This window comes from Streptomyces sp. TG1A-8 (genome assembly GCF_030499535.1).
Taxonomy (GTDB): Bacteria; Actinomycetota; Actinomycetes; order Streptomycetales; family Streptomycetaceae; genus Streptomyces.
Window position 1 is genome coordinate 2,361,051 of record NZ_JASTLB010000001.1, and the last position, 56,260, is coordinate 2,417,310.

Sequence of the window (56,260 nt, forward strand, 5' to 3'; positions counted from 1 at the left end):
GGCTCGGTCGACGCCTCGCTCCAGGACACGTTCCTCGCCGTCACCGGCCGCGGCCCCGCCCCGGCCGCCCCCGCCCCCGTCTCCGTATAGACCCGGCCGACAGGACCACGACATGCCCGTCCACGACACGGCCCTCGTCTACGGCCGCTACCTCCGCCAGTCGCTGCGCTCGCGCTTCGCGCTGCTGTTCGGCGTGCTGACGCCGCTGCTGTACCTGTTCCTCTTCGGCCCGCTGCTCACCGGCCTGCCACTGGGCGGGCGGGGCAGCTCCTGGCAGGTGCTCGTGCCCGGCCTGCTGCTCCAGCTGGGACTGTTCGGCGCCCTGTTCGCCGGCTTCGCGGTCATCATGGAGAACGCCCAGGGGGTGCTCGAACGGATGCGGGTGACCCCCGTCAGCCGGCTCGCCCTGCTGCTCGGGCGGGCCCTGCGGGACGCCACGGTCTTCGTCCTACAGGCGGTCCTGCTGGTGCTGGCCGCGCTGGTCATGGGGCTGCGCGCGCCGCTGGCCGGCATCCTGATCGGCTTCGCGTTCGTCGCCCTGCTCACGCTCTCGCTGGCGTCGCTGTCGTACGCGCTGGCGACGAGGGTCCGCACCCCGCAGGCGTTCGGGCCGCTGATCAACACGGTGTCGATGCCGTCGATGCTGCTGTCCGGCCTGATGCTGCCGATGACCCTGGCGCCGGCCTGGCTGGACGTGCTCTCGCACCTCGTCCCGTTCCGGTACCTGGTGGACGCGGTGCGCGACGCCTACGTCGGCGCGTACACCTCCGCGCACATGCTGTACGGCGTCCTCGTCGCCGTCGGCTTCGCCGCGCTGTCCGTGACGGTGGGCACACGCGTGTTCCGGACGGCCGGGGCGTAACTACGCTGGCCGTATGGTCAATCTGACGCGCATCTACACCAGGACCGGCGACAAGGGCACCACCAGCCTCGGCGACATGAGCCGGGTGCCCAAGACGGACCTGCGGATCTCGGCGTACGCGGACGCCAACGAGGCGAACGCGGTGATCGGCACCGCCCTCGCGCTGGGCGGCCTGGACGAGGAGGTCGTCAAGGTCCTCACCCGCGTCCAGAACGACCTGTTCGACGTGGGTGCGGACCTGTCGACGCCGGTCGTGGAGAACCCGGGGTTCCCGCCCCTGCGGGTCGAGCAGTCCTACGTCGACAGGCTGGAGGCGGACTGCGACCGCTTCAACGAGCGGCTGGAGAAGCTGCACTCCTTCATCCTGCCCGGCGGCACCCCCGGCGCGGCGCTGCTCCACCAGGCCTGCACGGTCGTCCGCCGTGCCGAGCGCTCCACCTGGTCGGCCCTGGAAGCACACGGCGACACGATGAACCCCCTCACCGCGACCTACCTCAACCGCCTGTCCGACCTGCTGTTCATCCTGGCGCGGATCGCGAACAAGGAGGTCGGGGACGTGCTGTGGGTGCCGGGCGGCGAGCGCTAGCGGGCCTCGGGGGCACAAACGGCCCGCCGGGCGGAGGAGTCGGGGTTTCGGCCGACCGTGCCGCAAGTGGTCCAGACCTATTGACCCGTGGTCCAGACCTTCCTATTCTCGCGACACCGTGGGCATGAAGGCTCAGTCATGCCCCTGACACCCCCAAGACGAGGGAGGCGCAGCATGCGCTTCAGACACAGAGCCGCGGCGGGGTTCGCGACCCTGTTGCTCCCCATGGCCGGACTGGTCGGTCTCGCGAGCCCGGCGCAGGCCGCGGCGAACGCCACCGCGAGCTTCACCAAGTCCAGCGACTGGGGCACCGGCTTCGGCGGCCAGTGGACCGTCAAGAACACCGGCACCTCCAGCATCAGCTCCTGGACCGTCGAGTGGGACTTCCCCTCCGGCACGTCCGTCACCTCCGCCTGGGACGCGGACGTCACCGGCTCCGGCACCCACTGGACCGCCAGGAACAAGTCCTACAACGGCACCCTGGCCCCGGGCGCCTCGGTGTCCTTCGGCTTCAACGGCGCCGGCTCGGGCTCCCCGAGCAACTGCAAGCTCAACGGCGACAGCTGCGACGGCACCACCGTCCCCGGTGACGCGGCGCCCTCCGCGCCCGGCACCCCGGCCGCCTCCGGTGTCACCGACACCTCGGTGAAGCTCGACTGGAGCGCGGCCACCGACGACAAGGGCGTCAAGAACTACGACGTCCTGCGCGACGGCAAGGTCGTCTCGACGGTGACCGCCACCTCGTACACGGACACCGGCCTGACCGCCGGCACCGACTACTCCTACACCGTGCGGGCCCGTGACACCGCGGACCAGACCGGCCCCGTCAGCGGTGCGGTCGCCGTGCACACCACCGGCACCACCACCACTCCCCCGCCCGCCGGCGGCAGCAAGGTCAAGCTCGGCTACTTCACCGAGTGGGGCGTCTACGGCCGCAACTACAACGTCAAGAACATCGTGACGTCGGGCAGCGCGGCCAAGATCACGCACATCAACTACGCCTTCGGCAACGTCACCGGCGGCAAGTGCGCGATCGGCGACTCCTACGCCGACTACGACAAGGCGTTCACCGCCGACCAGTCGGTCAGCGGCGTGGCCGACACCTGGGACCAGCCGCTGCGCGGCAACTTCAACCAGCTGCGCGAACTGAAGGCCAAGTACCCGAACATCAAGGTGCTGTGGTCGTTCGGCGGCTGGACCTGGTCCGGCGGCTTCGCCGACGCGGCCAAGGACCCGGCCGCCTTCGCCCAGTCCTGCTACGACCTGGTCGAGGACCCGCGCTGGGCCGACGTCTTCGACGGCATCGACATCGACTGGGAGTACCCGAACTCCTGCGGTCTGACCTGTGACACCAGCGGGGCCGCGGCCTACAGGAACGTCATGGCCGCGCTGCGCGCCAAGTTCGGCACGAAGAACCTGATCACCGCCGCCACCACCGCCGACGGCTCGGCCGGCGGCAAGATCGAGGCCGCGGACTACGCGGGCGCCGCCCAGTACGTCGACTGGTACAACGTGATGACGTACGACTTCTTCGGCGCCTGGGACGCCCAGGGCCCCACCGCCCCGCACTCCCCGCTCACCTCGTACTCCGGCATCCCGAAGGCGGGCTTCACCACCGCCGACGCGATGGCCAAGTTCAAGGCGATCGGCGTGCCCGCGAGCAAGCTGCTCATCGGCATCGGCTTCTACGGCCGCGGCTGGACCGGCGTCACCCAGGACGCCCCCGGCGGCACCGCCACGGGCCCGGCGGCCGGCACGTACGAGCAGGGCATCGAGGACTACAAGGTGCTCAAGACGTCCTGCCCGGTCACCGGCACCGTCGCCGGCACCGCGTACGCGCACTGCGGCAGCAACTGGTGGTCGTACGACACCCCCGCCACCATCGCCACCAAGATGGCGTGGGCCAGGAACCAGGGCCTCGGCGGAGCCTTCTTCTGGGACTTCAGCGGTGACACCGGCAACGGCGAGCTGGTGAGCGCCATCAACAGCAACCTGTAGGAGCGCCGGGCGCTAAGCGACGTTGACGCGCTGACCGGGCGGGGCTGCCTCGAGCCACGCGAGGAAACCGGTCAGCGCGTCTTCGCTCATGGCGAGCTCCACACGCGTGCCCCGGTGGGTACAGGCCAGGACGACCGCGTCGGAGAGCAGCGCCAGTTCCTCCTCGCCCTCGGGCAGCCGGCGGCCGGCCACCTCGATCCGGGCGCGCTCCAGGACCCGGCGCGGGCGGGGGGCGTAGGAGAAGACGCGGTACCACTCGATGCGGTCGCCGTTGTAGCGGGCGACGCCGTAGCTCCAGCCCTTGCCGCCGACGTCCGGTTTCCCGGGCGCGTCCCAGCGCAGGGAGCAGTCGAAGGTGCCCCCGGAGCGCTGGATCAGCCTGCGCCGCAGGCCGAACAGGAACAGCCCCACCACCACGAGCGCCACCACGATCCCGCACACAGTCAGAGCGAGGACCATCGGCACCGACCTCCTCGTCTCCCAGGTAGTGGAACGTCGTCGAGTACTAGGTAATGGAACCGGAAAAACACCCACATCTGCCTCAGCCGCGACCGGCACCGGATTGCTCCGGGCCGGCCGCGGCTGAGTGACGTCAACGCTCGGCGCAGGTTCAGCTCGCCGTCGCCGCGCGCAGTCGTACGTCCGCACGGCGCTCGGCGGTGGAGTCACCCTCCGCCTTCGCGCGCTCCAGCTCCCGCTGCTCGCGCTGGACGTCGATCTCGTCCGACAGCTCGGCGATCTCGGCCAGCAGCGACAGCTTGTTGTCGGCGAACGAGATGAAACCGCCGTGCACCGCGGCGACGACCGTTCCACCTTCACTCGTACGGATGGTCACCGGGCCCGACTCCAGCACACCGAGCAGCGGCTGGTGACCGGGCATGACGCCGATGTCGCCGGACGTGGTGCGCGCGACGACCAGGGTGGCCTCGCCGGACCAGACCTGGCGGTCGGCGGCGACCAGCTCGACGTGCAGCTCAGCAGCCAAGGGTGGCTCCTCGGGTCACCACCCGGCGGTAGTGCCGGGTGTTGGGGTCAATTCTAGTAGGCGTGACGGAGGGGGCGGGACGCGCCCGCCCCCTCACCGAGCACGGGGCTCGAAAGCCGGGCTCAGGAGACGCCCAGTTCCTTCGCGTTCTTCTTGAGGTCCTCGAGACCACCGCACATGAAGAACGCCTGCTCCGGGAAGTGGTCGTACTCGCCGTCGCAGATCGCGTTGAACGCGGCGATCGACTCGTCGAGCGGCACGTCCGAGCCGTCCACGCCGGTGAACTGCTTGGCGACGTGGGTGTTCTGGGACAGGAAGCGCTCCACGCGACGGGCACGGTGGACGACGAGCTTGTCCTCCTCGCCCAGCTCGTCGATGCCGAGGATCGCGATGATGTCCTGGAGGTCCTTGTACTTCTGCAGGATCGTCTTCACGCGCATGGCCGCGTTGTAGTGATCCGCCGAGATGTAGCGCGGGTCCAGGATCCGGGACGTGGAGTCCAGCGGGTCCACGGCCGGGTAGATGCCCTTCTCGGAGATCGGGCGGGAGAGCACCGTCGTCGCGTCGAGGTGGGCGAAGGTGGTGGCCGGGGCCGGGTCGGTCAGGTCGTCGGCGGGGACGTAGATCGCCTGCATGGAGGTGATCGAGTGACCGCGGGTCGAGGTGATGCGCTCCTGCAGGAGGCCCATCTCGTCGGCCAGGTTCGGCTGGTAGCCCACCGCGGACGGCATGCGGCCGAGCAGCGTGGAGACCTCGGAACCGGCCTGCGTGAAGCGGAAGATGTTGTCGATGAAGAACAGCACGTCCTGCTTCTGGACGTCACGGAAGTACTCGGCCATGGTCAGGCCGGCCAGCGCGACGCGCAGACGGGTGCCCGGGGGCTCGTCCATCTGGCCGAAGACCAGCGCGGTCTTGTCGATGACGCCCGAGTCGGTCATCTCCTCGATGAGGTCGTTGCCCTCACGGGTGCGCTCACCGACACCGGCGAACACGGAGACACCGTCGTGGTTGTTGGCGACACGGTAGATCATCTCCTGGATGAGCACCGTCTTGCCGACGCCGGCGCCGCCGAACAGGCCGATCTTGCCGCCCTTGACGTACGGGGTGAGCAGGTCGATGACCTTGACGCCCGTCTCGAACATCTCGGTCTTGGACTCGAGCTCGTCGAAGTTCGGGGCCTTGCGGTGGATCGGCCAGCGCTCGCCGTCGTAGGACTCGTCGACGTTCAGCACCTCGCCGAGGGTGTTGAACACCTTGCCCTTGGTGAAGTCGCCGACGGGGACGGAGATGGCCGCGCCGGTGTCGGTCACCGTGGCCTGGCGGACCAGGCCGTCGGTGGGCTGCATGGAGATGGTGCGGACCAGGCCGTCACCCAGGTGCTGGGCGACCTCCAGGGTCAGCGTCTTCCTCTCGCCCTCGTTCGCCGGGTCGGCGACCTCGACGTGCAGGGCGTTGTAGATGTCCGGCATCGCGTCGACGGGGAACTCCACGTCGACGACCGGGCCGATGACCCGGGCGACGCGGCCCGTAGCCGTCGCGGTCTCAACAGTGGTGGTCATTAGCGGTCACTCCCCGCGGTCGCGTCGGCCAGGGCGCTCGCGCCACCGACGATCTCGCTGATTTCCTGGGTGATTTCGGCCTGGCGGGCCGCGTTGGCAAGCCGGGAGAGCGTGTTGATCAGCTCACCCGCGTTGTCGGTGGCCGACTTCATCGCGCGCCGCGTGGCGGCGTGCTTCGAAGCGGCCGACTGGAGCAGCGCGTTGTAGATGCGGCTCTCCACGTAGCGCGGCAGCAGGGCGTCGAGGACGTCCTCGGCCGAGGGCTCGAAGTCGTACAGCGGAAGGATCTCGCCCTTGGGGGCGACCTCCTCCGCGACCTCTTCGAGGCGCAGCGGCAGCAGCCGGGCGTCGAGCGCCGTCTGCGTCATCATCGAGACGAACTCGGTGTAGACGAGGTGGAGCTCGTCCACGCCGCCGTCCGCCGTCTCCTTCTCGATGGCCTCGATCAGAGGCGCCGCCACCTTCTTGGCGTCCGCGTACGTGGGCTCGTCGGTGAAACCGCTCCACGATTCCGTGACCTTGCGCTCACGGAAGTTGTAGTGGGCCACACCGCGCCGGCCGACGATGTACGTGTCGACCTGCTTGCCCGAGCGCTCCAGGCGCTCGGTCAGCTGCTCCGCCGCCTTGATGGCGTTGGAGTTGAAGGCACCGGCCAGACCGCGGTCGCTCGTGAGGAGCAGGACCGCGGCACGGGTCGGGTTCTCCGCCTCCGTGGTGAGCGGGTGCCTGGTGTTCGACCCCGTACCGACCGCCGTGACCGCGCGCGTCAGCTCGGTCGCGTAGGGCGTGGAGGCCGCCACCTTGCGCTGCGCCTTGACGACGCGCGAGGCGGCGATCATCTCCATCGCCTTGGTGATCTTCTTGGTCGCGCTGACGGATCGGATGCGACGCTTGTAGACCCGGAGCTGGGCTCCCATGAGTCAGGTCCCTTCCTTACGTCACTTGGCGGCAGCGGCAGGAGTGTCCTCGCCGAGCAGCTTGCCGTCCGAGGTCTCGAACTGCTTCTTGAACTCCGCCACGGCGTCGTCGATCGCCTGGATCGTGTCGTCCGACATCTTCGCGCCCTCGCGGATGGAGGTCATCAGGCCCTGCTCCTTGCGGTGCAGGTACTCCAGCAGCTCCCGCTCGAAGCGGCGGATGTCGGCGACCGGGACCTCGTCCATACGGCCGTTGGTGCCGGCCCAGACGGAGACGACCTGGTCCTCGGTGGCCATCGGCTGGTACTGGTCCTGCTTCAGCAGCTCGACCATGCGCTGACCGCGCTCCAGCTGGGCCTTGGAGGCCGCGTCCAGGTCGGAACCGAAGGCGGCGAACGCCTCCAGCTCGCGGAACTGGGCGAGGTCCACCCGCAGGCGGCCGGAGACCTGGCGCATCGCCTTGTGCTGCGCGGAACCACCGACCCGGGAGACGGAGATGCCGACGTTCAGCGCGGGGCGCTGACCGGCGTTGAACAGGTCCGACTCCAGGAAGCACTGGCCGTCGGTGATGGAGATGACGTTGGTCGGGATGAACGCCGAGACGTCGTTGGCCTTGGTCTCGACGATCGGCAGGCCGGTCATCGAACCGGCGCCCATGTCGTCGGAGAGCTTGGCACAGCGCTCCAGCAGCCGGGAGTGCAGGTAGAAGACGTCACCCGGGTAGGCCTCGCGGCCCGGCGGGCGGCGCAGCAGCAGGGACACCGCGCGGTAGGCGTCGGCCTGCTTCGACAGGTCGTCGAAGATGATCAGGACGTGCTTGCCCTGGTACATCCAGTGCTGACCGATGGCCGAACCGGTGTACGGCGCCAGGTACTTGAAGCCGGCCGGGTCGGACGCCGGGGCGGCGACGATGGTCGTGTACTCCAGCGCGCCGTTCTCCTCCAGCGCGCGGCGGACCGACGCGATGGTGGAGCCCTTCTGGCCGATGGCGACGTAGATGCAGCGGACCTGCTTCTTCGGGTCGCCCGTGCGCCAGTTGTCGCGCTGGTTGATGATCGTGTCGACGGCCAGGGCGGTCTTGCCGGTCTGGCGGTCACCGATGATCAGCTGACGCTGACCGCGGCCGATCGGGGTCATCGCGTCGACGGCCTTGTAGCCGGTCTCCATCGGCTCGTGCACCGACTTGCGCTGCATGACCGTGGGGGCCTGCAGTTCGAGGGCGCGGCGGCCGTCGGTCTCGATCTCGCCGAGGCCGTCGATCGGGTTGCCGAGCGGGTCGACGACACGGCCGAGGTAGCCCTCGCCGACCGCGACGGAGAGGATCTCGCCGGTACGCGTGACCGGCTGTCCCTCCTCGATGCCGCTGAACTCGCCCAGGACGACCGCGCCGATCTCGCGCTCCTCCAGGTTCAGCGCGAGGCCGAGGGAGCCGTCCTCGAACTTCAGCAGCTCGTTCGCCATGGCCGAGGGCAGACCCTCGATCTTGGCAATGCCGTCGCCGGCGACGGTGACCGTACCGACCTCCTCGCGCGAGGCCGCGTCCGGCTTGTACGACTGGACGAAGTTCTCCAGCGCGTCCCGGATCTCCTCCGGCCGGATCGTGAGCTCCGCCATCTGGGTTCCCTGCTCTCCTTGTTGGGCCCGAAGTTTCACTTTGGGGGGATGGGGACTCCCCCCATTAGGAGGTGAATCCTCTGCACGGCCCAACCAGGGCCGTCATCAGTACGTTCTGCTTGTTGAGTTGCTAGCTCGCCATGCGGCGGGCGGCCTCGTCGAGCCGGTCCGCGAGGGAGCCGTTGATGACCTCGTCGCCGACCTGCACCCGGATCCCGCCGAGGACCCCGGGGTCCACGTCCAGGTTGAGGTGCATGCGGCGGCCGTAGAGCTTGGCGAGGGCGGCGCCCAGGCGCCGCTTCTGCCCGTCGCTCAGCGGCACCGCCGAGGTGACGACGGCGACCATGCGGTCCCGGCGCTCGGCGGCGAGCCTGGACAGGGACTCCAGTCCCGCTTCCAGGCTACGTCCACGCGGCGCGGTCACGAGGCGCGTCACCAGACGTTCGGTCACCGGCTTGGCCCGCCCGCCGAGCAGCCGGTGCAGCAGCTCGGTCTTGGCCCGGGCGCCGGCGGCGCGGTCGGTCAGCGCGGCCCGCAGCTCGATGCTGGAGGTGACGATCCGGCCGAACCGGAACAGCTCGTCCTCGACGTCGTCGAGCGTGCCCGTCTTCTCCGCTTCGGTGAGGTCGGCGGTGTTCGCCAGCTCCTCCAGCGCGTCGACCAGGTCGCGGGACTGCGACCAGCGGGCGCGGGTGGTGCCGGCCACCAGGTCGGCCGCCGCGCCCCCGATCTGCCCGCCGATCAGGCGGCGGACCAGGTCGGCCTTGGCATCTCCGGGCTGCGCCGGGTCGGTGAGGACCCGGCGCAGCCCGGCCTCGCGGTCGAGCAGCGCGGTGACGGCCGCCAGCTCGTCGGCGAGCTGCGCGACGTCCACGGACGTGGAGTCCGTCAGCGCGTCGAGACGCTCACGTGCGGCCGCCAGGGCCTCGCGGCTCGCTCCGTTCATCGCGTGGCCTCGGCCTTCTCCTCGAGCTCGTCGAGGAAGCGGTCGATCACACGGCTCTGACGGGCGTGGTCCTCGAGGGACTCGCCGACGAGCTTGCCGGCCAGGTCGGTGGCGAGCTTGCCGACGTCCTGGCGCAGGGCGGACGCGGCGGCCTTGCGGTCGGCCTCGATCTGGGCGTGGCCTGCGGCGACGATCTCCTCGCGCTGCCGCTGGCCTTCGGCCCGCATCTCGGCGATGAGCGTGGCACCCTGCTCCTGCGCCTCCTGGCGCAGGCGCGCGGCCTCGTGCCGGGCCTCGGCGAGCTGGGCCTTGTACTGCTCAAGGACGCTCTGGGCCTCGACCTTCATGGTCTCGGCCTCTTCGATGCCGCCTTCGATCGCCGCTCGGCGCTCCTCCAGAACCTTGTTGATGTTCGGAAGCAGCTTCTTCCAGAAGAAGAAGAACACGATGGCGAAGGCGATGGTGCCGATGAGCAGCTCGGGACCGGCGGGCAGGAGCGGGCTCTGCTCCGTCTCCTCGGCCGCCAGCTGTGCCAGGTTGGCGATCACATCAGTGCCTTTCGTCTCTTCGTGCCGGGTAAGAGGGACTTACTTACCGAACACGAACGGCATAACGATGCCGATGAGGGCGAGCGCCTCACAGAAGGCGAAGCCCAGGATCTGGTTGGCACGGATCAGGCCGGCGGCCTCGGGCTGGCGGGCGAGGGCCTGGGTGCCGTTGCCGAAGATGATGCCGACGCCGATGCCGGGGCCGATAGCCGAGAGGCCGTAACCGACGGAACCGAGGGAACCGGAGACAGCGGCGAGGGTCTCAGTGGCAGCCATGCTGAATCTTCCTTCTCTTTACGGACCGGTGGGGGTTGGCCACCGGACGACCGGGGTGGGGTGGGGGCTCAGTGGTGCTCGGCGAGAGCGCCCTGAATGTACGAGCAGGCCAGCAGGACGAAGACGTACGCCTGGACGGCCTGGACGAAAAGCTCGAAGCAGATCATGACCATGGTCATCACGAAGGAGACACCGGCGGCCGGGATCATCCAGCTGTTCAGCAGGTACCAGGAGGCGACGGTGAACATCACCAGCATGAGGTGACCGGCGAACATGTTCGCGAAGAGCCGCACCGCGTGCGTGAACGGGCGGACGATCAGGTTCGAGAAGAACTCGATGACCATGACCAGCGGCAGCACCGCGCCGAGCGACTTGTCGTACCCCGTCACGTTCTTGAAGAAGCCGACGAAGCCGTGGCGCTTGAAGGTCAGGCCGACCCACAGGACCCAGACGAGCAGGGCCAGGACGACCGGGAAGGCGAAGACCGAGGAGACCGGGAACTGCGCCAGCGGGACCACGGACCAGATGTTCATGATCCAGACGAAGAAGAAGAGGGAGACCATGAGCGGCACCCACTTCTCGCCCTCGCGCTTGCCGAGGGTCTCGTACACGATGCCGCGGCGCACGAAGTCGTAGCCGGCCTCGCCGATCAGCTGCAGCTTGCCCGGGACGACCTTGGCCCTGCCGAAGGCGGTCCAGAAGAAGGCGACGACGACCAGGGAGGTGATGAGCGCGAGCAGCATCACCTTGGTGAACTCGAACCCGCCGACGGTGGCCATCGGCTTGAACAGGAACGAGTGCAGGCCCGGAGCCGGGAAGCCGCACCCGTTGTCGGACATGATCCGGCAACTCCAGTCAAAGGCGAGCTGGGTCTGGTCAGCACTCACCGCGGGCTCCTTCGGCGTGACGCATGGGTACGGCAACCTCGTTGTGTCGGCGCGGCACACGGCCGCGGAGCGGCACCGGACTGGTGTTACGGACGTGGGGGCGGCTGGGGGGCATCGAGCCTCGCGATCGAGCAGGCGTCAGCTCAGGTGCCCGCGCCCGCGATGCCGCAGTTGGCACCGGACGATAGCAGGAGATCTCACAGGTCTTTATCCCGCCCCTACCCCTCACGACGACGGCCCCGTCTTCTCGCGTTTCTCGCTCTTCGCGGAGTCGGGGTCGATGTAGAAGATCTTGGCTTTCAGGTGCGCGCGCGCCTGAGCGGCCATCCACACGACGGTCGCGACCACCAGCGCCACGGCGAAGGCCTTCGCGTCGAAGAGGGAGGTGCCCTTGAAGACGGCGACGAAGATCAGGAGGAGGAGGAGCTGGGCCGTGTAGAGCATGAGCCCCATGGCCTGGAACAACTGCGGGAGCGTCCTCGCCGTCCACTGCAGCACGTACAGGCCGATTCCCATGAACAGGACGGCCAGCACCGTGCCGACGGCCGCACCCAGCGCACCCCTGCCCCCCGCGACCGCGGCGCTCACGGCGACGGCGATCGCACCCGCAGCCGCTGCGGGCACAGCGATCTGCAGAAGGTTCCGGGCGTCTTTGGACGGCATGGCGGCAACTCCGCTTTCACAGGGGGCAGGTGTCGTCATGGACGAGCGTAGTCCCGGGCCGAGTGGGCGAGCCTCACACCAATGGACCGTCGCACTACGGTCCTTCGGTTCTCCCCGGGGTTCTCGTGAACGGTATCACAAACTATTTGATGAGGTCTTTACCTGCTGGGTGTGCTTACTGTCACACATGAGAGTGATCCTGCGCGTCTGTGCAAAAACCGTGCCCATTTGCCTGGTATTGGGAGGGTTGGTTCCCCCACGACTTGGCAATGCTCTAGTCAGATTCTTACCTTGCGGTCCTTACCGGTGCGGGACCGGGAGCCCAGGGCGGTGGCTCCGTTGACGCCCGTCGCACCGGCCGGGACGGGGGCCCGCTCGCCGGGAACGGCCGTTCCGGCGGGCCCGGGCGCCTGCGCGGCGCCCTCCCGCGCATCCCCCGGCTCTCCCGTCTCCCCCGGCCCTTCCGTTTCCGGCGCGCAGCCCGGCACGGCGTCGACGGCCTCGGCGGGCCGCCTGCGCCTGCGGTAGCGCGGCGGCACGATGCGCTGCGCCCACATCGGGGCGCGCGGGGTGAAGCGCGGCAGCAGGAGCAGGATCAGGCCCACCGCGCTGAGGAAGACCACGCCGAGCACGATCCACATCGACGCGGAGTTGACCGAGTACGCCAGTGCCCCGAACCCGATCAGGGCCGACCAGAAGTACATGATCAGCACGGCCCGGCTGTGCGAGTGGCCGATCTCCAGCAGCCGGTGGTGCAGGTGCCCCCGGTCCGCCGCGAACGGCGACTGGCCCCGCCAGGTGCGGCGGACGATCGCCAGGACCAGGTCGGCGGCGGGCACGGCGATGATCGTCAGCGGCAGCAGCAGCGGGATGTAGACGGGGACCGTCTGGTGCACCGCCGCCTTCTCCGACCCCGTGAAGAGGGCCAGGGCGTCGGGGTCGACCTGGCCGGTGATGGAGATCGCGCCGGCCGCCAGCACCAGCCCGATCAGCATCGAGCCCGAGTCGCCCATGAAGATCCGCGCCGGGTGCATGTTGTGCGGCAGGAAGCCCAGGCACATGCCCATCAGGACGGCGGCGAACAGGGTCGCCGGGGCGGCGGCCTCGATGCCGTACGAGTACCAGATGCGGTACGAGTACAGGAAGAACGCCGCCGCCGCGATGCACACCATGCCGGCCGCGAGGCCGTCGAGGCCGTCCACGAAGTTCACCGCGTTGATCGTGATGACGACGAGCGCGACCGTCAGGAGCGTGCCCTGCCACTGGGTCAGGGCGACGTTGCCGACGCCGGGGACGGGCAGCCACAGGATCGTCAGACCCTGCATGACCATGACGCCCGCGGCGATCATCTGACCGCCCAGCTTGATCAGCGCGTCGATCTCGAACTTGTCGTCCAGGACGCCGATGAGCCAGATCAGGGCCGCCCCGGACAGCAGCGCCCGGGGCTCGTTCGACTTCGCGAAGACCTCGTTGAGGTTGGTGAGGTGGTCGGCGACCAGCAGGCCCGCGCACAGGCCGAAGAACATCGCGATCCCGCCGAGGCGCGGAGTGGGCTCCCGGTGCACGTCACGCGCCCGGATCTCCGGCATGGCTCCGGCCACGATCGCGAACTTCCGTACCGGCCCTGTCAGCAGATACGTCACCGCGGCCGTGATGCAGAGCGTCAGCAGGTATTCACGCACGGGCTTCCCCACAGGTCTCGCTGGCCATCACAGCTCCACACCCTAGCGACGCGCGCATGTGGATGAGGACTTCCGGACGGCGACGATGGTTGCACGCGTGGTTGTGCACGACGGTCACACCGGGGTGTACGGGCGTGCGCCCGCCCTCGCTCAGCCGGGGTACGGCGGAAATCTACCGGTCAGCTCCCGGACCTGCGCGCGCACCCCGGCCGGGTCCCGCTCACCGCGCACGACGGCCGCCAGCAGCACGGCGATCCGCGCCATCTCGGCCTCCCCCATCCCCTGCGTGGTCACCGCCGCCGTGCCCAGGCGCAGCCCGCGGCCGTCGCCGCGCGGGAGCGGGCAGCACTCCAGGACCAGGCCGGCGGCGGCGAGCCGGCCGCGCGCGGTGCGGCCGTCCAGGCCGAGCGGCGCCGGGTCGGCGGCGATCAGGTGGGTGTCGGTGCCGCCGGTGGCCACCGCGAGCCCCTCGGCGGCCAGGTGAGCGGCGAGCACCCGCGCGTTGGCGACCACCCGCCCGGCGTACGCGGCGAACGCCGGGGTCGCCGCCTCGCCGAAGGCGACGGCCTTGGCGGCGATGGTGTGCATCTGCGCGCCGCTCTGCGTGAAGGGGAAGACGGCCCGGTCGACGCGCTCGGCCAGCTCGCTCCCGCACAGGACCATCCCGCCGCGCGGGCCGCGCAGCACCTTGTGGGTGGTGGCGCACACGATGTCGGCGTACGGCACCGGGCTCGGCGCCGCTCCCCCGGCGACCAGGCCGATCGGATGGGCGGCGTCGACGATCAGGTAGGCCCCCACCTCGTCGGCGACCTCGCGGAAGAAGGCGTGGTCGAGGTGGCGGGGGTAGGCGATGGAGCCGCACACGACGGCCTTGGGCCGGTGGGCGCGGGCCAGGGCGCGGACCTGGTCGTGGTCGACGAGCCCGGTCCCGGCGTCGACGCCGTAGCCGACGAAGTCGAACCAGCGGCCGGAGAAGTTCGCGGGCGAGCCGTGGGTGAGGTGGCCGCCGTGGGGCAGGCCGAGGGCGAGGACGGTGTCGCCGGGGCGCAGCAGGGCGGCGTAGGCGGCCAGGACGGCCGACGAGCCCGAGTGGGGCTGGACGTTGGCGTGCGCGGCGCCGAACAGCGCCCTGGCCCGCTCGACCGCGAGGCGTTCGGCGGCGTCGGCGAACTCGCAGCCGCCGTGGTGCCGGGCGCCCGGGTAGCCCTCGGCGTACTTGTTGGCCAGTGACGAGCCGAGGGCGCCGAGCACGGCCGGCGAGGTGAAGTTCTCGGCGGCGCTCAGCTGGAGCGTCGTCGACTGCCGCGCCAGTTCCCCGTGCAGGACCTCGGCCAGTTCGGGGTCCTGCCGCCGCAGGGCATCGGTCTCGAGGACGGGGGTGACCGGCATGGCGGGCTCCGGGCGGTCGGCGGGGACGTAGGTCCAATGTAGGCCCGGGGTGGGCGGCGCGCGCGGCGTCACGCCCGCTCGGACCCGCTCACATCCGCGCCGGCACGCCCGTCAGCGCGGTCACCACCGGGTCCAGCGCCTCGCGTATCTCGTCACCGATGGACCGGAAGAACGTCAGCGGGGCGCCGTAGGGGTCGTAGACCTCGTCGGCCTCGGCGGTGGGGGCCAGCAGCCAGCCGCGCAGGGCCGCCGCCGCGCGCACCAGGGCGCGGGCGCGCATGACCAGGCCGTCCTCCAGCGGCGGCAGGGTGGCCGGGTCTATCGCCCGCACCAGGCGGGTGAACTCCTTCAGGGTGAAGGTGCGCAGGCCCGCCGAGTGGCCCATGGAGATGACCTGGGCGCGGTGGTCGCGGGTGGCGGTCAGGACGAGGTCGGCCCTGATGACGTGCTCGTCCAGCAGCTCCCGGCCGACGAAGCCGGTGGTGTCCGCGCCGAACTCGGCGAGCACGGTCTCCGCGTGCGCCTCCATGGGGGCGCCCTCGTGGCCCCAGGTGCCCGCGCTCTCCACGATCAGCCCGCCGCCGAGCACACCGAGCCGCTCGGCCACGAAATGGCGGGTCAGCCGCTCGGTGATCGGCGAGCGGCACACGTTGCCGGTGCTGACATGGAGGATGCGGAAGGTGTCGCGCGGGAACCCGAACGTCGTCGTCTGTTCCGCCGCGCGCTCTCCGTTGCCTATGCCGAACCCCGCCTCAGGGGCCGTCAATTCGCCACCTCGAGGTCGGGTACGACCTTGCGCAGCTCGTCCGGGGAGATCGCGCCCTCGCGCAGCAGCAGCGGCACCTCGCGGGAGACGTCCACGATGGACGACGGCACGTTGCCCGGGGTGGGGCCGCCGTCGAGGTAGACGGAGACGGAGTCGCCGAGCATCTCCCGGGCGGCGTCGCAGTTCTCCGGCGCGGGGTGCCCGGTGAGGTTGGCCGAGGACACGGCCATGGGGCCGACCTCGGTGAGCAGCTCGATGGCGACCGGGTGCAGCGGCATGCGGACGGCGACCGTGCCCCGGGTGTCGCCGAGGTCCCACTGCAGGGACGGCTGGTGCCGGGCGACCAGCGTGAGGGCGCCGGGCCAGAAGGCGTCGACCAGTTCCCAGGCCAGCTCGGAGAAGTCGGTGACGAGGCCGTGCAGGGTGTTCGGGGAGCCGATGAGCACGGGGGTGGGCATGTTGCGGCCCCGGCCCTTGGCGGCGAGCAGGTCGGCGACGGCCTCCGAGGAGAACGCGTCGGCGCCGATGCCGTACACCGTGTCGGTCGGGAGCACCACCAGCTCGCCCCGGCGGACGGCGGAGGCGGCCTCGCGCAGACCCGTCACGCGGTCGGTCGCGTCATTGGTGTCGTATCGCCGTGCCATGTCTAGCTGGCCTCCTCGTACACGTACTGCGGGCTGGACGTCGGGGCGGTCACGGCAGCGCCTTGCGGGCCGTCGCGAACCGGGGGCGGTTGTTGAGGTCGGGGTGGTCGGCGGCGTCGGCCCAGCCCCGCTCCTCGGTGAAGATCCACGGCACCTGGCCGCCCTGGGTGTCGGCGTGCTCGATGACGACGACCCCGCCGGGGCGCAGCAGCCGGTGCGCGGTGCGCTCGATGCCGCGGATGAGGTCGAGGCCGTCCTCGCCGGAGAACAGGGCCAGCTCCGGGTCGTAGTCACGGGCCTCGGGGGCGACGTACTCCCACTCGGTGAGCGGGATGTACGGCGGGTTGGAGACGACCAGGTCGACCTGGCCGTCGAGGTCCGGGAAGGCCGTCAGGGCGTCGCCCTGGCGCAGGTCGACCCTGGAGCCCGCCATGTTGCGGCGGGTCCACACCAGGGCGTCCTCGGACAGCTCCACGGCGTGCACGCGCGAGCGCGGGACCTCCTGGGCGAGGGCCAGCGCGATCGCGCCGGAGCCGGTGCACAGGTCCACGATGCAGGGCTCGACGACGTCCATGGCGCGCACGGCGTCTATGGCCCAGCCGACCACCGACTCGGTCTCCGGCCGGGGCACGAAGACACCGGGGCCGACCTGGAGCTCCAGGTACCGGAAGTACGCCCGCCCGGTGATGTGCTGCAGCGGCTCGCGCTGCTCGCGGCGGGCGATGACCTCCCAGTAGCGGGCGTCGAAGTCGGAGTCCTTCACGGAGTGCAGCGCGCCCCGCTTCACCCCGTGCACGAACGCGGCGAGCTCCTCCGCGTCGGTGCGCGGCGAGGGCACGCCGGCGTCGGCCAGCCGCTGGGTGGCCTGGGCCACCTCGGCGAGCAGCACGCTGCGGGGGCTCGGGGGCCGCCCCCCGAATTCTTGCTGCACGCTGGTCCTCCGTGTGGTGCGTGTCGTACTCGTCGGTGCGTACGCGCCTCAGGCGGCCGCGAGCTTGGCGGCCGAGTCCGCGTCGACGCAGGCCTGGATGACCGCGTCGAGGTCTCCGTCCAGGACCTGGTCGAGGTTGTACGCCTTGAAGCCGACCCGGTGGTCGGAGATGCGGTTCTCCGGGAAGTTGTACGTACGGATCTTCTCGGAGCGGTCGACGGTGCGGACCTGGCTGCGGCGGGCGTCGGCGGCCTCCCGCTCGGCCTCCTCCTGGGCCATGGCGAGCAGCCTGGAGCGCAGGATGCGCATCGCCTGCTCCTTGTTCTGCAGCTGGCTCTTCTCGTTCTGGCAGGAGGCGACGACCCCGGTGGGCAGGTGCGTGATGCGCACGGCGGAGTCGGTGGTGTTGACGGACTGGCCGCCCGGCCCGGAGGACCGGTAGACGTCGATGCGCAGGTCGTTGGGGTTGACCTCGACGTCGACCTCCTCGGCCTCCGGGGTCACCAGGACGCCCGCGGCGGAGGTGTGGATGCGGCCCTGGGACTCGGTCGCCGGGACGCGCTGCACGCGGTGCACGCCGCCCTCGTACTTCATCCGCGCCCACACGCCCTGGCCGGGCTCGATCTGCCCGCGGGCCTTCACGGCGACCTGCACGTCCTTGTAGCCGCCCAGCTCGGACTCGGTGGCGTCGATGATCTCGGTCTTCCAGCCGACCCGCTCGGCGTAGCGCAGGTACATGCGCAGCAGGTCCCCGGCGAACAGGGCCGACTCGTCGCCGCCGGCGCCCGCCTTGATCTCCAGGATGACGTCCTTGTCGTCGCTGGGGTCGCGCGGGACGAGCAGCAGGCGCAGCTTCTCGGTCAGCTCGTCGCGCTGCTTCTCGAGGTCCTTGACCTCGGCGGCGAAGTCCGGGTCGTCGGCGCCCAGCTCGCGCGCGGTCTCGATGTCGTCACCGGTCTGCTTCCAGGAGCGGTACGTGGCGACGATCGGGGTCAGCTCGGCGTAGCGCTTGTTCAGCTTGCGCGCGTTGGCCTGGTCGGCGTGGACCGACGGGTCGGCGATCTTCTTCTCCAGATCGGCGTGCTCGGTGACGAGCTCCTCGACGGCCTCGAACATCTTGCGGCTCCTGTGCTGCGGGGGAAGGGAGGGCGGGCGACCAAAAACGCCGGTCCCGGGCGCGTCCCGGAGCGGGGCGCGGCCGTGGACCGGCGAGATGGGGCTCGCTACTTCTTGGAGCCGGCAGCCTTGCCGAAGCGGGCCTCGAAGCGGGCCACACGGCCACCGGTGTCGAGGATCTTCTGCTTGCCCGTGTAGAACGGGTGGCACTCGGAGCAGACCTCGGCCCGGATGGTGCCGGACTCGATGGTGCTGCGGGTGGTGAACGACGCGCCGCAGGTGCAGCTGACCTGCGTCTCGACGTACTCGGGGTGGATGTCGCGCTTCAAGGTGTCTCCTAGTTTCGGGAGGGCGCCGGGTCGCAGCCGCGGGAATGCGGGAGCGTGAACCGGAACCGACGGACCAGTCTGCCAGGACTGGCGCCATCCCCCAAAACCGGGGGTGCGGCTGTTCTATTCCCCCGGGTCGGGGCGCGGGCGCGCGCGCCGGGGCGCCGCGGACGGGAGTGCGCCCGGCGGGGCCGGTCGCCCGGTTTCCCGCGTCCGTCAGGAGGTGACCACGCCCTGGGCCTTCCCGGTGGCCGTCCCCTTCGTGGCCGCCGCCGGGATCGGCCGGTCCTCCCTCAGCGCCGTCCACACCAGGCGGGCCTTCGCCTCCTGCACCAGGACCCGGTTGGGGTCGGCCGGGTCGTAGCGGACCGGCATGGTGACCATCGTCAGGTCGGAGGCGCCGATGCCCCTGAGGCCGTCCGCGAAGTCGATCAGGGAGTTCACCGAACCGAGCCCGGAGTCGGTGGTGACGGCCCTGGTGGCGGTGTCGGCCAGGTCGTACAGCTTCTTGGGGCTGGTGAGGACGCCGATCCGCCCGACCTGGTCGACCAGCGCCTTGACGAAGGCCTGCTGGAGCTGGATGCGGCCGAGGTCGGAGCCGTCGCCGACGCCGTGCCGGGTACGGACCAGACCGAGGGCCTGCCCGCCGCTCAGGGTGTGGGTGCCGGCCTTGAGCCTGAGGTGGCTCTGCGGGTCCTCGATCGCCTTCGTGGTGGTGACCGGAACCCCGCCGAGGTCGTCGACGAGCCGCTGGAAGCCGGCGAAGTCGACCTCCAGGTAGTGGTCCATGCGCAGGCCGGTCATGGACTCGACGGTCTTCACGGCACAGGCGGCGCCGCCGGTGGAGTACGCGGAGTTGAACATCGCGCCCGGGGCCGCCGGATGCGTCCGGCCCTCGGTGTCGGTGCAGGCGGGGCGGTCGATCAGGGTGTCCCGCGGGACGGAGACCACGCCGGCCCTCCGGTGGCCCTGGTAGACGTGGACGATCATCGCCGTGTCGGAGCGGGCGCTGCCGTCGTCGGTGCCGCCGCCGAGCCCGCCGTTGGCGCCGGAGCGGGTGTCCGAGCCGAGGACCAGGATGTTCTCGGAGCCGTCGTCGGTCTTGGTGGGCCGGTCGTTGCCGAGGGTCTGGTCGATGTCGACGCTGCGCAGGTTGCCGTTGAGCCTGAAGTAGACGAAGCCCGCGCCGGTGCCGCCCAGCAGGACCACGCCCGCGGCCGTCCAGGCCGCCGCGAGCAGGGCCGTGCGGCGCTTGCCGCGGCGGGGACCGACGGCGGCCGGTTCCGGTATGCCGGGGTCCGGCGGGTTCTCGGCGGACACGTCACTCCCGGGTCTCGTCGGTCGGTTACCCCCTGCTTCCAGGGTCGGGCGCGGTGCTCACCACTCCATCGTCGCTCCATCGGGTGAGACGGAGAAATCCGGGAGAGGGTTGCACGGCGCACCGTGCCCGGCGCGCGGCGGAGTGCGCGGTGCGTGGCGGAGTGCGCGGTGCGTGGCGGAGTGCGCGGTGCGTGGCCGGCGTCCGTGCCGCCCGGCGCCGGGCGGGGCAGGGCCCCCCCGGGGGGAGTCGAACGGCAAGGGCCGCCTCCTGTCACTGGTGACAGGAGGCGGCCCTGGAGACCCCGGAGGGCGCGGTGCCGCGTCCGGTGCGTTCCGCCCGCGCGGACCCGGTCAGCTCCGGAGGAGCCGTGGCCGGCGGACGGCGGTGCGGCGAACGGCGCTCACCGCGACGGTGTTCAGTCGCCGTTGCCCGGAGTCGGCGTCGTCTTCTGGATCTGCATCAGGAACTCGGCGTTCGACTTGGTCTGCTTCATCTTGTCCAGCAGCAGCTCGATGGCCTGCTGCTGGTCGAGGGCGTGCAGCACCCGCCGCAGCTTCCAGACGATGCCCAGCTCCTCGGCCCCGAGCAGGATCTCCTCCTTGCGCGTGCCGGAGGCGTCGACGTCCACGGCCGGGAAGATCCGCTTGTCGGCGAGCCTGCGGTCGAGCTTGAGCTCCATGTTGCCGGTGCCCTTGAACTCCTCGAAGATCACCTCGTCCATGCGGGACCCGGTGTCCACGAGAGCCGTGGCCAGGATGGTGAGCGAGCCGCCGTCCTCGATGTTGCGCGCCGCGCCGAAGAACCGCTTCGGCGGGTACAGCGCGGTCGAGTCGACACCACCGGACAGGATGCGGCCGGAGGCCGGCGCGGCCAGGTTGTAGGCACGGCCCAGTCGCGTGATGGAGTCGAGCAGCACGACCACGTCGTGGCCCAGCTCCACGAGCCGCTTGGCGCGCTCGATGGCCAGCTCGGCGACCGTGGTGTGGTCCTCGGCCGGGCGGTCGAAGGTCGAGGAGATGACCTCGCCCTTGACCGACCGCTGCATGTCGGTGACCTCTTCCGGACGCTCGTCGACGAGGACGACCATCAGGTGGCACTCGGGGTTGTTGTGGGTGATCGCGTTGGCGACCGCCTGCATGATCATGGTCTTGCCGGTCTTCGGCGGGGCCACGATCAGACCGCGCTGGCCCTTGCCGATCGGCGACACGAGGTCGATGATGCGGGTGGTCAGCACGCCCGGGTCGGTCTCCAGGCGGAGCCGGTCCTGCGGGTAGAGCGGGGTCAGCTTGTTGAACTCCGGACGGCCGCGGCCGTGTTCGGGCGCCATGCCGTTGACGGAGTCGAGGCGGACCAGCGCGTTGAACTTCTCGCGGCGCTCGCCCTCCTTGGGCTGGCGGACCGCGCCGGTGACGTGGTCGCCCTTGCGCAGGCCGTTCTTGCGGACCTGGGCGAGGGAGACGTACACGTCGTTCGGGCCCGGCAGGTAGCCGGAGGTCCGGATGAACGCGTAGTTGTCCAGGATGTCCAAGATGCCCGCGACGGGGATCAGGACGTCGTCGTCGGCGACCTGCGGCTCGACGGCGATGTCGTCGCGGCCGCGACGACCGCGGCGGTCGCGGTAGCGGCCGCGACGGCCCCGGCGTCCGCCGTCGAAGTCGTCGTCGTCCTGCTGGCGGTCCTGGCGGCCGCCCTGCTGCTGGCTCTGCTGCTGGCGCTGGCCGCCGCCCTGGCCCTGCTGGTCGTCGCCCTTGCCGCGGCGGTCCCGGTCGCGGTCGCGGCCCCGCTCGCGGCGGTCGCGGCGGCCACGGCCCTCGCCGTCGGCGGCGTCGTTCCTGCTCTCGCCCTGCGGCTGCTGCGCGGGCGCCTCGCCCTTCGCCTCGGCGGCGACCGGCTCGGCGCCGTTCGCGGCCGGGGCGCCCGCCTCGGCGGTGGCGCGGCGGCGGCGGCGCTCGGCGGGGGCGTCGTCACCGGCGGCGCCGGGGGACGGCTGGCCGGGGATCTCGATCTGCTGCTGGGCCACGGCCTTGGCGGCGGCGCTCTGCTCGTTCGCGGGCTTGGAGGAGGCGTCGGTGGCCTTGTCCGCCTTCTTCTCGGCGGCGTCCTCACCCGTGCGGGCCTTGGAGGTGGCCCGGCGCTTGGGCTTGGTCTCGGCGGCGGCCTCGGCCTTGGGGGCGGCTGCGCCGCCCTGTGCCTGGGCCTCCTTGATGACCTCGATCAGCTGGCTCTTGCGCATGCGCGCGGTGCCCCTGATGCCGAGGCCCGAGGCGACCTGCTGCAGCTCGGCCAGCACCATGCCCTCGAGGCCGGTACCGCGGCGCCGCCGGGAGCCGGCACCGGTGGCAGGCGCGGAGGCGTCCGTGGCGGGCGCGGCAGCGGTCTCCTCGACACGTGCGCCCATCAGATCGGTGGTGTCGCTCACGAAGGGTCCTTCCCTGGAGCGGACGTCGGCCTGTCTGGCTCGGCGACCGGTTGTGCTGTCCGGCTACGGTCCTGTCTCTGTGGACCGTGCCGGGGCGGTGGTCCGCCAAAGCGGCGGAAGAAATGTGCTGGTGATGGCGCTTCCGCGAGCCGTGGCACCGTGTGTCACGTGGCGTGGTAGCACCGATTCCGGAGCGTGCCCGGCGACCGGCTCAGTGTCCGCATACGTCGTACTGCCCAGGTACGGCGTACGGAACACGGAGTGGCTCGGGAGGCTCCCGGAAGAATGTCTGTCCCGGACGGGGACACGAAGCACCTCGCCATGGTGGGGTCGGGTGCAGACTTGAGATTAACACTACCGGATCCAATAAACATTCCCCCTCTCCAAATCCGGCAACCGTGTCTCAGGCCGCGAGCGGCAGCACGCTCGCGCCGTGCGTGTCGAGGTCCAGCCGGTTGGCGGCCCAGCCCGCACCGGCGAGGTGGGACACCTTGTCGGCGCTGTCGGTGTCGGCCAGGGCCAGCACGGTGGGTCCGGCGCCGGAGATGACGGCGGGGACGCCGTCGGCGCGCAGCCGCTCCACCAGCGCGGCGCTCTCCGGCATGGCCGGGGCGCGGTACTCCTGGTGCAGGCGGTCCTCGGTGGCGGGCAGCAGCAGCTCGGGGCGCCTGGTCAGGGCCTCGACGAGCAGGGCGGCGCGGCCCGCGTTGGCGGCGGCGTCGACGTGCGGCACGGTGCGCGGCAGCAGACCGCGGGCGGTCTCGGTCAGGACCGGCCTGCCGGGCACGAAAACCACCGGAACGATGGAACGGTCGGGCTTCATCCTGATCGCCCGGGCGGCGCCGGACTCCATCCAGGAGAGGGTGAAACCGCCGAGCAGACAGGCCGCCACGTTGTCCGGGTGGCCCTCGATCTCGGTGGCCAGTTCCAGCAGCGCGGCGTCGTCGAGGCGGGACTCGCCGCCTATGGTCACCGCGCGCGCGGCGACGATGCCGGCGCAGATGGCGGCGGAGGAGGAGCCGAGGCCCCGGCCGTGCGGAATGCGGTTGGCGCAGACGATCTCCAGGCCGCGGGGCTGCCCGCCGAGCAGGCCGAAGGCGGTGCGCAGGGCGCGGACGAGGAGGTGGTCCTCGTCACGCGGGAGGGTCTCGCTGCCCTCGCCCGCGATGTCGATGTGCAGCCCGGAGTCGGCCACCCGGACGACCACGTCGTCGTAGAGCCCCAGCGCGAGGCCCAGGGCGTCGAAACCCGGACCGAGGTTGGCGCTGGTGGCGGGAACGCGCACCCGGACGGCGGCGGCGCGGAACGCTGGACCGGCCATCGCTCGTTGACTCTCCTTGAGCTGCGTGACTGTCGAACGGCGCTCGTTGGGACCGATGGTCGTTCGATGGACTTCCGATGACGTACGGGGACCCGCCGGGCTGCGGGGACGGCGCGGCGCCGCACGCGGGGCATGTGTGGTGGGCGGGTTCGCCCCAGCCTATCGAAGGAAGGTTCCGCGGCGACATAGGGCGCACAGGAGGCGCACGATGCGTGTCGCCATGCCTCCTGTGCCCCCTGCCGGGGACCTTCCCGGTTTCCGGGGCGGCGCGCTCTCAGGCGAGGCCGAGGCGCTCGGCCGCGGTGGCCGCGTCGACCGGGACGGTGACGGGCTGCGGGGCGCCGGCGACGGCCCAGTCGGGGTCCTTCAGGCCGTTGCCGGTGACGGTGCACACGATGCGCTGCCCCGGGTCGACCCCGCCCTGCTCGGCGGCCTTGAGCAGACCGGCCACGGAGGCGGCGGAGGCGGGCTCCACGAAGACGCCCTCCTGAGCGGCCAACAGCCGGTAGGCGCGCAGGATCTCGCGGTCCGTCACCTCGTCGATGACGCCGTCGGACTCGTCCCGCGCGGCCAGCGCCTGGCTCCAGGAGGCCGGGTTGCCGATGCGGATCGCGGTGGCGATGGTCGAGGGGTCCTTGACCACCTCGCCGCGCACGATCGGGGCGCTGCCGGAGGCCTGGAAGCCCCACATGCGGGGCGTCCGGGCGGCGACGCCGTCGGCGGCGTACTCCCGGTAACCCTTCCAGTAGGCCGTGATGTTGCCCGCGTTGCCGACCGGGAGGACGTGGATGTCGGGTGCGTCGCCGAGCATGTCCACGATCTCGAAGGCCGCCGTCTTCTGGCCCTCGATGCGCACCGGGTTGACCGAATTCACCAGCGCCACCGGGTAGTTGTCGCTCAGGGCGCGGGCCAGGGTGAGGCAGTCGTCGAAGTTGCCGGCGACCTGGAGGATCTTCGCGCCGTGCACGAGGGCCTGGCCCATCTTGCCCAGGGCGATCTTGCCCTGCGGCACGAGGACGGCGGAGACCATGCCGGCCCGCACGCCGTACGCGGCCGCGGAGGCGGAGGTGTTGCCGGTGGAGGCGCAGATGACGGCCTTCGCCCCCTCCTCCTTGGCCCTGGAGATGGCCATGGTCATGCCGCGGTCCTTGAAGGACCCGGTCGGGTTCGCGCCCTCGACCTTGAGGTGGACCTCGCAGCCGGTGCGCTCGGAGAGCACCTGCGCGGGCACGAGGGGCGTGCCGCCCTCGCGGAGCGTCACGACCGGTGTGTCGTCGGACACCGGCAGCCGGTGCCGGTACTCCTCGATGATTCCGCGCCACTGGTGGGTCATTGCTGGTTACTCTCCTTCAACCCGCATGATGCTGGCGACACCCCGCACGGTGTCGAGCTTGCGCAGCGCCTCGACGGTCCCGGTCAGGGAGGCGTCGGACGCGCGGTGGGTGACGACGACGAGGGAGGCCTCGCCGTCCTTGCCCTGCTGGCGCACCGTGTCGATCGACACCCCGTGCTCCGCGAACACGGTCGCGACCTGGGCGAGCACGCCCGGTTTGTCGGCGACGTCGAGACTGATGTGGTAGCGCGTGACGACCTCGCCCATCGGGGAGACGGTCAGGTCGGCGTACGCCGACTCGCCGGGCCCCTTCGCACCGTTGAGCCGGTTGCGGCACACGGCGACGAGGTCGCCGAGCACCGCGGAGGCGGTGGGCGCGCCGCCGGCGCCGGGCCCGTAGAACATGAGCTGCCCGGCGGCGTCCGACTCCACGAAGACGGCGTTGTACGCGCCGCGCACGGAGGCGAGCGGGTGGCCGAGCGGGATCATGGCCGGGTGCACGCGGGCGGTCACCGACCCCCCGTCCGCGGCCCGCTCGCAGATGGCGAGGAGCTTGATGGTGCAGCCCATCTCCTTCGCCGAGCGGAAGTCGGAGGCGGTGACCTCGGTCATGCCCTCGCGGTGGACGTCGTCCAGGCGCACCCGCGTGTGGAAGGCGATGCCGGCGAGGATGGCGGCCTTCGCGGCGGCGTCGAAGCCCTCCACGTCGGCGGTCGGGTCGGCCTCGGCGTACCCGAGCGCGGTGGCCTCGTCCAGGGCCTCCTGGTAGCCGGCGCCCGTGGAGTCCATCTTGTCGAGGATGAAGTTCGTGGTGCCGTTGACGATGCCGAGGACCCGGTTGACCTTGTCGCCGGCGAGGGACTCGCGCAGCGGCCGGATCAGCGGGATCGCGCCGGCGACGGCGGCCTCGTAGTACAGGTCCCGGCCGTGCTCCTCGGCGGCGGCGTGCAGGGCGGCCCCGTCCTGGGCGAGCAGGGCCTTGTTGGCGGACACGACCGAGGCACCGTGCTCGAAGGCGGCGGTGATGAGGGTCCGGGCGGGCTCGATGCCGCCGATGACCTCGACCACCACGTCGATGTCCCCGCGTTTGACGAGGGCGGTGGCGTCGGTGGTCACCAGGTCCGGGGCGATGCCCTCACGGACCTTGGCGGGCCGCCGCACGGCGACCCCGGCCAGCTCCACCGGGGCGCCGATCCGGGCGGCGAGGTCGTCGGCGTGCGTCGTCATGATGCGCGCCACCTCTGAGCCGACCACTCCACAGCCCAGCAGCGCCACCTTCAGCGGACGCGTACGCATCATCCGACCTCGTTTCCTCATACCGTCAGCGGTGGGACCAGTCTCACTCACCGGACGGGAGTTTCTACCCTTGGTCCGGATCGTGAGACATCTATTTCATTTACGCGGGGGTGGCGGACCGGAGATCTTCCACCCCCGGTTTCGCGGGCCCGCGGTCACCCGACGTCGAGACGCAGCAGGTCCTCCTCCGTCTCGCGCCGGACGATGACCCGGGCCCCGCCGTCGCGCACCGCGACGACGGGCGGCCGGAGCACGTGGTTGTAGTTGCTGGCCATGGAACGGCAGTAGGCACCGGTGGCCGGTACGGCGATCAGGTCGCCCGGCGCCAGGTCGGCGGGCAGGAACGCGTCCTTGACCACGATGTCCCCGCTCTCGCAGTGCTTGCCGACGACGCGGGCGAGCATGGGCTCGGCGTCGGAGGCCCGCGACGCCAGGGCCACGCTGTACTCGGCGTCGTACAGCGCGGTGCGGATGTTGTCCGACATGCCGCCGTCCACGGAGACGTAGGTGCGCAGCCCCTCGAGCGGCTTGACGGTGCCGACCTCGTACAGCGTGAAGGCGGTGGGCCCGACGACGGCGCGCCCCGGCTCGACGGAGATCCGCGGGGTGCGCAGCTTGGCGGCCTCGCACTCGCGGGTGACGATCTCGCCGAGGGCCTTGGCGATCTCGTGGGGTTCCCGGGGGTCGTCGTCGCTGGTGTAGGCGATGCCGAGCCCGCCGCCGAGGTCGATCTCGGGCAGTTCGACGCCGTGCTCGTCGCGGATGTCCCTGAGCAGTCCGACGACCCGGTGGGCGGCCACCTCGAACCCGGACATGTCGAAGATCTGCGACCCGATGTGGCTGTGGATGCCGATCAGTTCGAGCCCGTCGAGCTGCAGCGCCCGCCGCACGGCCTCGGCGGCCTGCCCGCCGGCCAGCGGGATGCCGAACTTCTGGTCCTCGTGGGCGGTGGCGATGAACTCGTGGGTGTGCGCCTCGACGCCGACGGTGACCCGGATCTGCACCGGCTGCCGCCTGCCGAGGGACCGCGCGATGTGCGCGACCCGCACGATCTCCTGGAAGGAGTCGAGGACGATCCGCCCCACACCGGCCCCGACGGCCCTGCGGATCTCCTCCTCGGACTTGTTGTTGCCGTGGAAGGCGATGCGCTCGGCGGGCATCCCCGCGGACAGCGCGGTGGCCAGCTCGCCGCCGGAGCAGACGTCCAGGTTGAGCCCCTCCTCGTGCAGCCAGCGCACCACCGCGCGGGACAGGAACGCCTTGCCGGCGTAGAACACGTCGGCGCCGGTCCCGAAGGCGGTGCGCCAGGCGCGCGCCCGGGCCCGGAAGTCGGCCTCGTCGAGGATGTAGGCGGGGGTGCCGTACTCCTCGGCGAGCCGGGTCACGGGAATCCCGCCGACGGTCAGGACACCGTCCTCGTCGCGCTCCACGGTCCGGGCCCAGACCTTCTGGTCGACGGCGTTGAGGTCGGCGGGCGGAGCGGCGTAGTGCCCCTCGGGGAGGACGTCGGCGTGACGGGGTCCGGCGGGGTGCGCGGAACGGCTCATGACGTGACTCTCAGACTCTCTGTGTCTCTCCGGGACCCGTGGTCGCTTCGCGCTCGGCCCTCAGAGGTGTTCGGGTGCGTCGATGCCGAGCAGGGACAGGCCACCGGCGAGCACCGTCCCGGCGGCTTCGGCGAGGGCGAGCCGGGCGCGGTGGGCGGCCGAGGGTTTCTCCTCGCCGCACGGGAGCACGGAGGGCAGGAAGGGCAGGACGGCATCGGCGACGGTGACGAGATGCCGGGCGAGCCGGTCCGGGGCGCGATGGGTGGCGGCCGCGGTGAGGACACGGGGGTGGTCGGCCAGACGCGCGACGAGGCGCCGGCCGGCCTCTTCCGGTACGGCCCCCGGCTCGGCGGCGAACCCGAGACGGGCCGCGTTGCGGCCGAGGGCCCGGACGCGCGCGTGGGCGTAGCGCACCCGGAACAGCGGGTTGCTCTCGCGCTGTACGAGGTGGTCGGCGGTGATCCGGGGCCGGTCGTGCGGCGCGGGGTGCAGCAGCGCCCACTGGGCGGCGTCCGGCCCGAGCGGAGCGGGGTCCTCGGGCGCCGGCACGGGCCGCAGGGTGACCGGCTCCCCGTGCTCCACCTCGGCCCGCCCTCCCTGGCTGGCCACGATCCGCACCACGGCGTCGGCGACGACCTCGGCCCGCACCTCGTAGGGCACGCGCAGGACGATCACTTGCCCGGCGAGGGCGTCGGTGTGGCCGTAGGGGCGGGGGGGCGGAGGAGGCTGGGGGGCAGGGGGAGCCGGCGGGCGCCGGGGCACTGACGGGGTTCGGGTGCCGCGTGGGATTCGGAGGTCGCGTGGGATTCGGGGGCCGCGTGGTTCTCGTCGATCGCCCGGCTGTCGGGGTTGACCGAGCTGTCGGGGCTGTCGGGGATTTCATGGCCCTCGCGGCGCTGCTGGTGCTCACCGCTCCCCGGGGTCTGCCGGTTCCCCCGGGACTGCTGGTCCTTTGGGGATTGCCCGTTCTCTTGGGGCTGCTGCTCCTCTTGGGGCTGCCGGTCCTCTTGGGGCTGCCGGTCCTCTTGGGGCTGCCGGCTCGCCCGGATCTCGCGAACGAGCGTCTCGGTGAGGTCGGCGTCGGAGCGGAGGCTGATGTTGAGGAACCCGGGTCCGGTGATGACGACGTCCTCGATGCCGTCGGCGCCGATGAGACGCGTCCGCAGGACCTCGGCCACCCGTCGGGGCGGCTGCCCGGCCGGCCGGGCGAGCTGCAGCGCGATGGTGGTGGCGAAGTCCCCGCACCCGCCGGGCCCCGGCTCGGTGACCACGACGCGCTCAGGAACGGTCACGCTCAGCTCCCCCTCCTCCACAGCGCACCGCACGGCGTCCAGCACGCTGCGGCGAAGCTCGGGGAGGGTCACGGAACAAGGGTAGGGGAGGCCGGGAGGGGGAGTGCCCGGCCGGGGTGCCGATCCGGGTCGGCCGGGACGGGCGTCCGCGCTCGACGGGGCCGGCGCCTGCGACGGGGCGAGCGGCGACGACGGCGCCAGGTCGGCGCCGGTCGGGGAGGAGCCACCCGCCCTCGACCACGGCCGTCCGCCATCCGTCATCCGTTGTGCACCACGCGCTATCCGCCGAAAGGGACCCCACCGGGAACTCCGCCGGCCACTCCACCGGGCGTCCCACCGCCCCCGTCACCCCCGTCGTCCCCGTCCCCTTCGCCCCCGGCATCGCCGGTACCGCCCTCGCCCGGCCCCTCTCCCCCGGAGCCTCCCCCGGTCCCCTCGCCGCCCCAGCCCCTTCCCAGGGCCCCGGGCGCGTTCCCCCGCTCGATCAGGTCCTTGACGACTCGAACGAGCTCCCTGGGCTCGAAGGGCTTGGCCAGGAAGGCGTCGACACCGGCGTCGACACCGGTCTCCGCTTCGTACTGGGTGCAGGCGCTGATGATGGCGACGGGCAGGTGTTGCGTACGGGGGTCGGCTCGAAGCCGGGCGGCGGTGCGCAGCCCGTCCAGTCGAGGCATGACGATGTCGAGCGTCACGACGTCAGGCTGCACCTGATGCACTACTTCCAGACACTCGGCACCATCGGCCGCGGTCACGACCTCAAGCCCCTCAAGCTCGAGGTTGACCCTGATCAGCTGCCGGATGACCTTGTTGTCGTCCACAACGAGGACCCGGCCAGACACGCCTGACACAACTCGAGAGTAGGTGGGGACCAGCCACCGCGTCCGGGTTTTCCCCACTTCCACCCCGCCCGGGAGACCTGGTCCACTCCCGGAGGGGAACCGGTCGCCCGCGCGTCGGGGTGGAGGGCCGGCCGTCACGGCCGTCGGTTTCACGGACGGCCGCGTTCGGACCGGGACGCGTGAACCGGCCGTCCGGCACGCGTCGGGGCCGGACCGGCGCATGGGCGCGGACCGGCCAACCTGCCGCGGCCGGCGGACCCGCACGGCACGCGGGGCATCCACCAGGACCCCCGTCACCCCATCCGGGGAACCGTCCCTCACCACGGGCGACGCCTACCCGGGCAAGGAGAAGGCGACGCTTCGGTTGCCGGAGGGGGCGGGTGCAGGGGGCCCGCACCCGAGGAAGATCAGCCCGGCGGACGGCCCGCCGCCCCCACCCACGGGAAACCGGTTCCTGATCACCCCGGAGAACCTGCTAGGGTTCTACCCGTCGCCGCAAGCGAAGAGCTCAGCGCCCGACACGCCCCCGTAGCTCAGGGGATAGAGCAACGGCCTCCGGAGCCGTGTGCGCAGGTTCGAATCCTGCCGGGGGCACCCAGCATGAGGTGCCCAAAGACCCCGTCACCAGCGGAAACGCTGAGGCCGGGGTCTTCGCGTATGTGCAGGCGTGTGCGGCCCGGAGCGGCCGCATGTCGGTGCCTGTGGACGAGGCGTGGGCGGGATCTTGAAGCGTTGTCCCAGGTGAGTCGTACTGTCCGCGACCTTCGGGTTCGGTGCGACAGTGACCCGCCGGGCAGGAACCTGACGTGTCGGATGCGTGCGCTTGGATGAGCGGGTGACCGTTCATGACGTTGCTCGACACCTGCCCGAGATAGCAGTCCTCCGTGAGCACTGCCGCTCCATGGCCGTCCTGGAGGCAGTCCTGAGCCCTGAGTGGGAGAGCCGCCGCCACTCCTTCGACGACCACTGGTCCGAGACGGAGTCGATGGCCTCGATGCGGAGCGGATCGGGCGACGAGTACTCGATCGTTTTCTCACCCGCCGGCGTCTACGTGCGGGGATTCGATCACGAATCGCCCATGAGCCCCTATGCAGAGGACGGGCCATGGCCCGGAGTGCTCGACGAGGTCCCTGAGGTCTTCCGGCCGTACGTCGGAGAGCCGGTGTTCTCCGATGAGGACGGAATGTCTCTCGTCACTGCATGTATGTGGCGGAGGACGGTCGACGACGGCTGGAAGGCGGGAACGATCGGATTTCCCGACGCGGCAACGGGGGATCCGGACGGCGCCAATTACCTGTTCCAATTGTTGGTTCATCGCTCACCGGAAGCGTTTCAGCGGTGGGCCGAGGACTACTACGAGGTCCCGGTCGATCTGGAGGCCGTTCGTCACGTCTTCTCGTCCCGCCCGCTGACCGAAGAAGTGGTCCGCGCGTTGAACCCGGAAATCGTCCTGGTGGATCTCTCGCAAGACATTGCGGAGACCGGTTATCCGACGAGCTGGGACACGGAGCAACAATGAGGCCCCTGGACGCGATACCAGGGGCCTCGGAGGCGGGCAGCGGTGCCGGTGCATTCGCATGATCGTCGCAACGTTGCAGGCTCGGAGTGCCGGAGCGGCGGTGAATGCCTGAGCCGGGGTCTGCCAACTCAGTGTCCTGCGGGGTCGGCTGTTGAGCCTCTGCTCAACGACGCGGAGGTCGTCAGCGGTGTGCAGGGACAGGTTCGTGCGCTTGGGCAGGTACTGCCGGATCAAGCCATTGGTGTTCTCATTCGCGCCTCGCTCCCAGGGACTGCCAGGGCGCGCGGAGAAGATCCCGTCGGTGAAGTAGGGCGCGAGTTCGTGGTGGCGTGACATCTCGGAGCCCTGGTCCCAGGTGAGACTGCGACGTGCTTGTTCTGGCAGCTTGCCGAGGGCGGCAATGAGGGCATCACGCAACCGGCCGGCCGAATGCCCCTCGCGTTCGCGGCCGCGGTGGTGGGCCAGGCCGGCTATCTCCCGGATCCCCAGGCCGCGACCACGCAACGAGGCGATCCTCCGACACTCCAACAGCGGCAAATGCCGGCCCGAACGCGAGGCTTCCGGAAGATAGTCCGGTTGCAGGCCACCGTTCTCCCTCCGCCACCGGTAGCCCGCCTTACGCCCGATCCCGAGTTGCCTGCACGCCTCGACGCTGCCCACCCCGGACGCCAGAAGGCGCCAGTACTCGGCCTCGAGCTCCAGTCTGCGCTTGCGTCCCCGCCCCGCCATCAACACTCCACAATGATCAAGGAATGTTGCGACAAGCGTTAGAACCCAAGGACCCCGATAGGGGGTCACGGTTCAAAGCACGGCGACATCCCGCAGCCCGTCCTCGGTAGGGCTGCACTGCAATCACCGTCCGCGGTCCCGCGCCCCCTCCTAGGAGCACACGCGCGCCCTGTCGAACTCCGCACGGCTTCCACCGCCTCTCTTCAGTCAACGCACCGCTTGCAGCAGCAATGGCAGAGAGGTGGAGCGCGCGGATCCCGCACAGGGAGCATAAGAGGTAGGATCAGTAGCATGAGTGAGCCTACCGGCAAGTACTCGATCACCATGCCGCGCGACATCGCCGAAGCCGCCAAGGCCCGCAGCGGTCCCTCCGGGCTGTCCGCCTACGTGGCCGCGGCCGTCGCCCGCCAGGTCGAACGGGACAACCTCAATGAGGTGATTCAGGTGGCCGAGGCCGAGCATGGACCCATCACAGAAGAAGAGATCCAGTCCCTGCGGGACCAGCTCCACCAGGCACGCGAGCAGCAGATGCAAGGCGGAGTGAACGCGGCGTGACCCGTTCCCCCGCCATCCCCGGCGGCACCCTGGTCCTCGACAGTGAAGGGCTGGCCAAGGCTGTCCTGCGAGACCGCACAGTGACCGGCTGGCTCGCTCTGGCCCGTGCCGATGACCTGCGCGTGATCACTTCGGCAGTCACCCTCGTGGAAGTGGTCCATCCCCGGATCAACCGCCCGGCGCTGGAGTGGACCCTCTCCCGACTCGTCGTCGAACCGGTCACCGAGCCGATTGCCCGGCACGCCGCCGCGCTCCTCGCCGACGCCGGCCTGCACGGCCACAAGTACGCCATCGATGCCGTGCTCAGCGCCACCGCCCTCACCGCGCCCGGCCCCGTCACGGTCCTCACCTCCGATCCTGAGGACATCGCAGCGCTGTGCGGCGGACGCATAGCAGTGATCAAGGTCTGACGGCGTGCGTTGAGCGCCCGGGTCTGGATCGGGCCTGCCGGGCAAAGGTGACTGGGCCCGGTCGTTCGTCGCCGAAGGCGCACTCGGGCTCACGACCTTGTTCGTCGAGCAGCGGTCTTCTTCGCCGCCCTCCGCGCAGGTACGGTCGCGGTCCCGGAGCCCGTCGGTTCGACGTCCAGGACCTGGCAGGCGAGCGTGAGCCAGGCTCGGGCATCCGCGCCGTCGAGGTCGTCGGTCCACATCAAGGTGCCGTTCGGACCGCCGCCCTTGTCCCACGGGGCGATGCCGTTCTTCGCGTACCATTCCCTCTTGCGCTCCCACTTCCGCGCGTAGTCGGGGAGGTCGAGCATGCCGGCGTGTTCCCAGAAGACCGTACGACCGTCCTTCGTGGCCACGGTGAAATCGGGACGGACGACGCGGCCGTCCGCGCCGGTGAGCGACTCCTCGTAGAGCCTCCGTCCCGGTGCCAGGCGGTCGAGGAGACCTGTGATGATGACCTCGTTCTTCGAAGCCATCGGCGTGCCGTCGGCCAGCGTCCACAGCGCCGCCAGGTGTGGGACCTGGTCCAGCGCTACCGGGCGCATCTGGACCGGGAGCACCGCACCACGCACGCGCTCATCGCCGACGAGGCCGCCCGTGCGGAGGGCCGGCGGATGGCCAAGGTGACCGCACAGGCCCGCTACAAGACCGAACACGGTGGCCTCGACCTGATCCACCGCGAGGCCGGGAGCGGTATGTGGCTCAAGCCCCGTTACCGGCACGTGGTCGTGGACGAGGCGCAGGACCTGTCCGCCTCCCACTGGCGCATGCTGCGCGCGATGGTGACGCCCGGCCCGAACGACATCTTCCTGGTCGGCGACGCCCACCAGCGGATCTACGCCCATCAGGTAGTGCTGGGACGGCTGGGCATCAGCACGCCAGGCCGAGCCTCACGCCGGCTGACCCTCAACTACAGGACCACGCGCGAGATCCTGGGCAGTGCGCACGGCCTCATCGTCGGCGAGCAGTTCGACGATCTCGACGACGGCCGGGACACCCTCGAAGGTTACCGGTCCGTCCTCACCGGGCTGGCACCGCAGTACTGGCGCGCCCCCGACTGGCAGACCGAGATGCAAGCGATCGCCGCGCTTCTCAGGGAACGCCACGACCGTTACGGAACCCCCTACGCGGCAATGGCGGTCGGCGTCCCGTCGCGTGACGCGGTCACGCAGTTGGCCGTCACCCTGGCCGATGAGCGGTACGGCATCCGCGCCTGCGAGATCGGCAGGGACATCCCGACAGGGGTTGACGCCGTGCGCATCGGCACGCTGCACGGCTTCAAGGGGCTGGAATTCCAACGGGTATTTCTCGCCGGGGTGAGCGAGGGCCTGGTCCCGCATCAGCGGCTCGAAACGTACCGGCATGAGCAGGCGGAACGCTACCGGCAGGAGGAACAGCGGTCCCGCTCGTTGCTCTTCGTGGCGGCCACGCGGGCCCGCGACGAACTGGTGATCACCTGGAGCGGGAAGGCCAGCCGCTTTCTCCCGGACCACGCCGTAAGCACCGCCGGTCACGCCACGGAACTGCCGGTGGACGACGGACCGCCGTCCGGATCCGCAGCGGCATAGTCGGACAAGCGGCTCGCACGGCCCGGCCGACTGCTCGTCGGAAGCCTCCGAACTCCTTGGCTCCGGGTCTGACCAAGGCGAACGCCGACATGAGGGAGCGGAAGTCAGTCTCACTGACTCCCGCTCCCTCGTTGTCTCCCGGCGTTCGCGACACACCTTCGACTCCGGGGCGCCCGTCAGCCGGCGTCCGGCCATTCCTCGGGAGGCGGAGGCGGCTCCGGGTCGTTCTGCCGCTCCGCCTGGCGCGCGTTCTCCCCTCGCAGGCTCGTCAACCACGGCCACAGATCCGGCAGGGACTGTTCCGGGCAGGCGAGGCGGTGCTCGATACGGCACCGCTGGAACTGATCCGGCGGACACACTCCGTAGACCGTCACCCGTCCGTCGGACAGCTCGATCCACCGGTGCTCCGCAGGCACCGTGTGGGCCGGCGGTCGCATGTCCGGCTCCAGCAGCACCCAGTCCTGCTCGAGCGTCGCCACCCGATCCTGCGGCAGCCCGCAGTACGGACAACGGGACCGCCCGCTGCCCAGCCGCCGCGGCTCCTCTTCCACAACCCCCATACCGTGAGGGTCGTCAGCCCGTCGGCCCGGGCGTAGAGCGCAAACCGGACGGAACTCCTGGGGCAACCGTCAGGCAACGAGACGAGGCACGACGCGGCAGGTGCGGTCGGCAACCAGCGGCCGACCGCACACGGCCGAGATGCGACGGACCGCCCTCGCCCGGCAGGCCGGGGGCTTCGGACCGGTCGCAGCGCGCTCTGTCAGCGCCTGCGGCGCAGGAGGGTGCGGGCCGGGACATCCGGCCTCAAGTGGGTTTCGGTGGATTCGAGTTGGCGTCGCCGGCCGTCCCTTGGGTGTGCCGTAAAAGTGTTTGTCATGTGCCCCGGTCGTCGGCAGAATCGTCGCGGTCCGACGGAGACCCCGTCGGCCGGGACGCTGCCTGGAGCAGCAGGGGGAGAACCATGAAACTTCGCGTGCCCAAGTACGCTCTGGCCCGCGTGACCTCGGCGCTGGTGGGGCTCACGCTGGCCGCCGGGACGGTCGGGCTGACGGCGGGCTCCGCCCAGGCCCAGTCCGTGGGCTCGGGGTCGTTGAGCTTCAGCGGGGACGCCGGCGACTACATCAGCGGCGGTGGGTCCTACTCGTACTCCACCGACGCGCAGGACGGTCTGACCGTGTCGGCGAACACCGACAACGGTGTCGTCTCCGTCTCCGTGACGGGGGCGAACGGCGACTGGTGGAGCCTGGACCTCGCGGCGCCGTCCGGGCAGGCCCTGCGGCCGGGTGCCTACACCGACGCCAACCGCTACCCGTTCAACGGGACGGGACCCGGACTGGACCTCAGCGGCAACGGACGCGGGTGCAACACGCTGACCGGCTCGTTCACCGTCGACGACCTGGCGTTCGGGCCCAACGGGTACGTCCAGACGCTCGACGCCTCCTTCGAGCAGCACTGCGAGGGCGATGCCGCCGCCGCGCGGGGCGAGGTCCACATCCACAACCCCGCCCCGCCGGAGCAACTCGATCTGGGGGTCGCCGTCGCGGTGAACGGCACGGCCGGCAGCCTGAACGGCAACGCGGCCGTCCGGGGAACGGTGACCTGCAACCAACCGGTGGACGTCACCGTGTCCGGCAACGTCACGCAGGTGAAGAAGAAGGTCCTCATCCGCGGTCCGTTCTCCACCTCGGTGGCGTGCCGGCCGGGTGCGGAGGTCACGTGGACGGCACAGGCGGTCCCCACGGGGACCACGCCGTTCCAGAAGGGTGACGTCGAGGTGCAGGCGCAGGCCTCCGCCACGGACCCGAACTACGGGGGGACCGTGACGGCCGGTGAGACCACGGCCGTGCACCTCAGCAGGGACTGACGCGGGCCTCAGCTCGTCCGCGTTCCCGGCCCCGGTCGCGCACGGTGCGCGACCGGGGCCGGAGTGCTGCCGGGGCCGGAGTGCTGCCGGGAGCGGTGCGTGGCCGGGAGCGGTGCGCGCGGGGCCGGCCCTTCCCGCCGTGGGGCCGGGCATCCGTCCGGGGACGGCACGGTGCGGACCCGGCCGCCTCGGCGCCGACGGCCCGGCCCGCACCCCGTGGCCGGCGCGATGGCGTTCCCCGGCCCGCCACGGCTGATCACCGGCCTCATCCGCCGGCAATCACCCCGGGGTGAGCGGGTATCCGCTCGGTCATGCCGCGCCCCGAAGGTCCTTCCGTCAGCCCCGTCCACGACCGCGTCGGCACCACGACCCTGGTGCGCAGTGCGGGGACCGGGCGGGTCGACGGACCGGACGGCGCGCTGGTACTGGTGCCGGGACTGGGGGCGCCCGGGTACCTGCTGCGGACGCTGGAGCGATGTGCGCGGCGCGGGCCGGTGCGGGTGCTGGACGTCCCGGGTTTCGGCGATCCGGCCGGGCCCGCGTGCTCCGAGACCCTCGGGGCGCTGGCCGGCACCGTGGCACGGTGGCTGGTCACCGTGCCGCGCGCTCCGGTCGTGCTCGCCGGTCACTCGACCGGCGCCCAGGTGGCGCTGCACGCGGCCGTGCGGGTGCCCGAACGGGTACGGGCCCTGGTCCTGCTGGCCCCCACCTTTCCGCCCCGTCTGCGACGCACGGGTCCGCTCGTGTCGGCGTTCCTCCGTACCGCCGTCCGCGAGTCCCCCTCCGTGGTGCCGACCGTGCTGCCGTCCTACCTGAAGGCCGGGCCCCGGCGGCTGGTGAACTGCATCCGCTCGGCCCAGGCGGACGCGCCGGAGGACCTGCTGCCCGCGGTGACCTGCCCGGTCACGGTCGTGGCGGGAGAGGACGACGCGCTCTGCCCGCCGGAGTGGATCGACCTCCTCGCGCGCCGGGCCGGGCGGGGCCGTGCCCTGGTGGTGCCGGGCGCGCACTCGTTCCCCCACCGGTACCCGGCCCTGACCGCCCGGCTGCTGGCCGAGGCGGGGGAAGCCTGACGTCCGGGGCCACCCGTGGGCGGCCGGCGCTCACCGTGCTCCGGCCGTGCCCCGGCCGTTCGGTGGCCGTGCCCCGGCCGTTCGGTGACCGTTCGGTGGCTCGTGCGGCGCCGCCCGCGGCGGAGCGGAACATGGTCAGGTGGCGGTCGGTCCGCCCAGGATGTCGGTGGTGATGTCGGCCAGCGTCCGGCCCGTCCCGAACGCGCGGGCCCGCATCAGGGCGAGGGCGTCCTCGGTCGTCACCCCCTGCCGGGCGGCGAGCACGCCGATGGCGCGGAAGGTGTCGAACCAGTGGGCCCGGACGATCCCGGCGGGTTCCCAGTCGGGCGGCTCGTCTCCCGTGAGCAGTTTCGTGTGAACCCGGAACAGGGCCTCGGCCACCGCGTCCGCCACGTCCTGCCCCTGCTCCGCGACGTCCTCGGCCAGGGTGTGCGGGTGGCAGGCGAGGACGTCCAGTGATCCGAGGACGTAGTCGCCGAAGAAGAGGGGGAACGCGTATACGGACCTGACCTGCGGCAACTGCTCACGCATGGTCGCGCCGAACAGCGGCCACGGTGTCGGCGCCCCGTGCAGGTCGCGAACCAGTACGGGCTCGCCCGTGGCCGCGGCACTGATGCACGGGCCTTCGAGCACGGTGAACTGGATCTGTTCGAGCCGCAGTGCCGTGGCGTCCGAGGCGGCCAGCAACTGGCGCGACGGCGTGTCGGTGAGCAGCGCCAACGTCACCCCGTCCGCTCCGAGGGCCTCGCGCACCGCTGCGCACAGGTGCCGCGGGAGCTGTGCGGGCGCCGTCCCGGACACGGCCTGCGCCACCGTCCGTGCCGCACGGTGCTCGTCGGCCGTCACGCGGCCCTCCTGCGCGTCGTGCCGCCGGGCGGGGCCGGCGGACGGACGGGCCCGGGCGCCGTCGGCGTGGAGGGCGCGCCCGCGGAGCGTGGGAACGGCATCGATCCCACCCCTCAGCGGTTCAGCAGCAGGATGAGGAGGCCGGTCGCCACCGCGCTGATGAGGAGCGAGCCGAGACAGCCGATGCGATTGCTGAAGAAGAACATGCCCCCCGGTTACCCCCCTCCTCGCCGTCCGATCACCTGACCGGAGGGGAAGGGGGAACGGGCTGTGCCGACGCCCCGGCGGACGGACCCGCCCGGTGGTTCACCCGGTGCTCCACCCGGTGGTTCGTCCGGTGGCTCACCCGGTGCTCCACCCGGTGGCTCGCCCAGGCGTCACGCCGAGCGTTTGCGGGACGTCGTCTTCTTCGCCGTGTCCTTGGCCGCCGCGTTCTTGGCCGCCACGTTCCTCGCCGCCGTGTTCTTCGCGGCCGTCGTCTTCCTCGCGGTGGACGCGGTGGGCTTCGCCGTGTTCCCGGCCGTGGATCTGGCTGTCGTCTTCGCCGCCGCCTTCCTCACGCTCTGGGCGGACTTGGCCGTCGACTTCTTCGGGGCCGCCGCCCTCCTGGCGGCGGCCGTCTTCTTCGTCGCGGAGGCCGACTTCCTGCCGCCCGTCTCCTTGGGGGTGGCGCGGCCCCTGCGGAGGGGGGTCACCTCGGCCTCCCCGGCCGGTTCCTCGCCGCGGGACGCGCGGACCGCGCGCACGCTGTTCTCCAGGGCCGCCATCAGGTCGAGCACGTTGTCGCTGGGGGCGGGGGGTTCGGGCAGGTCGTCGCCGGCCGTCTTCGCCGCGATGACCTCCTCCAGCGCCTCGCGGTACTCGTCGTGCAGGTCCTTCAGGTCGACCTCGCCGAGGGTGTCCATCAGGACGCCCGCGAGGTCGAGTTCCTGGTCACGGACGGTGGCGTTCACGGTCGGGGCCACTCCTTCGGGTGCCCGTACCTCATCGGGCCACAGCAGCCCGTGCATGGCGATCGCGTCACCGACCACGCGCAGCATGCCGAGCCGCTCCCGGCCGCGCAGCGCGTACTTGGCGATGGCGACCTTGTTGCTGCGCTTGAGGGCCTCGCGCAGGAGGATGTACGGCTGGGCGGCCAGGGCCCCCCTGACCGCCAGGTAGTAGGACGCGCCCATCTGGAGCGGGTCGATCCGGTCGGCCGGCACGAAGGCGACGATCTCGATCGCGCGGGTCGTGGGGATGGGCAGGTGGGCCAGGTCGTCGTCGGTGATCGGGATCATCGTGCCGTTGGCGTCCTCGTACGCCTTGCCGATCTCCGCCTGGGTGACCTCGCGCTCCTCCAGTTCGCACACCCTTCGGTAGCGGATGCGGCCGTTGTCCTCGGTGTGGACCTGGTGGAAGGAGATCGAGTGGCTCTCGGTGGCGTTCACCAGCTTGATCGGGATGCTGATGAGACCGAAGGAGACGGCCCCGTTCCATATGGATCGCACGCGCGGCACCCTTCCTTCCCGCTCCTGACGTCAGGACGGCCTTTTGCCGAGATTGTCATCTTATGACGCCTGTCACATGGACGGAGGGCCGAAGGGGCTGCACCTGCCGACGGCCGGGCCGGGGGGACACCTGCCCCCGCCCGCCCGCGCCTGTCTCCGCCTGTCCGCGCCGCCGCCCCGTGGGGCTTCACCGCCGTCCGTGGCCGTCCGCCCCTCCTCCCTGCCGCCCGGCCGTCCGGCCGTCCGGCCGTCCGGCCGCGGGGCCTACGGGTCCGTGCGGACCTCCGCCGCCGCACACCCGGCGGGTACCGGAGTGCCGGAATACGGGAGCACCGGAGTGCCCGAACACCCGGGTACCGGCCCGGCCGGCGCCTCCGCCGGTCAACCGGCCGAACTACACCCTCCCCCACGTGTTCCGGTCCCGGGCCATCGCGTGGAGGGCTTCCACGTCCGCCGGCTTCAGGACCCCGCCCAGGCGGGCCAGGGCCGGCAGCGCGGAGTCCCGCAGGACGCGGACCGCGCGGGGCGCGGCGGCGACGGTCACGTCGGAGGGGTCGGCCAGCGCCAGGACCGGGTGGACCTCGGCCGTCAGGGCGTAGGAGGCGCGGTCGGCGTCGGCGCGCAGGCGGCGCAGCAGCGGCTCGGCCGCGCGGCGCCCCAGGGTCACCACGGGGTCGGCCACCAGGACCCGCTGCTTGCGCGCGTACAGGGCGTGGACGGCGAACAGTCCGCCGGGGCCGATCAGCAGGTGGTGGATGCGGTCGCCGCCGGGCAGCGGGACCGAGTGCAGGGTGTGCCAGCCGGCGCCCTCCAGCCGGTCCAGGGCCTCGCCGACGGTCTGCTCGGCACTGAGGGCGCGCCGGCGCGGGTCGGGGCGGAGCCTGCGGACGGGGGCGGGGTCCCGGTCGAGGGCGACGAGCAGGGCCTCGCCGGGGCGGTTGGGCGCGAGGTCGTCGTCCGGGTGCAGGGTGAGCCGGGCCAGTTCCGCGGGGGTCGGGACCGGGGGCGGACCGACGGTCACCGAGCCGGCCAGGAAGGGGCCCAGGGCGTCCAGTACGGCCTTCCTGTGGGCCTCGCCGAGCAGGTTGATCCGGCCGGTCCCACGGTCGTACCAGGCGATGGTGGCTCCATCGCGACCGCAGACGTACAGCCGTTCGCTCCCGTGCCGCCAGGCCGGCACCACGCGCAGTCCGCTCATACGCCATCACCCCTCATCCATGGGAACAGGCGGGCGCTCGCGGGGCAAGAAGTCGAGGGCCGGGCGCCCCCCGGCCCTCAGCGCGCCCGGCGGCGGGCGCGGGAACGGTCGCGCTCCGGGGCGCGCGAAAGCCGTGGCGGCGGTCCGCGCCTCCGGTCGCCCGCGCGGCGGCCCGGGCCCCGCGGCGACGGCTCGGCCCTCCGCCTGCGCGTGCACCCGCCCGGGAGGTGCCGGAGGAGGACCCGCCGCGGCCGGCCGTCCACGCCGGCCGGGCCCGCGACGGACCCGGCCGGCGACCGCGCACCACACGGACCACGGAGCCCGTGCAGACCACACGGGCCACACGAGCCACACGGGCCACCTGGATCGCACGAATCACACAGAGCCCACCGACCACACGGACCACACAGGGCCTGCGTGACCCCGGCCCGCTGGAGACCGCGCCGTGACGGTCACCGACATCGCCACCGCCGCCACCGCCGCCACCGCCGCCATCACCACCACCGCCACCACCGCCGCTCCGATCACCGGCCGGGGCACCCCGTTCGCCGCGCCGGGAGGGCGCAGCCCGGCCACCGCTCCTAATGTGGCGAACAGTCGGCTTCGCCCCGCTTCCCGGAGGTGCTCCATGTCCCTGCGCTCCACCCCCACCCGGCCGTTGGCCCGGGACCTCGCCCGGCACCTCGTCCGCGGCCTCGCCCTCGCGGCCGCGACGGGCGCCCTGGCCGGCACCGTCACGGTCGCTCCCGCCACGGCCGGCGACCTCCGGCGCGACGGCGGTCCGGGCGTGGACCGCCAGGACCGCAACGCGCGGGACGGCGGCGGGCAGGACGGCGGCGGACGGGCCGAAGGGGCCGGTGACCCGGGCGGCCGGGACGAGGGCTTCGACGGCCGGGGGGACCGGGACCCGCGGCGCTACCGGGGTGTCGTCACGGCCAAGGGCGGCATGTGGCTGCACGACCGGCCGGACCGGGGCGGCCGGCGGGTGCGGGTCGCCCGGGAGGGCGAGACGGTCTCGATCTACTGCAAGACCCGGGGCGTGGCCGTGGACGGCAACTCCCTGTGGTACCTGCTGACGGACGGCACCTGGGCGTGGGGCTCGGCCCGCTACATCGACAACGTCGGGCCCGCGCCACGCTGGTGCTGACCGCGGGACCTGCGACGCGGGACGCGTCCCTTTTGGATAGGTTCCGGACATGACCAAGGCCGGAAGCGTCATGCCGGTGACGCGGGCACCCGTGCCCGTCGTCCCCCTCCCCCGGCGCCGTGGCGTCGAACTCGCCCTGATCGTGCTGGCCGTCCTGCTCTCCGTCTACGGCTACTGCGCCGTGGGGCTGGCCGTGACCGGCGCCGTCCCGCCCGGCGCCGCCGGTTACGGCGCCGGGCTCGGCGTGCTCGCCCTGCTCGCGCATGTCGCGGTCCGCCTGCGGGCGCCGTGCGCCGACCCCCTGCCGCTGCCCATCGGCGTGCTGCTCAACGGGCTGGGCCTGGTGCTGATCCACCGGCTCGACCTGGAGACCCCGGGCGACCTGGCGGCCCCCACCCAGCTGGTGTGGTCCGCCCTGGGCGTGAGCCTGTTCACCGTGATCGTCCTGCTGCTGCGCGACCACCGGGTGCTGCAGCGCTACTCGTACGTCTGCGTGGCCGCGGCACTGGTCCTGCTGCTGCTGCCGATCCTCTTCCCCGCGGTCAACGGCGCCCGCATCTGGGTCCGGATCGCCGGGTTCTCCATCCAGCCCGGCGAGTTCGCCAAGGTGCTGCTCGCGGTGTTCTTCGCCGCCTACCTGGCCGCCAACCGCAACGCGCTGGCCTGCGCGGGCCGCCGGCTGTGGCGGCTGCGGTTCCCGACCGGACGGGTGCTCGGCCCGATCGTGACGATCTGGCTGCTGAGCGTCGGGGTCCTGGTCCTGGAGCGTGACCTCGGCACCTCGCTGCTCTTCTTCGGCCTGTTCGTCGTCCTGCTGTACGTCGCGACGGGCCGCACCGGCTGGATCGCGGTCGGCCTGCTGCTCGCCGCGTTCGGCGCGGTCGCGGTCGGTCGGCTGGAGCCGCACGTCAACGGCCGGATCGAGGACTGGCTGCACCCGTTCGCCACGATCGAGGCGGGGCAGGGCCCCAACCAGGTCGCGCAGTCCCTGTTCGCGTTCGCGGCGGGCGGGATCCTCGGCACCGGTCTCGGACTCGGCCACTCCGTCCTCATCGGCTTCGCCGCCAAGTCCGACTTCATCCTGGCGACGGCGGGCGAGGAGCTGGGCCTCGCCGGACTCGCGGCGGTCTTCCTGCTCTACGCCCTGCTCGTGGAGCGCGGCTACCGGGCGGGCCTGGCGCTGCGCGAGCCGTTCGGCCGGCTGCTGGCGGTCGGTCTCGCCTCGATCCTGGCGATGCAGGTGTTCGTGGTCGCGGGCGGGGTCACCGGGCTGATCCCGCTGACCGGCATGGCGATGCCGTTCCTGGCCAGGGGCGGCTCCTCGGTCGTCACCAACTGGGCCATCGTGGCGCTGCTGGTCCGGGTGAGCGACTCGGCCCGCGGCCGGTACGACGGGCAGGAGGCCCCGTGACCGGCTACGGACTCGACCGCCCCATGGCGCGGTACATCCGGCACGCGCGGGTGTTCTGCGCCCTGCTGCTGGCGGCCCTGCTGGCCAACGCCGCCCGGGTGCAGGTCGTCGCGTCCCACGCCTACGATGGCAACCCGGCCAACCGCCGGGCCGCCATCGCCCGTTACCAGCAGCCGCGCGGGGACATCCTGGTGGGCGGCGAGCCGGTCACCGGCTCCATCGACACCGGCGAGCAGTTGCGCTACGAACGCACCTACCTGGACGGCCCGCTGTACGCCCCGGTCACCGGGTTCGCCTCGCAGACCTACGGCACCACACTGCTGGAGCACACCGAGGACGGCGTGCTGTCCGGCACCGACCCGATGCTGTCGCCGTTCCCGCTGTGGAGGGACGTGACGCGCACGCGCGGCGCCGGCGGGAACGTCGTCACCACGCTCGACCCCGGGGCGCAGCGGGCGGCCTACGACGGACTGGCCGGGCGCAAGGGCGCGGTGGCCGCGGTGGAACCGGCCACGGGCCGGGTCCTGGCGCTGGTGTCCGCCCCGTCGTACGACCCGTCGGAGCTGTCCGGCAACAGCGAGGCGACGGCCTCGGCCTGGGCGCGGCTCGGCCACGACCCGGAGCGGCCGATGCTCAACCGGGCGGTGCGGCAGACGTATCCGCCGGGGTCGGCGTTCAAGGTGGTCACCGCGGCGGCGGCGCTGGACGCGGGCGTGGTCGCGGACCTGGACGCGCCCACCGACTCCCCCGACCCCTACCGGCTGCCGGGCACCACCACCCGGCTGACCAACGAGGGCGACGGCTGCCGGGACGCCTCGCTGCGGGAGGCCTTCAGCTGGTCCTGCAACACGGTGTTCGCCAAGCTGGGCGTGGACGTGGGCGTGCGGGACATGGCGGCCACGGCCCGGGCGTTCGGCTTCAACGACACCCGGCTGCGGATCCCGTTCGCCGTCTCGCCGAGCACCTTCGACCCGCAGGTGGACAGGGCGCAGCTCGCGCTGTCCTCGATCGGGCAGTACAACACGCGGGCCACGCCGCTGCAGATGGCGATGGTCGCGGCGGCCGTGGCCGACGGCGGCCGGCTGCGCCCGCCGTACCTGGTGGAGCGCACGACCCGCCGGGGCGGCGGGACGGTCGCGGGCAGCGGCGCCGGTCCGGCCAGGCAGGTGATGCGCCCCTCGACGGCCGTGCGGCTGAAGGAGCTGATGACCGACGTGGTCGAGGAGGGCACCGGCACCCGCGCGGCGATCCGCGGCGCCACGGTGGGCGGCAAGACCGGCACCGCCCAGCACGGCGTCGGCAACGCCGGTGTGCCCTACGCCTGGTTCGTCTCCTGGGCCCAGGCCGACGACGACCTGGAGCCGAAGGTCGCGGTGGCGGTGGTGGTCGAGGACGCGTCGGCCGACCGGGGCGACATCAGCGGCGGCGGTGACGCGGCCCCGATCGCCAAGGCGGTGATGCGGGTGGTCCTCGGCCGGTGAGACGGGGACCGGCGGGGCCGGGCCCCCACCGGCCCCCGGGCGGGGCGCGGCGGTCCTCAGCCGACCGGCTGGAGCAGCTCCGAGCGGACGGTGAGGGCGGTGCGGGCGGCGGTGGCGAGATCCACGTCGGCGGCCTCCTCCTGGGGCAGGGCGACCTCGCCGATCACGGCCGCGGTGTTGCCGTCCGCCCAGGCGCAGACCGGGTAGGTGAGCGTCACCAGCGCCTGCTTCTGGGTGAGCACCTCGCAGCTGACGGTGGTGTCCGCGCCGGCCGGGGTGACGTCCCGGGCGGGCCGGGTCACCGTCACGCCGTCGGCCTCGGCGGCGCCCTTGAGCATGTTGCGCCGGACCGTGTCGCGGTTCTTGAACCGGCCGTACACGCCCGACACCAGCAGCATGCCCTTGGAGTCGTCGCCGCCGGGGCTGTAGCGGCCGACCAGGGCGTGCATGTCCTTGGCGTCCCAGGCGCCGTCGGCCTCGTCCTCGATCTTGCGCCCCTCGCTGCCGGAGAGGTCCTCGGCGAGGACGTACGTGCCGTCCAGCAGCTCGTGCCGCAGGACCAGCCGGTTCTCGGCCGCCGGGAAGCCGCTCCCGGCCACCGCGCCCAGCAGGACCAGTCCCGCGACGCCGGCCGCGACGACGCCGCCCACGATCCCGAGCACCAGCCCGACGCGCCGCCTCCCCGGCGGCTGCGCCACCGGCGGCACGCCCCAGGCCGGGTGGGGCTGCTGCGGCGGGTACGGCTGCGGTCCGCCGTGGGGCTGCTGCCAGGGGTGGGGGGAGCCGTAGGGGCCGGGGGCCTGCGGGGGTTGTGCGTAGGGGTACTGCGGCGGCTGCGGGGGCTGTGCGTAGGGGTACTGCGGCGGCGGGGGGCCGGCGGGATACGGCTGCCGGGGCGGTGGAGGCATGGACACGCCAGCACGCTACTTCACCGGGCGAACTCGTCGCGCACAGGGGATTGACGAGCTTGCTGACAGGCAGTCTCATAAGAGGCGGACGACGACGTACCACCGGGTGACGAGGTGAGGGAGCCATGACGACCCTGACGGAAGCGGACGCGCTGGACGGACTGCGCGACGCGCTGGGCCTGCTCAAGGACCGGGAACAGGTGGCCGAACGGCTGCTCGTCTCGTCCGCCAAGCACTCGTTCGACCCCGACAAGGAGCTGGACTGGGACGCGCCCTTCGAGGAGGGCAAGTGGTTCTGGCCGCCGGAGCTGGTCTCGCTGTACGACACCCCGCTGTGGAAGCGGATGAGCGAGGAGCAGCGCATCCTGCTCTCCCGGCACGAGGCGGCGGCGCTCGCCTCGCTCGGCATCTGGTTCGAGCTGATCCTCATGCAGCTGCTCGTGCGGCACATCTACGACAAGGCGGCCACGAGCGCCCACGTGCGCTACGCGCTGACCGAGATCGAGGACGAGTGCCGGCACTCGAAGATGTTCGCCCGCCTCATCTCGCGGGGCGGCACGCCCTGGTACCCGGTCAGCCGGGTCCACCAGAACCTGGGCCGCCTGTTCAAGACGATCTCGACCACCCCCGGCTCCTTCACGGCCACGCTGCTCGGTGAGGAGGTCCTGGACTGGATGCAGCGCCTGACCTTCCCGGACGAGCGGGTCCAGCCGCTGATCCGGGGCGTCACGCGCATCCACGTGGTCGAGGAGGCCCGCCACGTCCGCTACGCCCGCGAGGAGCTGCGCCGCCAGATGGTGACGGCCCCGAAGTGGTCGCAGGAGTTCACCCGGGTCACCTCCGGCGAGTTCGCCCGGGTGTTCTCCGTCGCCTTCGTCAACCCCGACGTCTACACCGGCGTCGGCCTGGACAAGCGGGAGGCCATGGCCCAGGTCAGGGCCAGCGCCCACCGCCGGGAGGTCATGCAGACGGGCGCCAGGCGGCTCACCGACTTCCTGGACGACATCGGGGTGCTGCGCGGTGTCGGACGGCGGCTGTGGAAGTCGTCGGGCCTCCTGGCCTAGGGCCCCTCGTCAGGATCGGGCCGGGCTCGCGGGCTCCGGCCCGATCCGGACGAAAGACCCCGGCCGTGTGGTTTCCGGCTCGGCCGCGCGGCGCGCGCACCGGACGATTACCCTGCGAGGCATGACCCCGCAGGCCGCCACCCCCGCCTACCGCCGGCTCAGCGTCGAGGAGCGCCGCAGCCAGCTCCTCGAGGCGGCGCTGTCGCTGTTCGCGCACCGCGCCCCCGAGGACGTCTCGGTGGACGACGTGGCGGAGGTGGCCAAGGTCTCCCGCCCGCTGGTGTACCGCTACTTCCCCGGCGGCAAGCAGCAGCTGTACGAGGCCGCGCTCGGGTCGGCCGCCGAGGAGCTGCGGCAGTGCTTCGACGAGCCCCGGCAGGGCCCCCTGCTGCCCCGGCTGTCCCGCGCCCTCGACCGCTACCTGGCCTTCGTGGACGAGCACGACGCCGGGTTCAGCGCGCTGCTCCAGGGCGGCAGCGTGGTGGAGACCTCGCGGACCACGGCCCTCGTGGACGGCGTCCGCCGGGCCGCCGCCGAGCACATCCTCAGCCACCTCGGCGTCCGCGATCCCGGTCCGCGCCTGCGCATGACGGTCCGGATGTGGATCACGGCGGTGGAGGCCGCCTCCCTGATCTGGCTCGACGAGGACAAGCAGCCCCCGGTCGAGGAGCTGCGCGACTGGCTGGTCGAGCAGTTCGTGGCCGTCCTCGCGGTCACCGCCGGCCGCGACCCGCAGACGGCCGCCGTCGTCGCCGCGTTCGCCGGGGATGGCTGAGACTGGAGCCGTGAAGAGCCAGGACACCCCCTTCGAGGGCGGCCCCATGGACGGGCGCGTGCTGCCCGTGCTGCTCGGCATGACCGGGCACCCCCCGAAGACCTACCGCATCCCCGTCCCCGACGCGGCCGGCGGCCCGCCCACCGTCCTCGTCTACCGCCGCGTCCCGCGCGGGCACGGCGGGTTCGGGCCGGCGCGGGGCTGGAAGTACCGGTACGACCCCGGTGGCGGGCGGGACGGCGGGGTCAGGTGGCCCTGGTCCGGGCCGGACGCCACGCCGTCCGGCTCGCCGGACGACGCGACCGGGTGAGAAGGTTGCGCCGAACCGCGCAGGCGCGGCGCGCGGCGCGCGCGGACACGGCAGGTCTCACGGAGCGGAGGAGGACGGAGGGTCCGTCCGCCCCGTACCGGAGGTGATGACGTGTCAGCGAAGCTCCTGCGTCTGGCGTGTACGGCCGCGGTGGCGGCCCAGGCCGTCCTCGCGCCCCTGCCCGCGGTGGCCGCGCCGGACCCGCGGCGGTCCGTCTCCCGGCTGCTGACCGACTTCCAGCGGCTGTACCTGCAGGCCGAGAGGGCGACCGAGACCTACAACGCCGCCGCGGAGCGGCTGGAGCACCAGCGCGCGGTGGTGGTCCGCCTCGACGGCGAACTCGCCCACGCCCGGCTCGTCCTGCGGGACAGCCGCGGCGACGCCGGGCGGCTGGCCCGCGAGCAGTACCAGAACCGCAGCGACCTCTCCCCCTATCTGCGCCTGCTGCTCGCCCGCGACCCGCAGCACGCGCTGGACGAGGGCCACGTCATCGGCCGGCTCGCCCGCGACCGCGCCGAGGCGCTGGACCGGCTGACCGGCTCGGAGAAGCGCAGGGACGCCCTCGCCCGGGCGGCCCGCTCCGCGCTGGACACCCAGCTGACCCTGGTCGGCCGGCAGCGGAAGGCTCGCGACGACGTGCGCGCCCGGCTCGCCGACGTCGAACGGCTGCTCGCCTCCCTCACGCCGGAACAGCGCGGCGAGATGGCGGCGCTGGAGCGCGACGGCGTCGCCGACGCGCAGCGCCGGCTCACGGCCTCGGGGGCCCTCGGCGACGGACGCCCCCCGTCCCGCGGGGGCGACCGCGCGGTCCGCTACGCCATGGAGCAGCTCGGCAAGCCCTACCGGTGGGGCGCCGCCGGGCCGGGGGCGTACGACGGCTCGGGGCTGGCCTTCCGGGCCTGGGAGCAGGCGGGCACCCCGATCCCGCGCACCGGCCGGGAGCAGTGGGCCCGGCTCGGGAAGGTCCCCCTGGACCGGCTCCGCCCCGGCGACCTGATCGTCTACTTCCCCGAGGCCACGCACGTGGCGCTGTACGCGGGAGGCGGCAAGGTCGTCCAGGCGCCGGGGCCGGGCGAGCGGGTCACGCTCGCCCCGATCGCCGGCCACCCGATCCTGGGCGCGGTCCGCCCCGACGCCGCTCCCGCGGCCGCCCCGGGGACGGCGGGCCCGCGGGCGCGGGGAACGGCGCGGCCGCCGGCGGTCAGGCCCCGGTGACCGAGGCCAGGTAGGCGCCCGTCTTCTCCGGGTCGTAGAAGAAGTTCTCGAAGTCGGCCGGGTCGTTGAAGGCATTGGCGAACCGGTCGGCGACCGGCTGCAGCTGGCCCGCCGCCCCGATGAGGTTCAGCACGTGCTCCGGCGGCGGGGCCAGCATCGCGTTCGTCCACTTGGTGACGTGCTGGGCGGTGGCCCAGTACCGGTCGAACGTGGCCCTCATCCACTCCTCGTCGAACGGCTGGTCCCCCCGCTCCAGGATCGACGCCAGGTAGGCGGCCGCGCACTTGGACGCCGAGTTGGAGCCCTGTCCCGTGATCGGGTCGTTGGCGACGACGACGTCGGCCACGCCGAGGACGGCCCCGCCGGAGGGCAGCCGTCCGACCGGGTTGCGCACGGTCGGCGCGTACCGGCCGGCCAGCGTGCCGCCGGCGTCGGTCAGCTCGGCCTTGGTGGCCCGCGCGTACTCCCAGGGCGTGAACCTCTCCATGAGTTCCAGGGTCAGGGAGAGGTGTTCGGCCGGGTTCTTGACGCCCTGGAAGACGTCGAGCGGGCCGCCGGGTATGCCCTCCCAGAACAGGATGTCGGCGCGGCCGGAGAGGGTCAGCGTCGGCATGACGAACAGCTCGCCGACCCCGGGCACCAGGTTGCAGCGGACCGCGTCGAACTCCGGGTGCTCGGGGCGGGGGCCCAGGCCGTGCACGTACGCCACCGCGAGGGCGCGCTGCGGCGCGCTGTACGGGGAGCGCTCGGGGTCGCGGGCGAACATGGACACCAGCTCGCCCTTGCCGGCCGCGACCAGGACGAGGTCGTAGGCGCGGGAGAAGTAGTCGAGGTCGCCGACCGCCGCGCCGTGGATGACGAGCTGGCCGCCGCGCTGCGCGAAGGTCTCCATCCAGCCGGCCATCTTCACCCGCTGGTCGACCGACTGCGCGTACCCGTCGAGCCGGCCGACCCAGTCGATCGCGCGCTGCGTGGGGCCCGGGTCGTGCGAGCCGGGCGCCGCGACCGAGACGCCGAGCCCTTCGATCTTCGGGGCCTGGGACTCCCAGAAGTTCAGCTGCAGATCGCGCTCGTGCTGCAGTGCCGTGTGGAACATGCACTGCGTCGACATGACCCGGCCGGAGCGGATCTCGTCCGCGGTCCGGTTCGACATCAGGGTGACCTCGTAGCCGTTCGACTGCAGGCCGAGGGCGATCTGGAGGCCGGACTGGCCGGCTCCGACGACGAGTATCTTCCGCATGCGGGTGGTGGCTCCTCAGTTCCGACTACTCGGGGGTTTCATCGAGCGCGTGGCCCACCAGGGCCAGCAGGGTCTCGATCACCGAGATCCGGCGCCGCGCATCCATGATCATGACAGGGATGTGCGCGGGGATCGTCAGGGCCTCCCTCACGTCCTCCGGGTCGAACACCTGGGCGTCGTCGAAGTGGTTGACCGCGACGACGTAGGGCAGACCACAGCTCTCGAAGTAGTCCAGCGCCGGGAAGCAGTCCTTGAGCCGGCGGGTGTCGGCCAGCACGACGGCGCCGATCGCGCCGCGCACCAGGTCGTCCCACATGAACCAGAACCGCTGCTGGCCCGGCGTGCCGAACAGGTAGAGCACCAGGTCGTCGTCGAGCGTGATGCGGCCGAAGTCCATGGCCACCGTGGTGGTCAGCTTGTCCGGGGTGGCGCTCAGGTCGTCGGTGCCCTCGCTCGCCTCGGTCATCAGCGCCTCGGTCTGCAACGGCGTGATCTCCGAGACGGCCGTGACCAGCGTGGTCTTGCCGACGCCGAAACCGCCCGCCACCACGATCTTCGTGGCGACGGGAGCCCGGTCGCGGTCCGTCTGCCAGGCCTTCAGGTCCTCGTCGGGCCCGGCGAAACCGGCGACGAGCGGGGTGCCCCCGGCGGAGGCGGTGGCGTCAGAGACGGCGGAGTCCACTCAGCACCCTTTCCAGCAGAGCGCGGTCCGGACGGCCGGTGCCGTGACCGGTTCCGGTGCCGTACACACGGATCTTTCCCTGGTCCGCGAGGTCGCTCAGGAGAACGCGGACCACGCCGAGCGGCATCTTCAGCAGCGCGGCGATCTCGGCCACCGTGCGCATGCGGCGGCACAGCTCGACGATGGCCCGCATCTCCGGCATGACCCGGGTGGTGAGGGAGCCGTTCGTCAGTTCCCTGCGTTCCTCGGCGGCTTCGAGGGCCTCGGCGCCGGCCGTGCTCCCCACGATGGTCTCCACCAGGAGCACGTGGCCGAAGCGGGTGCGGCCGCCGGTGAGCGAGTAGGGGCGCACGCGGGCGGGTTTTCGCTCGCCGCCGCGCACGGGGAGCTTCTCCGCCGGCTCGCTCATCGGCCGCCCCCCGTCGACTCTGCCTCCAGGGACTTGCGCAGCTCGGTGCGCAGCTCGGGGGTCAGCACGTGCCCGGCGCGGCCGACGAAGAGGGCCATGTGGTACGCCACCACGCTCATGTCGCACTCGGCGGAGCCGTGCACGCCGAGCAGCGAACCGTCGCTGATCGACATGACGAACAGGCTGCCCTCGTCCATCGCGACCATCGTGTGCTTGACCTTGCCGAACTCCATCAGCTTGGCGGCGCCCAGGGTGAGGCTGCCGATGCCGGAGACGAGCGTCGCGAGGTCGGCGGCGGAGCCGCGGGGGCCCTTGGCCGTGCGGGCCTCGCGGGACCTGGCGGTCTGGTCGGGATCGGAGGACAGCAGGAGCAGGCCGTCGGAGGAGACGACCGCGACGGACTGGATGCCGGGTACCTCCTCGACCAGGTTGGTCAGCAGCCAGTGCAGGTTGCGGGCTTCACTGCTCAGTCCGTAGGTACTGGGCGCGGTCAACTGCTTGCCTCCTCGGCTGTGCCCCCCGTGGCTTCTCCGGTGTGTGACGCGATCTCCGCTTCCACGTCCCGGTAACCGGCCTGGGCTCCCTTGCGGAAGCCGCCGAGCCTGCGGCGGAGGGCTTCCGCGTCCACGGAGCTGGTGCGCTGACGCGGGGTGTGGTCGGGTGCGGTAATCCTGGGGGTGCGCTTGGGAAGGCCCTTGCTGGTGACCGCCTCGGCCTCGCCTTCGGGGTCTTCGCCCGCCTGCGCACCACCCGTGCGGCTTTCGCCGTCGGATGCGGACGGTCCCCCCGGTACCCCTCCGCCGCCGACGGCCGCGCGGTCCGGGTGCGCCGCCGCCGGTTCCCCGGGCGGGGTGTCCGGGAGCAGGAGTTCCATCGTCGTCTCGGCGAAGGCCTCCAGCGGCTCCTTCGGGCGGGCCGGGGTGTGCGCCGTGTCCGGTGCGGTCTCGTCGGCCCGCACGTGTGCCTCGGCGGAGCCGGGCTCCGGCTCCGGTTCCCGGGTCCCCGGCCCGGTGTCCGTGTCCTGGCCCGCCCGCGGCGCGGTTTCCCGCGGCTCGGCCCGCTCCGCCTCGCGGACGGCCTTCTCCGCCAGCGTCACCAGCGGGTCGGTGCCGGTGTCCTTCGCACGGCCGTGCAGGACGTTGGAGTTGGCCTCGGCGTCGGCGCCGGGCAGGGAGAAGGTCTGGGTGGCCTCCGGGACCCCGGCCGGGGCGGGGGCCGTCGCCGCGGGGGCGTCGACGAGGAGGGAGCCGGGCAGGACGACGACCGCGGCCGTCCCGCCCTGCTTCTGCTCGCGCAACTGGACGCGGACGCCGTGCCGGTGGGCGAGGCGGGCCACGACGTACAGGCCGAGGCCGAGACCGTCCTCGCCCTCCTGGTCGTACGGCGACTCCGGCTCGAACTCGGCGAGGCGGGAGTTGAGGCGGTCCAGGCGGTCGCCGGTCATGCCGATGCCCTCGTCCTGGACGGAGAGCATGACCTCGCCGGACTCCAGCAGCCAGCCGGAGACCTCGACGGGCAGGTCCGGCGGGGAGAACGCGGTGGCGTTCTCCAGGAGTTCGGCGAGCAGGTGGGACAGGTCGTCGGCGGCGAAGCCGGCCACGTGGGCGTGCGGGGGCAGGGCCGCGATGCGGACGCGTTCGTAGCGTTCGATCTCGCTGACCGCCGCGCGGACCACGTCGACCAGTGGGACCGGGCCCGGGTGCTGCTGGACGTGCTCGGTGCCGGCCAGCACGAGGAGGTTCTCGCTGTGACGGCGCATGACCGTGGCGAAGTGGTCGAGCTTGAAGAGGGTCGACAGGCGGTCGGGGTCCTGCTCGCGCTCCTCCAGGCCCTCGATGACGGCGAGCTGGCGTTCGACCAGGCCCAGGGTGCGCAGGGCGAGGTTGACGAAGGTGGAGCCGATGCTGGTGCGCAGCCGCTCCAGCTGGGCGGCCGAGTCGGCCAGTTCGGCGCGCAGTTCCTCGCGGGCGTCGGCCATCCGCTGGCGCTGGCCGACCAGGTGCTTGCGGTCGGTCTCCAGGGTGCTCACGCGCTCGTGCAGGGCGACGGCGTGCGCGTGCAGGGCGTTGACGGACCGGACGACCTGGGCGAACTCGTCGTTGCGGCCGGTGAAGGCGATCGGCTCCTGGGCCGTGGGGTCCTCGGCCCCGGCCAGGCGCGCCGAGCCCCGGCGCAGCACCGACAGCGGCCGGGTCAGGGTGCGGGCCATGGCGGTGGCGATGCCCACGGCGACCAGCATCAGGGCGCCGAGGGCGGCGATCCGGATCTCCAGGGCGGTGACCTCGTCGTCCCGGAACCGGGCGAGGTCCTTGGTGCGGTGGTCGTACAGCGCGGACTCGGCTCCCCGCATCAGCTCGACGCGGGCGGACAGGGCCGCGTCCAGCTTCTTGGCGCTGGTCGCCAGGTCGTCGTCGGAGAGGACCGGCTGGTCGGTGAGGGCCGCGAGGTACTTGTCGGCGGAGTTCACCTCGGGACCGGTGACCGTCGAGTCGTAGGACTCCACGGCCGCCTTGGGGGCCGTCCCGCGGAAGTCGGCGAGGCTCGCGTCGGCGCGCAGGCGGGCCTGCTGGGCGGCGGCGGTCAGGGCGTCGCGCTGCTTGCGGTCGGCCTCGTCGGCCGCGGTGGTCGTGGTGGCCAGGCCGGTCAGCGGGTTGATCTCGGTCCGGGCGCTGGAGGGGATGCCCAGCGCGGCCAGCAGCAGGCCGCGGGCGGCGGCGGACTGCTGGACGGCGGTGTCCAGTTCGGCGAGCGCGTGGGCGCCGGAGTCGGTCCGCGAGGGAGCCCGGCCCCAGCCCCGGCTGCGCTCGGCCGCGGGCGCCGCCACGGCGAGGTCCTCGGCCAGCCGGTGCAGCTCGGTGATGGTCGCCGAGTACGCCTGGTGGGTCTGCAGCGCGTTCGTCCTGCCGGTGAGGGCGGCACGGCGGACGGCGGCGATGTCGTCGAGGTCGCCGCGCAGCCAGGACGGGGTACCGGTGTCGGCGCGCAGGTCCTCGACCTGGCGGTCGACGCGGGCGCTGCGCTGCTCGGAGGGCGCCTCGGACCTGGGGCGGCCGGCCGCGATGTAGGCGGTGACCTCGTCGCGCTCGTCCGCGAGGGAGTGGGCGAGCGCGAGCGCGTCCTGGGTGCGCGCGGCCAGGGTGACCAGGTTTTGCGCGTCGCTGACGTCCGCCGAGGCGGTGAGGAGCGCGGGCGCTCCTGCCGCGGCGATGGCCGCGGCCACCACGGCCACGGCGACGATCAGCCGGGTGCGCACGTGGGTGGGACGGCCATTGCCCACCGGGGTCTGCTCGGCGTCCCCCTCGGGGGCCGTCTGCCTGCCTGTGCGCCGAGGCCGCTTCATCTGCACCGGTGCTCGCATTCCTGAACTCGTCTACCCAAGGGGCCGGGTGGCGCCCCGTCGTCTCGGTGCCAAGTGGTGCGTACACCCGGTTCGTACGGTTCCCGACCCTCCCAGCGCCGGTGGGCAGTGGTCCCGCATCACCTGACCCGCCACCCGAAGGAGTGAACATCGGAGGGGAGTTGGCGGGCAAGTTCCCCCGGCGCGTGCCACGGCCGTGCGCAGCGGGCCGGTTGGACGCGCGCGGCAGGCTTTGGCAGTATTCGCCGCCACACCTTCCCGGAGCGTGCCATTTACCTCCAAATCAGGCGCCTGACCTGCGGGGCAGCGTCGATTCGGCGTTTCTTGGCGGCCTTTGGCGACGAGTGTGAAGGGCTCGTGCAGACTGGCCGAATGCGTACTGATCTCGTCTCGGAACCCGGTGACGCGGCACGCCCCAACGAGGACTTCGCCGGGGTCGGGCTACCCGCCTCCGGACAGGGCGGTTGCGTGATCTTGCTGGACGGAGTGACGCCCCCGCGGGACGGGGCGGGGTGTCTGCATTCCGTCCCCTGGTTCACGGCGCGGCTCGGTGGCGCGCTGACCGAACTGACCCTTTCCGGCCGGGATCTGGGGCTCCCGGAGATCCTCGCGCGGGCGATCGCCCGAACCGCCGACGCGCATTTAAACCTCTGTGAGCTTTCTCACCCGCGCACCCCGCAGGCGACCGTCGTCCTGGTCCGCTGGTCCGCCGAGACCCTGGAGTACCTGGTGCTGTCCGACTCGGCGCTGCTCCTGCGGTCCCCCGACGGCACGGTCACGCCGGTCCTGGACGACCGCCTCGCCCGGCTGCCCCGGTCCGCCCTGGCCACGGACGCCCTGGTCGACGCCACCCTGCGCAACAAGGAGGACGGCTTCTTCACCGCCGCCGCCGATCCCTCGGTG

The 56,260-nt window shown here is 72.1% G+C and carries 53 protein-coding genes, 1 tRNA gene and 3 pseudogenes (2 of these 57 only partly in view); 19 read left to right on the plus strand and 38 right to left on the minus strand.

Going from position 1 to position 56,260, the window contains the following annotated elements; all coding sequences use genetic code 11:
* The 4 genes from QQY24_RS09820 to QQY24_RS09835 form a co-directional block, all read left to right on the plus strand.
* Positions 1–90: the 3' end of an ABC transporter ATP-binding protein gene (locus tag QQY24_RS09820; RefSeq protein ID WP_301972287.1), read on the plus strand. It extends 720 nt beyond the left edge of the window; only the last 90 of its 810 coding nucleotides appear in the window; its start codon lies beyond the left edge, outside the window; the stop codon is at positions 88–90.
* Positions 91–112: 22 nt separating this feature from the next.
* Positions 113–862, plus strand: coding sequence for an ABC transporter permease (locus tag QQY24_RS09825; protein ID WP_301972288.1), 750 nt, complete (start codon positions 113–115; stop codon positions 860–862).
* A 13-nt stretch (positions 863–875) separates the two neighbouring features.
* On the plus strand, positions 876–1,448 hold the full coding sequence (locus tag QQY24_RS09830) for a cob(I)yrinic acid a,c-diamide adenosyltransferase (RefSeq protein WP_301972289.1): 573 nt from the start codon (positions 876–878) through the stop codon (positions 1,446–1,448).
* A gap of 174 nt (positions 1,449–1,622) precedes the next feature.
* Complete coding sequence (locus QQY24_RS09835; protein ID WP_301972290.1) at positions 1,623–3,446, plus strand: glycoside hydrolase family 18 chitinase; 1,824 nt, start codon at positions 1,623–1,625, stop codon at positions 3,444–3,446.
* A 12-nt stretch (positions 3,447–3,458) separates the two neighbouring features.
* Here QQY24_RS09835 and QQY24_RS09840 read toward each other — a convergent pair whose 3' ends face one another.
* The 26 genes and pseudogenes from QQY24_RS09840 to QQY24_RS09965 form a co-directional block, all read right to left on the minus strand.
* Positions 3,459–3,905: a DUF2550 domain-containing protein gene (locus tag QQY24_RS09840; RefSeq protein ID WP_301972291.1), complete on the minus strand. Its 447-nt coding sequence runs from the start codon at positions 3,903–3,905 to the stop codon at positions 3,459–3,461.
* A 151-nt stretch (positions 3,906–4,056) separates the two neighbouring features.
* On the minus strand, positions 4,057–4,431 hold the full coding sequence (locus tag QQY24_RS09845; protein WP_301972292.1) for a F0F1 ATP synthase subunit epsilon: 375 nt from the start codon (positions 4,429–4,431) through the stop codon (positions 4,057–4,059).
* Between the two features lie 122 nt (positions 4,432–4,553).
* Positions 4,554–5,990 (minus strand): F0F1 ATP synthase subunit beta, encoded by a 1,437-nt coding sequence (gene atpD / locus QQY24_RS09850; RefSeq protein ID WP_301972293.1) that lies wholly within the window; start codon positions 5,988–5,990, stop codon positions 4,554–4,556.
* On the minus strand, positions 5,990–6,907 hold the full coding sequence (locus QQY24_RS09855) for a F0F1 ATP synthase subunit gamma (RefSeq protein ID WP_301972295.1): 918 nt from the start codon (positions 6,905–6,907) through the stop codon (positions 5,990–5,992). Before QQY24_RS09855 ends, atpD begins: the two co-directional genes overlap by 1 nt.
* Positions 6,908–6,928: 21 nt before the next feature.
* Positions 6,929–8,521, minus strand: coding sequence for a F0F1 ATP synthase subunit alpha (gene atpA, locus QQY24_RS09860; RefSeq protein ID WP_301972296.1), 1,593 nt, complete (start codon positions 8,519–8,521; stop codon positions 6,929–6,931).
* A 130-nt stretch (positions 8,522–8,651) separates the two neighbouring features.
* A complete protein-coding gene (locus QQY24_RS09865; RefSeq protein WP_301972297.1) occupies positions 8,652–9,467 on the minus strand; it encodes a F0F1 ATP synthase subunit delta in 816 nt (271 codons plus the stop codon).
* Positions 9,464–10,015: a F0F1 ATP synthase subunit B gene (locus QQY24_RS09870; RefSeq protein WP_301972298.1), complete on the minus strand. Its 552-nt coding sequence runs from the start codon at positions 10,013–10,015 to the stop codon at positions 9,464–9,466. Before QQY24_RS09870 ends, QQY24_RS09865 begins: the two co-directional genes overlap by 4 nt.
* Positions 10,016–10,054: 39 nt before the next feature.
* Positions 10,055–10,291, minus strand: a complete 237-nt coding sequence (locus tag QQY24_RS09875) for a F0F1 ATP synthase subunit C (protein ID WP_199212019.1) — start codon at positions 10,289–10,291, stop codon at positions 10,055–10,057.
* A gap of 68 nt (positions 10,292–10,359) precedes the next feature.
* Entirely contained in the window at positions 10,360–11,130 is a 771-nt protein-coding gene (atpB, locus tag QQY24_RS09880; RefSeq protein ID WP_301976191.1) for a F0F1 ATP synthase subunit A, read from the minus strand.
* Between the two features lie 273 nt (positions 11,131–11,403).
* Positions 11,404–11,841 carry a hypothetical protein gene (locus QQY24_RS09885; protein ID WP_301972299.1) on the minus strand — a complete coding sequence of 146 codons (438 nt, stop codon included), beginning with the start codon at positions 11,839–11,841 and terminating at the stop codon, positions 11,404–11,406.
* A 278-nt stretch (positions 11,842–12,119) separates the two neighbouring features.
* Entirely contained in the window at positions 12,120–13,523 is a 1,404-nt protein-coding gene (locus QQY24_RS09890; protein ID WP_301972300.1) for an MraY family glycosyltransferase, read from the minus strand.
* 150 nt (positions 13,524–13,673) lie between these two features.
* On the minus strand, positions 13,674–14,912 hold the full coding sequence (glyA, locus tag QQY24_RS09895; RefSeq protein ID WP_301972301.1) for a serine hydroxymethyltransferase: 1,239 nt from the start codon (positions 14,910–14,912) through the stop codon (positions 13,674–13,676).
* An 88-nt stretch (positions 14,913–15,000) separates the two neighbouring features.
* Positions 15,001–15,678 carry a protein-tyrosine-phosphatase gene (locus tag QQY24_RS09900; RefSeq protein ID WP_301972302.1) on the minus strand — a complete coding sequence of 226 codons (678 nt, stop codon included), beginning with the start codon at positions 15,676–15,678 and terminating at the stop codon, positions 15,001–15,003.
* Entirely contained in the window at positions 15,675–16,322 is a 648-nt protein-coding gene (locus QQY24_RS09905; protein WP_301972303.1) for an L-threonylcarbamoyladenylate synthase, read from the minus strand. The genes QQY24_RS09900 and QQY24_RS09905 overlap by 4 nt, the downstream gene beginning before the upstream one ends.
* 49 nt (positions 16,323–16,371) lie before the next feature.
* Positions 16,372–17,211: a peptide chain release factor N(5)-glutamine methyltransferase gene (gene prmC, locus QQY24_RS09910; RefSeq protein WP_301976192.1), complete on the minus strand. Its 840-nt coding sequence runs from the start codon at positions 17,209–17,211 to the stop codon at positions 16,372–16,374.
* 90 nt (positions 17,212–17,301) lie between these two features.
* Positions 17,302–18,369, minus strand: coding sequence for a peptide chain release factor 1 (gene prfA / locus QQY24_RS09915; protein WP_301972304.1), 1,068 nt, complete (start codon positions 18,367–18,369; stop codon positions 17,302–17,304).
* 107 nt (positions 18,370–18,476) lie between these two features.
* Positions 18,477–18,698, minus strand: coding sequence for a 50S ribosomal protein L31 (gene rpmE, locus QQY24_RS09920; protein WP_015657814.1), 222 nt, complete (start codon positions 18,696–18,698; stop codon positions 18,477–18,479).
* A 216-nt stretch (positions 18,699–18,914) separates the two neighbouring features.
* The gene (locus tag QQY24_RS09925) at positions 18,915–20,018 is read right to left on the minus strand and encodes an LCP family protein (protein WP_301972305.1); all 1,104 of its coding nucleotides are present in this window, start codon (positions 20,016–20,018) and stop codon (positions 18,915–18,917) included.
* A gap of 416 nt (positions 20,019–20,434) precedes the next feature.
* Positions 20,435–22,438 (minus strand): transcription termination factor Rho, encoded by a 2,004-nt coding sequence (gene rho, locus QQY24_RS09930; protein ID WP_301972306.1) that lies wholly within the window; start codon positions 22,436–22,438, stop codon positions 20,435–20,437.
* Between the two features lie 403 nt (positions 22,439–22,841).
* Positions 22,842–23,759 (minus strand): homoserine kinase, encoded by a 918-nt coding sequence (thrB, locus tag QQY24_RS09935; RefSeq protein ID WP_301972307.1) that lies wholly within the window; start codon positions 23,757–23,759, stop codon positions 22,842–22,844.
* A gap of 274 nt (positions 23,760–24,033) precedes the next feature.
* A complete protein-coding gene (gene thrC, locus QQY24_RS09940; protein WP_301972308.1) occupies positions 24,034–25,092 on the minus strand; it encodes a threonine synthase in 1,059 nt (352 codons plus the stop codon).
* Between the two features lie 6 nt (positions 25,093–25,098).
* Positions 25,099–26,391, minus strand: a complete 1,293-nt coding sequence (locus QQY24_RS09945) for a homoserine dehydrogenase (RefSeq protein ID WP_301972309.1) — start codon at positions 26,389–26,391, stop codon at positions 25,099–25,101.
* 152 nt (positions 26,392–26,543) lie between these two features.
* Positions 26,544–27,935: a diaminopimelate decarboxylase gene (gene lysA / locus QQY24_RS09950; RefSeq protein ID WP_301972310.1), complete on the minus strand. Its 1,392-nt coding sequence runs from the start codon at positions 27,933–27,935 to the stop codon at positions 26,544–26,546.
* Between the two features lie 60 nt (positions 27,936–27,995).
* A pseudogene (locus QQY24_RS09955) lies at positions 27,996–28,640 on the minus strand (DALR anticodon-binding domain-containing protein); the annotation flags it as partial.
* 368 nt (positions 28,641–29,008) lie between these two features.
* Positions 29,009–29,299: pseudogene (locus tag QQY24_RS09960) on the minus strand (hypothetical protein); the annotation flags it as partial.
* Positions 29,300–29,505: 206 nt separating this feature from the next.
* Positions 29,506–30,099 (minus strand): response regulator, encoded by a 594-nt coding sequence (locus QQY24_RS09965; protein WP_301976193.1) that lies wholly within the window; start codon positions 30,097–30,099, stop codon positions 29,506–29,508.
* A 489-nt stretch (positions 30,100–30,588) separates the two neighbouring features.
* On the opposite strand from QQY24_RS09965, the gene QQY24_RS09970 reads away from it, so the two are divergent.
* Together QQY24_RS09970 and QQY24_RS09975 are read left to right on the plus strand one after the other, a co-directional pair.
* Positions 30,589–30,660, plus strand: a tRNA-Arg gene (locus tag QQY24_RS09970).
* A gap of 241 nt (positions 30,661–30,901) precedes the next feature.
* Positions 30,902–31,585: a hypothetical protein gene (locus QQY24_RS09975; RefSeq protein WP_301972311.1), complete on the plus strand. Its 684-nt coding sequence runs from the start codon at positions 30,902–30,904 to the stop codon at positions 31,583–31,585.
* 147 nt (positions 31,586–31,732) lie between these two features.
* On the opposite strand, the pseudogene QQY24_RS34730 reads toward QQY24_RS09975, so the two are convergent.
* Positions 31,733–32,314 (minus strand): annotated as a pseudogene (locus tag QQY24_RS34730) (IS30 family transposase); the annotation flags it as partial.
* A 291-nt stretch (positions 32,315–32,605) separates the two neighbouring features.
* Between QQY24_RS34730 and QQY24_RS09980 the strand changes: the two are divergent.
* Together QQY24_RS09980 and QQY24_RS09985 are read left to right on the plus strand one after the other, a co-directional pair.
* Positions 32,606–32,869 carry a CopG family transcriptional regulator gene (locus QQY24_RS09980; RefSeq protein ID WP_301972312.1) on the plus strand — a complete coding sequence of 88 codons (264 nt, stop codon included), beginning with the start codon at positions 32,606–32,608 and terminating at the stop codon, positions 32,867–32,869.
* Entirely contained in the window at positions 32,866–33,279 is a 414-nt protein-coding gene (locus tag QQY24_RS09985; RefSeq protein ID WP_301972313.1) for a PIN domain-containing protein, read from the plus strand. Before QQY24_RS09980 ends, QQY24_RS09985 begins: the two co-directional genes overlap by 4 nt.
* An 89-nt stretch (positions 33,280–33,368) precedes the next feature.
* Here the strand turns inward: QQY24_RS09985 and QQY24_RS09990 are convergent, their stop codons facing one another.
* Complete coding sequence (locus QQY24_RS09990; protein WP_301972314.1) at positions 33,369–33,863, minus strand: hypothetical protein; 495 nt, start codon at positions 33,861–33,863, stop codon at positions 33,369–33,371.
* Here QQY24_RS09990 and QQY24_RS09995 point away from each other — a divergent pair.
* Complete coding sequence (locus tag QQY24_RS09995; protein ID WP_301972315.1) at positions 33,831–34,886, plus strand: 3'-5' exonuclease; 1,056 nt, start codon at positions 33,831–33,833, stop codon at positions 34,884–34,886. The two genes, QQY24_RS09990 and QQY24_RS09995, sit on opposite strands and share 33 nt — an antisense overlap.
* 176 nt (positions 34,887–35,062) lie before the next feature.
* Here the strand turns inward: QQY24_RS09995 and QQY24_RS10000 are convergent, their stop codons facing one another.
* Positions 35,063–35,446 carry a DUF6083 domain-containing protein gene (locus tag QQY24_RS10000; RefSeq protein WP_301972317.1) on the minus strand — a complete coding sequence of 128 codons (384 nt, stop codon included), beginning with the start codon at positions 35,444–35,446 and terminating at the stop codon, positions 35,063–35,065.
* A 413-nt stretch (positions 35,447–35,859) separates the two neighbouring features.
* Here QQY24_RS10000 and QQY24_RS10005 point away from each other — a divergent pair, with 413 nt between their 5' ends.
* Positions 35,860–36,750, plus strand: a complete 891-nt coding sequence (locus QQY24_RS10005) for a hypothetical protein (RefSeq protein ID WP_301972318.1) — start codon at positions 35,860–35,862, stop codon at positions 36,748–36,750.
* A gap of 311 nt (positions 36,751–37,061) precedes the next feature.
* The gene (locus QQY24_RS10010; RefSeq protein WP_301972319.1) at positions 37,062–37,823 is read left to right on the plus strand and encodes an alpha/beta fold hydrolase; all 762 of its coding nucleotides are present in this window, start codon (positions 37,062–37,064) and stop codon (positions 37,821–37,823) included.
* A 135-nt stretch (positions 37,824–37,958) separates the two neighbouring features.
* Here QQY24_RS10010 and QQY24_RS10015 read toward each other — a convergent pair whose 3' ends face one another.
* The 3 genes from QQY24_RS10015 to QQY24_RS10025 all read right to left on the minus strand — a co-directional run bounded on the left by QQY24_RS10015 (position 37,959) and on the right by QQY24_RS10025 (position 41,357).
* Positions 37,959–38,669 (minus strand): GAF and ANTAR domain-containing protein, encoded by a 711-nt coding sequence (locus QQY24_RS10015; protein ID WP_301972320.1) that lies wholly within the window; start codon positions 38,667–38,669, stop codon positions 37,959–37,961.
* 377 nt (positions 38,670–39,046) lie between these two features.
* Positions 39,047–40,159 carry a Ku protein gene (locus tag QQY24_RS10020; RefSeq protein WP_301972321.1) on the minus strand — a complete coding sequence of 371 codons (1,113 nt, stop codon included), beginning with the start codon at positions 40,157–40,159 and terminating at the stop codon, positions 39,047–39,049.
* Positions 40,160–40,553: 394 nt separating this feature from the next.
* Positions 40,554–41,357, minus strand: coding sequence for a nuclease-related domain-containing protein (locus tag QQY24_RS10025; protein WP_301972322.1), 804 nt, complete (start codon positions 41,355–41,357; stop codon positions 40,554–40,556).
* Between the two features lie 445 nt (positions 41,358–41,802).
* Between QQY24_RS10025 and QQY24_RS10030 the strand changes: the two genes are divergently transcribed.
* Genes QQY24_RS10030 through QQY24_RS10040 form a run of 3 tightly spaced genes read left to right on the plus strand, consistent with a single transcriptional unit; the run spans position 41,803 to position 45,396 of the window.
* Positions 41,803–42,504 (plus strand): SH3 domain-containing protein, encoded by a 702-nt coding sequence (locus tag QQY24_RS10030; RefSeq protein ID WP_367657986.1) that lies wholly within the window; start codon positions 41,803–41,805, stop codon positions 42,502–42,504.
* Positions 42,505–42,553: 49 nt separating this feature from the next.
* A complete protein-coding gene (locus tag QQY24_RS10035) occupies positions 42,554–43,915 on the plus strand; it encodes an FtsW/RodA/SpoVE family cell cycle protein (protein ID WP_301972323.1) in 1,362 nt (453 codons plus the stop codon).
* A gap of 23 nt (positions 43,916–43,938) precedes the next feature.
* On the plus strand, positions 43,939–45,396 hold the full coding sequence (locus QQY24_RS10040; RefSeq protein WP_301976195.1) for a penicillin-binding transpeptidase domain-containing protein: 1,458 nt from the start codon (positions 43,939–43,941) through the stop codon (positions 45,394–45,396).
* Between the two features lie 56 nt (positions 45,397–45,452).
* Here the strand turns inward: QQY24_RS10040 and QQY24_RS10045 are convergent, their stop codons facing one another.
* On the minus strand, positions 45,453–46,304 hold the full coding sequence (locus QQY24_RS10045) for a hypothetical protein (RefSeq protein WP_301976196.1): 852 nt from the start codon (positions 46,302–46,304) through the stop codon (positions 45,453–45,455).
* A 125-nt stretch (positions 46,305–46,429) separates the two neighbouring features.
* Here QQY24_RS10045 and QQY24_RS10050 point away from each other — a divergent pair, with 125 nt between their 5' ends.
* The 4 genes from QQY24_RS10050 (at position 46,430) to QQY24_RS10065 (ending at position 49,668) form a co-directional block, all read left to right on the plus strand.
* The gene (locus QQY24_RS10050; RefSeq protein ID WP_301972324.1) at positions 46,430–47,368 is read left to right on the plus strand and encodes a diiron oxygenase; all 939 of its coding nucleotides are present in this window, start codon (positions 46,430–46,432) and stop codon (positions 47,366–47,368) included.
* A 121-nt stretch (positions 47,369–47,489) separates the two neighbouring features.
* On the plus strand, positions 47,490–48,143 hold the full coding sequence (locus QQY24_RS10055) for a TetR/AcrR family transcriptional regulator (RefSeq protein ID WP_301972325.1): 654 nt from the start codon (positions 47,490–47,492) through the stop codon (positions 48,141–48,143).
* Positions 48,136–48,453, plus strand: coding sequence for a hypothetical protein (locus QQY24_RS10060; RefSeq protein ID WP_301972326.1), 318 nt, complete (start codon positions 48,136–48,138; stop codon positions 48,451–48,453). The genes QQY24_RS10055 and QQY24_RS10060 overlap by 8 nt, the downstream gene beginning before the upstream one ends.
* A 111-nt stretch (positions 48,454–48,564) precedes the next feature.
* Entirely contained in the window at positions 48,565–49,668 is a 1,104-nt protein-coding gene (locus tag QQY24_RS10065) for a C40 family peptidase (protein WP_301972327.1), read from the plus strand.
* Here the strand turns inward: QQY24_RS10065 and QQY24_RS10070 are convergent.
* Genes QQY24_RS10070 through QQY24_RS10090 form a run of 5 tightly spaced genes read right to left on the minus strand, consistent with a single transcriptional unit; the run spans position 49,655 to position 55,345 of the window.
* Complete coding sequence (locus QQY24_RS10070) at positions 49,655–50,908, minus strand: styrene monooxygenase/indole monooxygenase family protein (protein ID WP_301972328.1); 1,254 nt, start codon at positions 50,906–50,908, stop codon at positions 49,655–49,657. The genes QQY24_RS10065 and QQY24_RS10070 overlap by 14 nt on opposite strands.
* A gap of 25 nt (positions 50,909–50,933) precedes the next feature.
* A complete protein-coding gene (locus QQY24_RS10075; protein ID WP_301972329.1) occupies positions 50,934–51,590 on the minus strand; it encodes an ATP/GTP-binding protein in 657 nt (218 codons plus the stop codon).
* A complete protein-coding gene (locus tag QQY24_RS10080; protein ID WP_301972330.1) occupies positions 51,571–51,999 on the minus strand; it encodes a DUF742 domain-containing protein in 429 nt (142 codons plus the stop codon). Before QQY24_RS10080 ends, QQY24_RS10075 begins: the two co-directional genes overlap by 20 nt.
* Entirely contained in the window at positions 51,996–52,493 is a 498-nt protein-coding gene (locus tag QQY24_RS10085; RefSeq protein ID WP_301972331.1) for a roadblock/LC7 domain-containing protein, read from the minus strand. Before QQY24_RS10085 ends, QQY24_RS10080 begins: the two co-directional genes overlap by 4 nt.
* Complete coding sequence (locus QQY24_RS10090; protein ID WP_301972332.1) at positions 52,490–55,345, minus strand: nitrate- and nitrite sensing domain-containing protein; 2,856 nt, start codon at positions 55,343–55,345, stop codon at positions 52,490–52,492. Before QQY24_RS10090 ends, QQY24_RS10085 begins: the two co-directional genes overlap by 4 nt.
* A 384-nt stretch (positions 55,346–55,729) precedes the next feature.
* Here QQY24_RS10090 and QQY24_RS10095 point away from each other — a divergent pair, with 384 nt between their 5' ends.
* A protein-coding gene (locus QQY24_RS10095; RefSeq protein ID WP_301972333.1) for a protein phosphatase 2C domain-containing protein crosses the window boundary here: on the plus strand, positions 55,730–56,260 show its 5' portion. It continues 258 nt past the right edge of the window; 531 of the gene's 789 nt are visible here — the first part of the coding sequence; the start codon lies at positions 55,730–55,732; its stop codon lies off the right edge, out of view.

What these genes read in the sequence shown, in the direction of transcription:
- QQY24_RS10000 (WP_301972317.1), bottom strand. Translation starts at nt 35,446, where the DNA reads ATGGGGGTTGTGGAAGAGGAGCCGCGGCGGCTGGGCAGCGGGCGGTCC.
- QQY24_RS10070 (WP_301972328.1), bottom strand. Translation starts at nt 50,908, where the DNA reads ATGCGGAAGATACTCGTCGTCGGAGCCGGCCAGTCCGGCCTCCAGATC.
- QQY24_RS10045 (WP_301976196.1), bottom strand. Translation starts at nt 46,304, where the DNA reads ATGCCTCCACCGCCCCGGCAGCCGTATCCCGCCGGCCCCCCGCCGCCG.
- QQY24_RS10010 (WP_301972319.1), top strand. Translation starts at nt 37,062, where the DNA reads ATGCCGCGCCCCGAAGGTCCTTCCGTCAGCCCCGTCCACGACCGCGTC.
- QQY24_RS09990 (WP_301972314.1), bottom strand. Translation starts at nt 33,863, where the DNA reads ATGCGCCCGGTAGCGCTGGACCAGGTCCCACACCTGGCGGCGCTGTGG.
- QQY24_RS09980 (WP_301972312.1), top strand. Translation starts at nt 32,606, where the DNA reads ATGAGTGAGCCTACCGGCAAGTACTCGATCACCATGCCGCGCGACATC.
- QQY24_RS10050 (WP_301972324.1), top strand. Translation starts at nt 46,430, where the DNA reads ATGACGACCCTGACGGAAGCGGACGCGCTGGACGGACTGCGCGACGCG.
- QQY24_RS10060 (WP_301972326.1), top strand. Translation starts at nt 48,136, where the DNA reads ATGGCTGAGACTGGAGCCGTGAAGAGCCAGGACACCCCCTTCGAGGGC.
- QQY24_RS10055 (WP_301972325.1), top strand. Translation starts at nt 47,490, where the DNA reads ATGACCCCGCAGGCCGCCACCCCCGCCTACCGCCGGCTCAGCGTCGAG.
- QQY24_RS09855 (WP_301972295.1), bottom strand. Translation starts at nt 6,907, where the DNA reads ATGGGAGCCCAGCTCCGGGTCTACAAGCGTCGCATCCGATCCGTCAGC.
- atpD (WP_301972293.1), bottom strand. Translation starts at nt 5,990, where the DNA reads ATGACCACCACTGTTGAGACCGCGACGGCTACGGGCCGCGTCGCCCGG.
- QQY24_RS10080 (WP_301972330.1), bottom strand. Translation starts at nt 51,999, where the DNA reads ATGAGCGAGCCGGCGGAGAAGCTCCCCGTGCGCGGCGGCGAGCGAAAA.
- QQY24_RS09865 (WP_301972297.1), bottom strand. Translation starts at nt 9,467, where the DNA reads ATGAACGGAGCGAGCCGCGAGGCCCTGGCGGCCGCACGTGAGCGTCTC.
- QQY24_RS09875 (WP_199212019.1), bottom strand. Translation starts at nt 10,291, where the DNA reads ATGGCTGCCACTGAGACCCTCGCCGCTGTCTCCGGTTCCCTCGGTTCC.
- QQY24_RS09835 (WP_301972290.1), top strand. Translation starts at nt 1,623, where the DNA reads ATGCGCTTCAGACACAGAGCCGCGGCGGGGTTCGCGACCCTGTTGCTC.
- atpB (WP_301976191.1), bottom strand. Translation starts at nt 11,130, where the DNA reads ATGTCCGACAACGGGTGCGGCTTCCCGGCTCCGGGCCTGCACTCGTTC.
- QQY24_RS10040 (WP_301976195.1), top strand. Translation starts at nt 43,939, where the DNA reads ATGGCGCGGTACATCCGGCACGCGCGGGTGTTCTGCGCCCTGCTGCTG.
- QQY24_RS09840 (WP_301972291.1), bottom strand. Translation starts at nt 3,905, where the DNA reads ATGGTCCTCGCTCTGACTGTGTGCGGGATCGTGGTGGCGCTCGTGGTG.
- QQY24_RS09885 (WP_301972299.1), bottom strand. Translation starts at nt 11,841, where the DNA reads ATGCCGTCCAAAGACGCCCGGAACCTTCTGCAGATCGCTGTGCCCGCA.
- QQY24_RS10035 (WP_301972323.1), top strand. Translation starts at nt 42,554, where the DNA reads ATGACCAAGGCCGGAAGCGTCATGCCGGTGACGCGGGCACCCGTGCCC.
- thrB (WP_301972307.1), bottom strand. Translation starts at nt 23,759, where the DNA reads ATGGCCGGTCCAGCGTTCCGCGCCGCCGCCGTCCGGGTGCGCGTTCCC.
- prfA (WP_301972304.1), bottom strand. Translation starts at nt 18,369, where the DNA reads ATGTTCGAGGCCGTCGAGGAGCTCGTCACCGAGCACGCCGATCTGGAG.
- lysA (WP_301972310.1), bottom strand. Translation starts at nt 27,935, where the DNA reads ATGAGCCGTTCCGCGCACCCCGCCGGACCCCGTCACGCCGACGTCCTC.
- QQY24_RS09905 (WP_301972303.1), bottom strand. Translation starts at nt 16,322, where the DNA reads ATGGCACGGCGATACGACACCAATGACGCGACCGACCGCGTGACGGGT.
- thrC (WP_301972308.1), bottom strand. Translation starts at nt 25,092, where the DNA reads ATGACCCACCAGTGGCGCGGAATCATCGAGGAGTACCGGCACCGGCTG.
- glyA (WP_301972301.1), bottom strand. Translation starts at nt 14,912, where the DNA reads ATGCCGGTCACCCCCGTCCTCGAGACCGATGCCCTGCGGCGGCAGGAC.
- QQY24_RS09825 (WP_301972288.1), top strand. Translation starts at nt 113, where the DNA reads ATGCCCGTCCACGACACGGCCCTCGTCTACGGCCGCTACCTCCGCCAG.
- QQY24_RS10025 (WP_301972322.1), bottom strand. Translation starts at nt 41,357, where the DNA reads ATGAGCGGACTGCGCGTGGTGCCGGCCTGGCGGCACGGGAGCGAACGG.
- QQY24_RS09830 (WP_301972289.1), top strand. Translation starts at nt 876, where the DNA reads ATGGTCAATCTGACGCGCATCTACACCAGGACCGGCGACAAGGGCACC.
- atpA (WP_301972296.1), bottom strand. Translation starts at nt 8,521, where the DNA reads ATGGCGGAGCTCACGATCCGGCCGGAGGAGATCCGGGACGCGCTGGAG.
- QQY24_RS09945 (WP_301972309.1), bottom strand. Translation starts at nt 26,391, where the DNA reads ATGATGCGTACGCGTCCGCTGAAGGTGGCGCTGCTGGGCTGTGGAGTG.